This window comes from Paenibacillus sp. 2TAF8, assembly GCF_052114825.1.
Taxonomy (GTDB): Bacteria; Bacillota; Bacilli; order Paenibacillales; family Paenibacillaceae; genus Paenibacillus.
This window is the reverse complement of the sequence record NZ_JBFRFN010000013.1, coordinates 1-57,671: the sequence shown is the minus strand read 5'-3', so window position 1 is coordinate 57,671 and position 57,671 is coordinate 1. Positions and strand designations below refer to the sequence as shown.

Annotated in this window: 50 protein-coding genes, 9 tRNA genes, 1 rRNA gene, 1 other RNA gene and 1 other annotated feature; of the genes, 6 read left to right on the top strand and 55 right to left on the bottom strand. The window is 46.0% G+C overall.

The window, feature by feature from the left end:
- Positions 1–652 precede the first annotated feature (652 nt).
- The 13 genes from AB4Z30_RS19260 to AB4Z30_RS19200 all read right to left on the bottom strand — a co-directional run bounded on the left by AB4Z30_RS19260 (position 653) and on the right by AB4Z30_RS19200 (position 14,762).
- Entirely contained in the window at positions 653–970 is a 318-nt protein-coding gene (locus tag AB4Z30_RS19260; RefSeq protein ID WP_441929111.1) for an RNHCP domain-containing protein, read from the bottom strand.
- 80 nt (positions 971–1,050) lie between these two features.
- Positions 1,051–1,225, bottom strand: a sequence feature (16S ribosomal RNA rRNA prediction is too short).
- Positions 1,226–1,267: 42 nt separating this feature from the next.
- Entirely contained in the window at positions 1,268–1,432 is a 165-nt protein-coding gene (locus tag AB4Z30_RS19255) for a hypothetical protein (RefSeq protein WP_441929110.1), read from the bottom strand.
- Positions 1,429–1,635: a hypothetical protein gene (locus tag AB4Z30_RS19250; protein WP_441929109.1), complete on the bottom strand. Its 207-nt coding sequence runs from the start codon at positions 1,633–1,635 to the stop codon at positions 1,429–1,431. Before AB4Z30_RS19250 ends, AB4Z30_RS19255 begins: the two co-directional genes overlap by 4 nt.
- 259 nt (positions 1,636–1,894) lie before the next feature.
- Positions 1,895–2,259, bottom strand: a transfer-messenger RNA (tmRNA) gene (ssrA, locus tag AB4Z30_RS19245).
- Positions 2,260–2,901: 642 nt separating this feature from the next.
- On the bottom strand, positions 2,902–3,384 hold the full coding sequence (gene smpB, locus AB4Z30_RS19240) for an SsrA-binding protein SmpB (RefSeq protein WP_434748503.1): 483 nt from the start codon (positions 3,382–3,384) through the stop codon (positions 2,902–2,904).
- 156 nt (positions 3,385–3,540) lie between these two features.
- Positions 3,541–6,348 (bottom strand): ribonuclease R, encoded by a 2,808-nt coding sequence (gene rnr, locus AB4Z30_RS19235; RefSeq protein ID WP_441929108.1) that lies wholly within the window; start codon positions 6,346–6,348, stop codon positions 3,541–3,543.
- Between the two features lie 600 nt (positions 6,349–6,948).
- Positions 6,949–7,182 carry a preprotein translocase subunit SecG gene (secG, locus tag AB4Z30_RS19230; protein ID WP_090924801.1) on the bottom strand — a complete coding sequence of 78 codons (234 nt, stop codon included), beginning with the start codon at positions 7,180–7,182 and terminating at the stop codon, positions 6,949–6,951.
- A 234-nt stretch (positions 7,183–7,416) separates the two neighbouring features.
- Positions 7,417–8,703, bottom strand: coding sequence for a phosphopyruvate hydratase (eno, locus tag AB4Z30_RS19225; RefSeq protein ID WP_123066178.1), 1,287 nt, complete (start codon positions 8,701–8,703; stop codon positions 7,417–7,419).
- Positions 8,704–8,942: 239 nt separating this feature from the next.
- Positions 8,943–10,487 (bottom strand): 2,3-bisphosphoglycerate-independent phosphoglycerate mutase, encoded by a 1,545-nt coding sequence (gene gpmI, locus AB4Z30_RS19220; protein WP_441929107.1) that lies wholly within the window; start codon positions 10,485–10,487, stop codon positions 8,943–8,945.
- A gap of 1 nt (position 10,488) precedes the next feature.
- Positions 10,489–11,241 carry a triose-phosphate isomerase gene (gene tpiA, locus AB4Z30_RS19215; RefSeq protein WP_221790108.1) on the bottom strand — a complete coding sequence of 251 codons (753 nt, stop codon included), beginning with the start codon at positions 11,239–11,241 and terminating at the stop codon, positions 10,489–10,491.
- Between the two features lie 33 nt (positions 11,242–11,274).
- The gene (locus tag AB4Z30_RS19210; RefSeq protein WP_441929106.1) at positions 11,275–12,456 is read right to left on the bottom strand and encodes a phosphoglycerate kinase; all 1,182 of its coding nucleotides are present in this window, start codon (positions 12,454–12,456) and stop codon (positions 11,275–11,277) included.
- A 149-nt stretch (positions 12,457–12,605) separates the two neighbouring features.
- Entirely contained in the window at positions 12,606–13,613 is a 1,008-nt protein-coding gene (gene gap / locus AB4Z30_RS19205) for a type I glyceraldehyde-3-phosphate dehydrogenase (protein ID WP_441929105.1), read from the bottom strand.
- A gap of 123 nt (positions 13,614–13,736) precedes the next feature.
- Positions 13,737–14,762 (bottom strand): sugar-binding transcriptional regulator, encoded by a 1,026-nt coding sequence (locus AB4Z30_RS19200; RefSeq protein WP_429351808.1) that lies wholly within the window; start codon positions 14,760–14,762, stop codon positions 13,737–13,739.
- A 530-nt stretch (positions 14,763–15,292) separates the two neighbouring features.
- On the opposite strand from AB4Z30_RS19200, the gene AB4Z30_RS19195 reads away from it, so the two are divergent.
- Together AB4Z30_RS19195 and clpP are read left to right on the top strand one after the other, a co-directional pair.
- A tRNA-Arg gene (locus AB4Z30_RS19195) sits at positions 15,293–15,367 on the top strand.
- Positions 15,368–15,547: 180 nt separating this feature from the next.
- Positions 15,548–16,144 carry an ATP-dependent Clp endopeptidase proteolytic subunit ClpP gene (gene clpP, locus AB4Z30_RS19190; RefSeq protein WP_090924795.1) on the top strand — a complete coding sequence of 199 codons (597 nt, stop codon included), beginning with the start codon at positions 15,548–15,550 and terminating at the stop codon, positions 16,142–16,144.
- Positions 16,145–16,147: 3 nt separating this feature from the next.
- On the opposite strand, the gene AB4Z30_RS19185 is transcribed toward clpP, so the two are convergent.
- From AB4Z30_RS19185 to AB4Z30_RS19150, 8 genes are all read right to left on the bottom strand, one after another.
- On the bottom strand, positions 16,148–16,273 hold the full coding sequence (locus tag AB4Z30_RS19185; RefSeq protein ID WP_441929104.1) for a hypothetical protein: 126 nt from the start codon (positions 16,271–16,273) through the stop codon (positions 16,148–16,150).
- Positions 16,274–16,400: 127 nt separating this feature from the next.
- Positions 16,401–17,498 (bottom strand): stalk domain-containing protein, encoded by a 1,098-nt coding sequence (locus AB4Z30_RS19180; RefSeq protein ID WP_441929103.1) that lies wholly within the window; start codon positions 17,496–17,498, stop codon positions 16,401–16,403.
- A gap of 369 nt (positions 17,499–17,867) precedes the next feature.
- A complete protein-coding gene (locus AB4Z30_RS19175; protein ID WP_441929102.1) occupies positions 17,868–18,623 on the bottom strand; it encodes an SIMPL domain-containing protein in 756 nt (251 codons plus the stop codon).
- A gap of 171 nt (positions 18,624–18,794) precedes the next feature.
- Positions 18,795–19,064 carry an HPr family phosphocarrier protein gene (locus tag AB4Z30_RS19170; protein WP_342553700.1) on the bottom strand — a complete coding sequence of 90 codons (270 nt, stop codon included), beginning with the start codon at positions 19,062–19,064 and terminating at the stop codon, positions 18,795–18,797.
- A gap of 231 nt (positions 19,065–19,295) precedes the next feature.
- Positions 19,296–20,234 carry a DNA-binding protein WhiA gene (gene whiA / locus AB4Z30_RS19165; protein WP_441929101.1) on the bottom strand — a complete coding sequence of 313 codons (939 nt, stop codon included), beginning with the start codon at positions 20,232–20,234 and terminating at the stop codon, positions 19,296–19,298.
- Between the two features lie 6 nt (positions 20,235–20,240).
- The gene (locus AB4Z30_RS19160) at positions 20,241–21,227 is read right to left on the bottom strand and encodes a gluconeogenesis factor YvcK family protein (RefSeq protein WP_145335930.1); all 987 of its coding nucleotides are present in this window, start codon (positions 21,225–21,227) and stop codon (positions 20,241–20,243) included.
- Positions 21,228–21,240: 13 nt separating this feature from the next.
- The gene (rapZ, locus tag AB4Z30_RS19155; protein WP_090924789.1) at positions 21,241–22,140 is read right to left on the bottom strand and encodes an RNase adapter RapZ; all 900 of its coding nucleotides are present in this window, start codon (positions 22,138–22,140) and stop codon (positions 21,241–21,243) included.
- Between the two features lie 51 nt (positions 22,141–22,191).
- On the bottom strand, positions 22,192–23,142 hold the full coding sequence (locus AB4Z30_RS19150) for an ROK family glucokinase (RefSeq protein WP_123066169.1): 951 nt from the start codon (positions 23,140–23,142) through the stop codon (positions 22,192–22,194).
- Between the two features lie 363 nt (positions 23,143–23,505).
- Here AB4Z30_RS19150 and AB4Z30_RS19145 point away from each other — a divergent pair, with 363 nt between their 5' ends.
- The 4 genes from AB4Z30_RS19145 to AB4Z30_RS19130 are packed head-to-tail and all read left to right on the top strand — an operon-like array spanning position 23,506 to position 26,961.
- The gene (locus tag AB4Z30_RS19145) at positions 23,506–24,474 is read left to right on the top strand and encodes an ABC transporter ATP-binding protein (protein WP_441929100.1); all 969 of its coding nucleotides are present in this window, start codon (positions 23,506–23,508) and stop codon (positions 24,472–24,474) included.
- A gap of 1 nt (position 24,475) precedes the next feature.
- The gene (locus AB4Z30_RS19140) at positions 24,476–25,213 is read left to right on the top strand and encodes an ABC transporter permease (protein ID WP_441929099.1); all 738 of its coding nucleotides are present in this window, start codon (positions 24,476–24,478) and stop codon (positions 25,211–25,213) included.
- A 9-nt stretch (positions 25,214–25,222) separates the two neighbouring features.
- Complete coding sequence (locus AB4Z30_RS19135; RefSeq protein ID WP_441929098.1) at positions 25,223–26,362, top strand: sensor histidine kinase; 1,140 nt, start codon at positions 25,223–25,225, stop codon at positions 26,360–26,362.
- Complete coding sequence (locus AB4Z30_RS19130; protein WP_441929097.1) at positions 26,359–26,961, top strand: response regulator transcription factor; 603 nt, start codon at positions 26,359–26,361, stop codon at positions 26,959–26,961. Before AB4Z30_RS19135 ends, AB4Z30_RS19130 begins: the two co-directional genes overlap by 4 nt.
- A 228-nt stretch (positions 26,962–27,189) precedes the next feature.
- Here the strand turns inward: AB4Z30_RS19130 and AB4Z30_RS19125 are convergent, their stop codons facing one another.
- The 34 genes from AB4Z30_RS19125 to AB4Z30_RS18960 all read right to left on the bottom strand — a co-directional run.
- The gene (locus AB4Z30_RS19125; RefSeq protein WP_441929096.1) at positions 27,190–28,221 is read right to left on the bottom strand and encodes an AI-2E family transporter; all 1,032 of its coding nucleotides are present in this window, start codon (positions 28,219–28,221) and stop codon (positions 27,190–27,192) included.
- 164 nt (positions 28,222–28,385) lie between these two features.
- A complete protein-coding gene (gene trxB / locus AB4Z30_RS19120; protein WP_441929095.1) occupies positions 28,386–29,345 on the bottom strand; it encodes a thioredoxin-disulfide reductase in 960 nt (319 codons plus the stop codon).
- Between the two features lie 171 nt (positions 29,346–29,516).
- Complete coding sequence (locus AB4Z30_RS19115; protein WP_441929094.1) at positions 29,517–31,259, bottom strand: tetratricopeptide repeat protein; 1,743 nt, start codon at positions 31,257–31,259, stop codon at positions 29,517–29,519.
- Positions 31,260–31,467: 208 nt separating this feature from the next.
- A complete protein-coding gene (locus tag AB4Z30_RS19110; RefSeq protein ID WP_441929093.1) occupies positions 31,468–33,213 on the bottom strand; it encodes a hypothetical protein in 1,746 nt (581 codons plus the stop codon).
- A 122-nt stretch (positions 33,214–33,335) separates the two neighbouring features.
- Positions 33,336–34,289: a sugar phosphate isomerase/epimerase family protein gene (locus AB4Z30_RS19105; protein WP_441929092.1), complete on the bottom strand. Its 954-nt coding sequence runs from the start codon at positions 34,287–34,289 to the stop codon at positions 33,336–33,338.
- 55 nt (positions 34,290–34,344) lie between these two features.
- Positions 34,345–35,217: a carbohydrate ABC transporter permease gene (locus AB4Z30_RS19100; RefSeq protein ID WP_441929091.1), complete on the bottom strand. Its 873-nt coding sequence runs from the start codon at positions 35,215–35,217 to the stop codon at positions 34,345–34,347.
- A 76-nt stretch (positions 35,218–35,293) separates the two neighbouring features.
- On the bottom strand, positions 35,294–36,193 hold the full coding sequence (locus AB4Z30_RS19095) for an ABC transporter permease (RefSeq protein ID WP_441929090.1): 900 nt from the start codon (positions 36,191–36,193) through the stop codon (positions 35,294–35,296).
- Positions 36,194–36,310: 117 nt separating this feature from the next.
- Positions 36,311–37,912 carry an extracellular solute-binding protein gene (locus tag AB4Z30_RS19090; RefSeq protein ID WP_441929089.1) on the bottom strand — a complete coding sequence of 534 codons (1,602 nt, stop codon included), beginning with the start codon at positions 37,910–37,912 and terminating at the stop codon, positions 36,311–36,313.
- 498 nt (positions 37,913–38,410) lie between these two features.
- A complete protein-coding gene (locus tag AB4Z30_RS19085; RefSeq protein ID WP_441929088.1) occupies positions 38,411–40,672 on the bottom strand; it encodes a helix-turn-helix domain-containing protein in 2,262 nt (753 codons plus the stop codon).
- A gap of 266 nt (positions 40,673–40,938) precedes the next feature.
- Positions 40,939–41,886 carry a ribose-phosphate diphosphokinase gene (locus AB4Z30_RS19080; RefSeq protein ID WP_441929087.1) on the bottom strand — a complete coding sequence of 316 codons (948 nt, stop codon included), beginning with the start codon at positions 41,884–41,886 and terminating at the stop codon, positions 40,939–40,941.
- Between the two features lie 90 nt (positions 41,887–41,976).
- Positions 41,977–42,816: a histidinol-phosphatase HisJ gene (hisJ, locus tag AB4Z30_RS19075; RefSeq protein WP_441929086.1), complete on the bottom strand. Its 840-nt coding sequence runs from the start codon at positions 42,814–42,816 to the stop codon at positions 41,977–41,979.
- A 14-nt stretch (positions 42,817–42,830) separates the two neighbouring features.
- Positions 42,831–43,568 carry a bifunctional phosphoribosyl-AMP cyclohydrolase/phosphoribosyl-ATP diphosphatase HisIE gene (gene hisIE / locus AB4Z30_RS19070; protein WP_441929200.1) on the bottom strand — a complete coding sequence of 246 codons (738 nt, stop codon included), beginning with the start codon at positions 43,566–43,568 and terminating at the stop codon, positions 42,831–42,833.
- A 1-nt stretch (position 43,569) separates the two neighbouring features.
- Positions 43,570–44,331, bottom strand: coding sequence for an imidazole glycerol phosphate synthase subunit HisF (gene hisF, locus AB4Z30_RS19065; protein ID WP_253498773.1), 762 nt, complete (start codon positions 44,329–44,331; stop codon positions 43,570–43,572).
- Between the two features lie 30 nt (positions 44,332–44,361).
- The gene (gene hisA / locus AB4Z30_RS19060) at positions 44,362–45,096 is read right to left on the bottom strand and encodes a 1-(5-phosphoribosyl)-5-[(5-phosphoribosylamino)methylideneamino]imidazole-4-carboxamide isomerase (RefSeq protein ID WP_441929085.1); all 735 of its coding nucleotides are present in this window, start codon (positions 45,094–45,096) and stop codon (positions 44,362–44,364) included.
- Between the two features lie 172 nt (positions 45,097–45,268).
- Positions 45,269–45,889 (bottom strand): imidazole glycerol phosphate synthase subunit HisH, encoded by a 621-nt coding sequence (gene hisH / locus AB4Z30_RS19055; RefSeq protein ID WP_441929084.1) that lies wholly within the window; start codon positions 45,887–45,889, stop codon positions 45,269–45,271.
- Positions 45,890–45,892: 3 nt separating this feature from the next.
- Entirely contained in the window at positions 45,893–46,534 is a 642-nt protein-coding gene (gene hisB, locus AB4Z30_RS19050; protein WP_123066153.1) for an imidazoleglycerol-phosphate dehydratase HisB, read from the bottom strand.
- Complete coding sequence (gene hisD, locus AB4Z30_RS19045; protein WP_441929083.1) at positions 46,527–47,831, bottom strand: histidinol dehydrogenase; 1,305 nt, start codon at positions 47,829–47,831, stop codon at positions 46,527–46,529. The genes hisB and hisD overlap by 8 nt, the downstream gene beginning before the upstream one ends.
- A 61-nt stretch (positions 47,832–47,892) precedes the next feature.
- The gene (gene hisG / locus AB4Z30_RS19040; RefSeq protein WP_154984810.1) at positions 47,893–48,552 is read right to left on the bottom strand and encodes an ATP phosphoribosyltransferase; all 660 of its coding nucleotides are present in this window, start codon (positions 48,550–48,552) and stop codon (positions 47,893–47,895) included.
- Position 48,553: 1 nt separating this feature from the next.
- On the bottom strand, positions 48,554–49,753 hold the full coding sequence (locus AB4Z30_RS19035; RefSeq protein ID WP_441929082.1) for an ATP phosphoribosyltransferase regulatory subunit: 1,200 nt from the start codon (positions 49,751–49,753) through the stop codon (positions 48,554–48,556).
- A gap of 591 nt (positions 49,754–50,344) precedes the next feature.
- Positions 50,345–50,887: an acyltransferase gene (locus AB4Z30_RS19030; protein WP_441929081.1), complete on the bottom strand. Its 543-nt coding sequence runs from the start codon at positions 50,885–50,887 to the stop codon at positions 50,345–50,347.
- Positions 50,884–51,540, bottom strand: a complete 657-nt coding sequence (gene ppaX, locus AB4Z30_RS19025; protein ID WP_441929080.1) for a pyrophosphatase PpaX — start codon at positions 51,538–51,540, stop codon at positions 50,884–50,886. The genes AB4Z30_RS19030 and ppaX overlap by 4 nt, the downstream gene beginning before the upstream one ends.
- A gap of 6 nt (positions 51,541–51,546) precedes the next feature.
- The gene (gene lgt / locus AB4Z30_RS19020) at positions 51,547–52,581 is read right to left on the bottom strand and encodes a prolipoprotein diacylglyceryl transferase (protein WP_441929079.1); all 1,035 of its coding nucleotides are present in this window, start codon (positions 52,579–52,581) and stop codon (positions 51,547–51,549) included.
- Between the two features lie 193 nt (positions 52,582–52,774).
- Positions 52,775–53,713: an HPr(Ser) kinase/phosphatase gene (gene hprK / locus AB4Z30_RS19015; RefSeq protein WP_441929078.1), complete on the bottom strand. Its 939-nt coding sequence runs from the start codon at positions 53,711–53,713 to the stop codon at positions 52,775–52,777.
- A gap of 413 nt (positions 53,714–54,126) precedes the next feature.
- Positions 54,127–55,251: an ABC transporter ATP-binding protein gene (locus AB4Z30_RS19010; RefSeq protein WP_434748541.1), complete on the bottom strand. Its 1,125-nt coding sequence runs from the start codon at positions 55,249–55,251 to the stop codon at positions 54,127–54,129.
- 103 nt (positions 55,252–55,354) lie between these two features.
- Positions 55,355–56,551, bottom strand: a complete 1,197-nt coding sequence (locus tag AB4Z30_RS19005; protein WP_441929077.1) for a PucR family transcriptional regulator — start codon at positions 56,549–56,551, stop codon at positions 55,355–55,357.
- A gap of 164 nt (positions 56,552–56,715) precedes the next feature.
- Positions 56,716–56,788 (bottom strand) — tRNA-Lys (locus AB4Z30_RS19000).
- Positions 56,789–56,795: 7 nt separating this feature from the next.
- Positions 56,796–56,881: transfer RNA gene (locus AB4Z30_RS18995), tRNA-Tyr, on the bottom strand.
- Between the two features lie 12 nt (positions 56,882–56,893).
- Positions 56,894–56,966 (bottom strand) — tRNA-Phe (locus AB4Z30_RS18990).
- A gap of 23 nt (positions 56,967–56,989) precedes the next feature.
- A tRNA-Asp gene (locus tag AB4Z30_RS18985) sits at positions 56,990–57,067 on the bottom strand.
- Positions 57,068–57,076: 9 nt separating this feature from the next.
- Positions 57,077–57,152, bottom strand: a tRNA-Thr gene (locus AB4Z30_RS18980).
- 5 nt (positions 57,153–57,157) lie between these two features.
- Positions 57,158–57,233: transfer RNA gene (locus tag AB4Z30_RS18975), tRNA-Val, on the bottom strand.
- 9 nt (positions 57,234–57,242) lie between these two features.
- Positions 57,243–57,319, bottom strand: a tRNA-Met gene (locus AB4Z30_RS18970).
- Between the two features lie 42 nt (positions 57,320–57,361).
- Positions 57,362–57,453, bottom strand: a tRNA-Ser gene (locus tag AB4Z30_RS18965).
- A gap of 80 nt (positions 57,454–57,533) precedes the next feature.
- Positions 57,534–57,671 (bottom strand): 23S ribosomal RNA (locus tag AB4Z30_RS18960); the annotation flags it as partial.

Below are 57,671 nucleotides of genomic sequence, written 5' to 3'. Positions count from 1 at the left end.
GGGTGTAGTCACAGTTTTGATGTCACCCGAGTATCGCCCCGTAACCGGCTATACGTTGGGTCAGCCTGATTGTCTTCTTCAGCAAGGCGGAGATGTGACAGCGTATCCCACTAAAGTTGAGCCTCTACATCCGTCGCAAACTTACTTCTACCTCCTATTTCTTTTTAGACCTTGTAGAAGCTTCGACATTATTCTTTTTAAAATAATATATAAGAATCAAATTTATTAGCTCCGTGACTTTTATATAGTTATTTACTAACAAACTACTTTTTTGATAATCAATTAATTTAACTTTATGACATTATACAGAAATAATACGACTGAGTGTAATCTTCTCCGCTTCGTCAGCAGAGTTGGTTTTTTTGTATTTAATGAATAATTCATTGATGTATTCTTCGATCTTAATTACATACTGTATTTCTGCTCCTCTAGACTCCCAACCTTCTATAGTTTTGGAAATGCCATGAGGGTTCAGATTCAGGGAAATTGTCAACTCCTTAAATTCTCACTGCGTGGATCAACTGTCGCTGTTGCGATTTACCGTTGACACTCACACTTGTATATCTCACTATCCAGGTCAAAAGATTTCCAATAGAAATACCCCTTTCAGTTCTGAATCTAAAAGGGGTGGAACTAACCATCATCTAATACTCTAACATGGCAGATTTAATGTCATAAAGCTTAAAATATCGTCTTCTTGTTTCGTATCAACAGCGATTTTATTACGCTGCATTTTTTTGCAAGATGTACATTCATGTACAATTTGATATCCTTTTTTACTAGAATATTCGAGTTGAATGGGCTTCATTAATCCTTTACAACTACTTAAACGATCGCCTGGTCTATTGTCTAGATGCTTAGAAAATAAGCAAATTGGACAATGATTTCTAAAGCTTCCGTTTGTTAATGGTTCAACATATGCATGACAGTTTTCACAACGGAAACTTGTATTTTCAGTTTTTCTACTCAACGTATCTTCCTCCAAGATGAATTATTTCATCTGAAGAAAGGGTTCCGTTTAGTTTTCCTATCACAAGATAGCTTCAGGCTTTTAAAGGGAAGTGACAAATTCACCGTCTTGTTTTGCAAAACGATTACTTCTAGTTCCAACTTCACAAAAGCATCTTTCATCTTTTGATCCGGACCACGATTGATTTTCAAGTTTTGTATCAACCACTGTAAGACGGACTTACTCCACCTTCCACTAGTAAGTGTTCACCTCTAATCACTGACAAAGGCATTCGTCCCCTAAAAGACACGTTGGCTTTTATCCAGTAAGTGCATAATTTGACTCCATTTCATTGAGATAATAGTTAGTTCCATATTTAATTATAACAAAATATATTTTTAGTGAATATTCAAGCAGGCTATAAGCCATCATATCAACCGCACCATTTGCAATTTCGTCTGACTCATCATCAATGTGAATCAAATGTCCTCTTCTGGATCAATCAAATTCAACTCTTTGTGTATTTCCTTCAAAAGTTCACCATACGAAATAGGACGCTTATATGCGAGAGACTTGTCCAAATCTACAACCGTTTCAACTTTCATTGCCATTACTTTATCGCCTACAATCAAATCGGTATACTTAACAGGATACTTTGAAACTTCAAAATCGTTTTTTTCTACCATCTAGGGGATACGCTATCTCCTCTACGCTTGAGGTGAACAGAAAATAATAAGCTGAACTAAGTAGAAGCCAGTTGCGGGGGCCACCTAAGGTGACAATCAAAACTGATACGTACAGAGGTACCGCCATGTACATCATCAGAGATATGTCGTATTCGACGACAGAGAAGCCCGAAGCCTTAGAGCCAGAGCGGTTTACCCTACCACCACATATCCAAGCATGCAAAAACAGCCACCAAATGGTGGCTGTCACTGATACTACTAATGGAGGCGAGGGGAGTCGAACCCCTGTCCGAAGATAACGACACATAAGCTTCTACGGGTGTAGTCACAGTTTTGATGTCACCCGAGTATCGCCCCGTAACCGGCTATACGTTGGGTCAGCCTGATTGTCTTCTTCAGCACACCCCAGGCGGAGATGTGACAGCGTATCCCACTACTTGTTAGCCCCTAGTCCTGTCACATGGGCGATGCAGGGTAGAAGCACGCACACAGTTTCTTAGGCTGCGAAAGCGTAGTTTGTTTGTTGTTTGCCGTTTAATAGGCTTTAGCGTTGATAAAGCGGACGCGTCCCCACTACCCGCTACCCATGCTCGAACTATCCCCGTCGAATCCATAAACGCCCCCTCATATAAGAAGGGCTCCAGGATTAATCCGTGAATACGGAGCAAAGGTGCTGCACATCTAATCCCTCCAAGGTGAAAAGATGTTTCTTACATACTCGGCATTCCTGTCTGCTACATGAATAATCATATCACAGCCCGAATTACCGATATAGTGCAGATTACTGGAAAGCAATCCAGTGTACTGAGCGCAGATGTAAGGTTATCCAATCTAGCCAACTAACCCCACCATGAGGCTCAATCGTCTACATATTATAACGCGTGAATCATCGGAAGTAAAGTTTACTCTGGCTGCACATCACCTCTTATAGAATGTGACACCACGGTCTAAGCATCCTTTTCAAGAAGAGATGGTCAGGCAAAAGTTGAGCTGCAACGATACAATCTATAGGCCTTTGTAACAATCACACATAAATTGCGTACATTCCCATTCCTCTTCGCAACCGTTGGTTTTATTAATTTACCCATCCTTAAGCAAACTTACGCAACCTACATAATAAAAAAGCCTCACGCTCACCCATACATAGGCAAACTGCGAGGACTCTTTCAATATACTCCGCCATCGACGAGCTGGGCCGTAAGCAGCTTTCATCCCTACACCATTGCGAATGAACGCAAATGAACGTTAGCGAAACGTAATTCCCTCTTAACGCGCAACCTTCTGCTTCTCGCGTAGTGCACGTTGAATATCACGTTGAGCATCCCGCTTCGCGGCAGTGTCACGTTTATCATACTGCTTCTTACCTTTACCCAAGCCGAGCAACAGCTTCGCATAGCCATTGCGGATATAGATCTTCAGCGGCACAATGCTGTATCCATCCTGCTTGGACAACCCAAGTAGTTTATGAATTTGCACCTTATGCATTAACAATTTACGTGTGCGTGTTGGATCGAGCGGATTATGCCGATTTCCTTGTTCAAAAGGACTAATATGCATATTGTGAATATGAATCTCACCGTTACGAATCGTTGCAAATGAATCTCCAATGTTCGCACGGCCATTACGAATCGACTTGATCTCCGTGCCGGTCAGCACCATGCCCGCTTCATACGTATCTTCAATGAAGTAGTCATGGGAAGCCTTTTTGTTTTGTGCAAGCACTTTACTCTGCCCATCATTCTTGCCCATGTCCTCACTCCTTCTTCGTAAAATAAACCCGTACCACGCTGAATCAGCATAGCATTCATGTTGCACCAAAAAACCTGTGCCAGACCTTAATTGTAGCAAGGACGGCTGTTAAAATCAAGAAAGAGGCGACCTCAGCCGCCCCTCCTGGCTTCTCACTCACTTCTTTTTCTTCCGAACAAAAGCTGCTGTGCCGCTCCCAGCTCCGCCTTTGTTTTTCTTGCGCTTGCGACGTGGTGCTCCACCTTCTTGGGCGCCACCCGGTGTAGCATTTCCCCCGATGAAGATACCGCTAGGCGATGTATTCTTACGCTTACCTCCGCCTTTGCCACCTTTACCGCTGCCACCCTTGCCAGATTTGAAGCTTCCTTCTCCGCGGCTGCTGTCGTTCAGGCTACTTCCTTGGCTACGTTCACCTGATCCACTATCCTGACCCGCTGGGGCTGAGTTATATCCGCCTTTACCCGAGCCAAAACCAAAGCTTACTGCCCCTTTGCCACGGCTGCTTGAAGCACCCGATCCAGCTTCACTCGCACGGCGCTCACCTTTCGGTCTGCCGCTGCCTTTACCAGCAAATCCACCCGCTGATGAGCCTGCATTTGCTCCGGCATTGGACGCTCTGCCAAGCCCACCCCGAGCACCTTTTCCACTCTCCTCTGCCGGTCGGCCACTTCGATCACGTTTACCGCCTGCACCAGCGCTGCCGCCTTTGCCGCCGCGGCCTCCACCGAAGCCACCTTTAGCTCCGCTTCGTCCGCCGCCGCTTGCAGGACGACCACCTTTACTACCGCGACTACCACGGTCGAAGCCGCCATCACGTTCTCTACGAGGTTTCATATCGACCATCTCAAAATCAATCGTATACTCTTCCATGCTCACACGTGCCACACGAATTTTCACTTCGTCACCGATACGGAACACCTTCGAAGTACGCTCCCCAATCAATGCCATATGCTGATCGTCAAAATGATAATAGTCATCCGTTAGTGCGCTGAGACGAATCAAACCTTCCACTGTGTTTTCCAGCTCAATGAACATGCCAAAGCTGGTTACACTGCTGATCATGCCTTCGAACTCTTCGCCGACCTTGTCGAGCATGTACTCGGCTTTTTTCATTTTTTCCGTATCCCGCTCAGCCTCTACTGCCACACGCTCACGTTCCGAAGACTGCTGCGCTATATCTGACATCCGGCTTGCCAAGTACTCCTGACGGTTCTCAGGTAATGCTCCTTTGTTCTCAATCACTTCACGAATGACCCGGTGAATAACCAGATCGGGATAACGACGAATCGGCGATGTAAAATGACTATAGAATTCTGCAGCCAGACCAAAGTGACCGGACATCTCCGAGTCATATTTCGCCTGTTTCATGGAGCGTAACATCATCGTGCTGATAACCGTCTGTTCTTTCGTACCGTTAATATCCTCCAGCAGCGATTGAAGCGCTCTTGGATGAATGGCGTTGCCACGTCCTTTGACTTGGTGTCCAAAATTCGCCGCAAAGGCGAGGAAATTTTGCAGTTTTTCCTGATCCGGGTCCTCATGCACACGATAGATGAACGGCACTTTGAGCCAGTGGAAATGCTCCGCTACCGTCTCATTGGCCGCGAGCATGAATTCCTCAATGATTTGCTCCGCAATGGAGCGCTCCCGTTTCACGATATCGACCGGCTTGCAGTTCTCATCCACGATGATCTTGGATTCTTCAAAATCAAAGTCCACCGCCCCACGGCGCATCCGCATCGCACGCAGCTTCAAAGCAATCTCTTTCATCAAGTGGAAGTCATCCACGAGATCTTTATAACGCTCAAGCAGCTCTGGCTCTTCACCTTCAAGGATTTTGCGTACGTTAGTATAAGTCATACGCTCCTTCGTCTTAATGACACTTGTGAAAATGTCATGTTTCACGACCTTCATCTGGTCGTTAAATTCCATCTCACAAGACAACGTCAGACGATCCACCTGTGGGTGCAAACTACAGATTCCGTTCGACAGACGTTGCGGCAACATCGGAATAACCCGGTCAACGAGATACACACTGCATCCACGGTTATACGCTTCCTGATCCAGTTTGGAATTCTCGCGTACATAGTAGCCTACATCGGCAATATGAACACCCAGACGGTAGTTGCCGTTTGGCAGTTTTTCCACGTTAACCGCATCATCCAGGTCTTTCGCATCCTCACCATCAATCGTAACGATGTTCAGACCACGCAAGTCGCGACGTCCCTGTTGAATAATCTCTTCATCTGTGATGGAATCCGGTGCTTTTTCTGCTTCTTGCATCACTTCATCCGGGAAGGCTTCAGGCAACTGGTGCTTGCGAATGACCGATAAAATATCAATACCTGGCTCATCCTTGTGACCCAAAATCTCAATAATTTCACCCTCAGCTGCTGCACGGCCCTCAGGGTAACTGACAATCTTGGCAACCACCTTCTGCCCATCCACTGCACCTGCAAAATTCGTACGCGGAATGAAAATATCACGATTGATCCGTTTGTCATCCGGTATAACAAATCCATACACTTCGTGGCTCTGAAAAACACCCACAATCTGTGTGATTGCACGCGTCACAATCCGTACAATCTCACCTTCTAGGCGACCGCCAGATGGCCCTTGGGACGTTACTTTAACGAGTACAATATCACCATTCATTGCACTTTTCATATCATTTGCATGGATGTATACATCCGGGTGCTCCCGATCTTCAGGAATCAAAAAGGCAAAACCCTTCGCATGCGCCTGCAGGCGTCCTCGCACCAGATTCATGCGTTCCGGCATACCATAACGATTGTTACTGGTCAGTAAAATTTTTCCGGATTCCTCCAACGTATTTAACATAATCAAAAAGGCTCTGAAATCAGCAGCATCCTCAATCTGAAAGTGCTGTTCCAACTCCTGATAGGTCATCGGTTTATAAGCGGTCTCCCGCATGAAGTCAAGCAATTGTTGTTCAGTTATCATTAGTTTTCACCTCGGGAAACGTAAGAGTATAGTCTGATCTTTTCTCTTTATGTATCGGAATTTGTGCCCTATTCATACAGGTACGTTGTAGTGACCATGTAGTAAAATGCGATGGTTACCCGCGCCCTTACTATCTCATACCCTAGTATACACGAATTCAATCCAGCCCATCCGTAGCTACCCAAAAAAGACCCTTGGTCTCTTAACGTTCCAAGTTAGCCGTTTGAGTCTGCTCCTTCAAACAGTTTATGCAGTATGTGATATGCCCGACCTGATTTAAATTAGCATTTAGAAAATAAGTTGCACCACAAATCTTATCTATACGTTTGAAATATTAATCACAGGAATTTTATATCTCGCCGTGGCATACCTGCCTGAAATGGGTCTCTAAAACAGTAAGGGGGAATTGAACAGAAGTTACATGCAAAATGCAGTATCCCTCGATTTCAAGAAGGATTTGATGGCTATATAGCAATATACTGGTAAACTTTGGATGAATAAAATTCTATTAAAAAACCTCCGTTTCTGCACGAAACGAAGGTTTATCCGTTAAGCCATTGGCTTCAGCTATTCGGTTTCTTGCTGTAACTTAACTGCAAGTTACTTCGAAACGATCGTAACAATAACAGCCAAGATCATAAATCCTGCACCCAGTACCACCGTTGCACGTTGCAAGAAAAGATCCAATCCGCGCGCTTTCGTTTTACCGAAAAGATGTTCCGCACCACCGGAGATGGCACCCGCCAAACCAGCGCTTTTCCCGTGCTGCAGCAATACTACAGTGATTAGACCGATCGAGAAAACAACGAGCAGCAATTTCAAAGCAATATCCATTCTTTCCACCTCCTACCCATGTGGGCATCACATCTGACCATAAAAACAGTTACTTTAATTGTAGCATAGCTATAGGCGTGATACAAGTAGTACAACACACCCTATTTCCCTTAAATTTCAAAATTGGACACCAAGTATTCATATAGCTACTACATCCAAACTCTTCAGCACCCTATATGATCATAAAAAAGACAAGCCGGTTATCCGGCTTGCCCGAAAAGCTGTGTACACAGCTTATTTTTTGAGGTTGTAGAATCCTTTAAGACCATTGTATTGAGCAAGCTCATCCAATTGATCTTCAATGCGAAGCAATTGGTTGTATTTTGCGATACGGTCTGTACGGGAAGGAGCACCCGTTTTGATTTGACCCGCATTTGTTGCAACAGCGATGTCAGCGATTGTGCTGTCTTCGGACTCACCGGAACGGTGGGAGATAACAGCTGTGTATCCTGCACGTTTAGCCATTTCGATTGCATCGAATGTTTCAGTCAATGTACCGATTTGGTTTACTTTGATCAGGATGGAGTTACCGATACCTTGCTCGATACCTCTAGCAAGACGCTCAGTGTTCGTTACGAACAAGTCGTCACCAACGAGTTGTACTTTGTCACCCAATTTTTCAGTGAGCAATTTCCAACCATCCCAGTCATCTTCGGACATACCGTCTTCAATAGTGATGATTGGGTATTTCTCAACCCATGAAGCCAGAAGGTCAACATACTCAGCGGAAGTGTAAGATTTACCTTCACCAGCCAAAGTGTATTTACCATCTTTGTAGAACTCAGTGGAAGCAACGTCCATACCCAGGAATACGTCAACACCTGGTTTGTAACCTGCTTTTTCGATTGCTTCGATGATTGTAGTGATTGCTTCTTCGTTAGAACCCAGGTTTGGTGCGAAACCACCTTCGTCACCTACAGCTGTGTTCAAACCTTTGGAGCTCAGTACAGATTTCAGGTTGTGGAAGATTTCTGCGCCTACGCGAAGAGCTTCTTTGAAGCTTGGTGCGCCAACTGGCAATACCATGAACTCTTGTACGTCGATGTTGTTGTCCGCGTGCTCACCACCGTTGATGATGTTCATCATTGGTACTGGCAATGCTTTCGCGTTGAATCCACCCAGGTAAACATACAGTGGCAATTCCAGAGCATCAGCAGCAGCGCGAGCTACAGCCATGGATACTGCCAGGATTGCGTTTGCACCCAATTTACCTTTGTTTGGCGTACCATCCAAAGCGATCATCAATTTGTCGATACCCAGTTGATCCAAAGCATCCATACCGATTACTTCTGGAGCGATGATTTCATTTACGTTTTTAACAGCTTGCAGAACGCCTTTACCGAGGTAACGGGATTTGTCACCATCGCGAAGCTCAACGGCTTCGTGGGCACCAGTGGATGCACCAGATGGAACGATTGCGCGTCCGATTGCGCCGGACTCCAGGTATACTTCAACTTCAACTGTAGGGTTACCGCGGGAGTCGAGGACTTCGCGAGCGTACACGTCAGAAATAATAGTCATGAGTGATAATCTCCTTTTAATTTGAATTTATTTTTAATACGTTCAGAATAGGTGAGTTTCACCAAGCCACTCCGCACGCAGTACCATCTTCCGATCGCTGTTATCCCCGGATTCCTTTGAACTTATTTTCATAAGGTGGAATCCTGTGATAAAGGCGAACGCTAACGCTTCTTCAGATTGGTTCTGCCCGCTTCGTTCCAGGTTCCACTCTGTCTTATTCGACAACCTATTAAAACGAATTATTTGCGGGTAGCAATAACGGATGTACCTGTCATTTCTGCCGGTTGTGGCAATTGCATCAGGTCAAGAATGGTTGGCGCGATATCGGCCAAAATTCCACCTTCACGCAACGTTACATTTGGATCAGTCACGATAAATGGAACCGGGTTCGTCGTATGAGCCGTAAACGGACGTCCTTGCTCATCAAACACCATATCCGCGTTACCGTGATCCGCAGTGATCAGCACCACGCCGCCTTTGGCAAGTACCGCGTCTACAACGCGACCCATGCACTCGTCCGTCACTTCAACCGCTTTGATCGTTGGCTCCAGCATGCCGGAGTGACCAACCATGTCAGGGTTAGCAAAGTTCAGGATAATTGCGTCATGTTTATCCGCTTCAATCTCACGGACTGCTGCATCAGCTACTTCATAAGCGCTCATCTCTGGTTGCAGGTCATACGTTGCTACCTTAGGAGAGTTGATCAGTACGCGAGTTTCGCCCGGAAGCTCTACATCACGGCCGCCGCTGAAGAAGAAGGTTACGTGCGGGTATTTCTCAGTTTCTGCAATACGCAGTTGTTTTTTGTTATTCTGTACCAGCACTTCACCCAGCGTATTATCAAGGTTTTTAGGCGAGTAAGCCACATAACCTTCAACTGTTTCGCTGAACAACGTCAGGCACACGAAGTGCAAGCCCACTGGGAACTTCGGTCCACGATCGAAACCACGGAAATCGGAGTTCGTGAATACTTGCGACAACTGGATTGCACGGTCAGGACGGAAGTTCAGGAAGATGACGGAATCGCCACTCTCTACCAGACCTACCGGCTCACCATCCGCTTGAACGATAACTGTTGGTTCAACGAACTCGTCAAATACGGATTTCTCATACGATTCTTCAACCGCTTTGAGTGGATCAGTGTATTTCGGTCCATCACCGTAAACGATAGCGCGGTAGGATTTCTCCACACGCTCCCAACGTTTGTCACGGTCCATAGCATAGTAGCGGCCTTGAACCGTTGCGATTTTACCTACACCCACTTCATCAATCTTAGCGATCAGTTTCTGCATGAAGTCTTTACCACTGTCCGGCATAACGTCACGGCCATCTAGGAAGGCATGAATATATACTTCGTTCATTTCTTCTTTTTTGGCCAGATCCAGCATCGCGAACAAGTGGTCGATGTGACTATGTACGCCACCATCGGACAACAAGCCGTAGAGATGAAGCTTTTTACCGTTCTGTTTCGCTTCACGTACCGCTTTGACAAGAGTTTCATTGTCATAGAACTCGCCATCGCGAATCGATTTGGAGATACGGGTCAAATCCTGGTATACGATCCGGCCGGCACCAATGTTCAGGTGACCTACCTCGGAGTTCCCCATTTGGCCTTCCGGCAAACCTACAGCCTCACCGCACGCAGTCAGAGTTGTATGTGGGAACTGGCTCATATAACGGTCATAGTTTGGTTTTTTGGCTTGCGCTACCGCATTGCCTTCCACCGTGTTACGCAGACCGAAGCCATCCATAATGATCAATGCTACAGGTTTTGGAGCTGTCATCTTACTTCGCCCCCTCAACAAGCGCGATGAACGAAGCCGGCTGCAAGCTGGCACCGCCAACAAGTGCGCCGTCGATGTCGCTTTGTCCGAGGTATTCTGTTACGTTTTCCGGTTTCACGCTGCCGCCGTATTGAATACGAACTGCATCTGCAACCTGCTCGTTGTACAGATCCTTCACCAATGTACGGATGTAAGCAATAACTTCATTCGCATCTTGGGATGTGGAGGATTTACCTGTACCAATCGCCCAGATTGGCTCATAAGCGATAACGACTTGTGCCGCTTGCTCTGCAGACAGACCTGCAAATGCCGCTTCGGTTTGCACTTTGCATACGTCTTTTGTTTGGTTCGCTTCGCGCTCTTCAAGCGTTTCACCGAGGCAGAAGATTGGAGTCAATCCATGACGGAATGCTGCATGCAACTTTTTATTGACAGTCTCATCGGTTTCCGCAAAATATTGACGGCGCTCCGAGTGACCGATAATCACGTAATCTACACCCAGTTCTTTCAGCATGATACCGCTGATTTCACCAGTGAATGCACCGTTGTCTTCGAAGTGAAGATTTTGTGCGCCGATTTTGATGTTAGTGCCTTTCACAGCTTCTACCAGGGATGGCAGGTTTGTAAAAGGTGCACAGATTACTGTTTCTACGCCTGCGACTTCCGCTTTTCCTTTAACTTCCTGAATGAAGTCATTGGATTCGGAAACCGTTTTGAACATTTTCCAGTTACCCGCGATAATTGGTGTTCTCATTGGTTTCAACTCCTTCATGCTATAGCTTAAAGCTTACTTATCGTTCAATGCAACTACGCCTGGAAGCACTTTGCCTTCCATGAACTCGAGCGATGCGCCACCACCTGTAGAGATGTGGTCCATTTTGTCAGCCAATTTGAACTTCTCAGCTGCTGCTGCAGAGTCGCCGCCCCCGATTACGGTGTAAGCAGATGTTGTAGCGCAAGCTTCTGCTACTGCACGAGTACCGTGGGAGAATGGCTCGATTTCGAATACGCCCATTGGTCCGTTCCATACAACCAGTTTGGAGTTTTTAACTACGTCAGCGTAGATCTCACGTGTTTTAGGACCGATGTCGATACCTTCCCAATCTGCAGGAATGTCGCCAACTTCAACGATTTTCGTGTTTGCGTTCGCACTAAAGTCGTCAGAGATTACGATATCCACTGGCAGGTAGAAGTTTTTGCCCAGTTTTTTTGCTTTTTCGATAAAGCCAAGTGCTACATCCAATTTGGACTCATCCAGCAAGGATTGACCTACTTCATGGCCTTGAGCCTTCATGAATGTGTAAGACAAACCACCACCGATGATTACGTTGTCTGCAATGTTGAGCAGGTTGTCGATCACATCGATCTTGTCTTTTACTTTGGAACCACCGATGATTGCTGTGAAAGGACGCTCAGGGTTGGAGATCGCTTTACCCAACACATCAAGCTCTTTTTCCATCAACAAACCGGACACTGCTGGAAGCAAGTGAGCGATTCCTTCCGTCGAAGCATGTGCTCTGTGAGCTGCACCAAACGCATCGTTAACGAATACGTCAGCCAGTTCAGCAAATTGTTTTGCCAGTTCCGGATCGTTTTTCTCTTCGCCTGCGTGGAAACGAACGTTCTCAAGCAACAATACGTCGCCATCGTTCATTGCCGCGATTTGAGCTTTAACCGCTTCGCCAACGGAATCATCCGCTTTAGTAACCGGTTTACCCAGCAATTCAGACAAACGCTCAGCTGCTGGCGTCAAACGCATGGATTCTACAACTTCGCCTTTTGGACGTCCCATGTGGCTCGCCAAGATCACTTTTGCACCTTTTTCGATCAGGAAGTTGATCGTAGGCAGTGTTGCACGAATACGTTTGTCATCTGTAATTTTACCATCTTCGAGCGGCACATTGAAATCTACACGGACGAATACCCGTTTACCATTCAATTCGATATCACGTACACTTTTTTTGTTCATCTCTATTTCCTCCGCACCCATGTATTTGGTGAACCTTTCAAGAGCTAAATCCCTTGTCAGTCCTGGTGTTCATGAGAAATTTACTAAATATCCATATATAAAGAGCGGAAACAATAACAATCTGTTTCCGCTCTATGTTATTACAGATATTACTTGATCATTTTTGCAAAGTGCTCCAATGTGCGAACCAATTGAGCTGTGTAGGACATCTCATTGTCATACCAAGCTACAGTTTTAACCAGTTGTTGGTCGCCAACAGTCAGAACTTTAGTTTGAGTTGCATCAAACAGGGAACCGAAAGTGATTCCTTGGATATCGGAAGATACGATTTCGTCTTCAGTGTATCCGAAAGTTTGTGGATCGGAAGCTTCTTTCATTACTGCGTTAACTTCTTCAGCAGTAACTTTTTTGCCCAGAACAGTTACAAGCTCAGTCAGGGAACCAGTAGCTACTGGTACACGTTGAGCTGCACCATCCAATTTACCTTGCAGTTCAGGGATAACCAGACCGATTGCTTTAGCAGCACCAGTCGTGTTAGGGATGATGTTTTCAGCTGCTGCGCGAGCACGACGGAAGTCACCTTTAGGGTGTGGAGCATCCAACGTGTTTTGGTCGCCAGTGTAAGCKTGAATTGTAGTCATCAAACCTTGAACGATTCCGAATTTGTCTTGCAGTGTTTTTGCCATAGGTGCCAGGCAGTTTGTTGTGCAAGATGCGCCGGAGATTACAGTTTCAGTACCGTCGAGAATTTCATGGTTTACGTTGTAAACGATGGTTTTCATGTCGCCAGTAGCTGGTGCGGAGATAACAACTTTCTTAGCTCCACCTTTCAAGTGTTTCTCAGCAGCTTCTTTAGTTGTGAAGAAACCAGTACATTCCAGAACGATGTCTACACCCAGGTCTCCCCAAGGCAGTTCTTCAGGGTTACGGTTAGCAAGTACTTTAACTTCTTTGCCGTTTACTTTGAAGAAACCATCGTGTACTTCAACATCGCCATCGAAGCGACCTTGAGTTGTATCATATTTGAGCAAATGAGCCAGCATTTTAGCGTCAGTCAAGTCGTTGATTGCTACAACTTCAATGCCCTCTACATTTTGAATACGGCGGAATGCCAAGCGTCCAATACGTCCAAAACCGTTAATACCTACTTTAATCATGAGTAAGTTCCTCCCAAGTTTTGATTAATTTTATGAAACTATATATTCAAGACAGACGGTGAAGTCCGTCAAGACAACAAGAGTTGTGTTGAAAATTAAACCATTTCATCTCTGGTAACGATGTTATTCCATTTCTGCAACGATGACTTCGGCCGCAGCCTCATCAATAATCAGAATATCTTCCTGCCCGAACCGCAGCACGGAATGAATGGCAGCTGCCTTGCTTTTGCCGCCCGCAATACCAATGACAACATCGGTGCGTTCAATATCCTGAAGCCGCATACCCAGTGTAAGCATGGTATGTACCACCTCACCCTGACCATTGAAGTAATACCCGAAAGACTCCGATACAGCCCCTTGCTCCTGAAGTTCGTCGATGATCTCCGGTGCAAGCTTGCGTCTCTTCGCCATCTCCACAGCATCACCAATGCCATGGATAACGATGCGTGATTGCCTGATCAGCTGTAAAATCTCCTGAACACCCGGGTCCTGGATCAGCGATTCATAGGCATGGTCACTAAGCAAATCCGGTACATGCAGGAGTTTGTATTGAGCCCCTGTCCGTTTTGCCATCGTGGATGCAATCGTATTTGCCTGAATTTCCAGGCTCTCTCCCAACCCGCCGCGTGCCGGTACAAACCAGACACCCTTCATTGAAGTTGGTGGTGTGAGTTGTTCTGCGACTTCGGCCGTTGTTGATCCGCCTGTTACAGCGACAACGTCGTTGTCATTCATGATACTGCTGAGAGCTTTCGCTCCAGCTCTTCCAAGTTCCCTTTTGGCGTAAGGAGATACATCCGAATCACCAGGAACCACAACTACTTTTTGCAGACCGTAGGCTTGCTTGATTCGCTCTTCCAGTTCGGATAATCCAAACAGCTCTTTCGCGACAGGTTCTAATTGCTGCAGCAAATTGTACCCCGCCTCACTGATCTTCATCCCTGCACTGTCAATTTCGATAAGTCCCTGAGCCTTTAACAGATCGGTCTCAGCTCTCAGAACCCGCTCGGTCATCTGCATGGAATTGGCTAACGTTCTCCGTCCAATCACATCCGATAACATGATCTGGTGCAGAATCGTATAGCGTTTCTTCAAGACATCCATGAGATCGGGCAGAAGCTGCTTTTGCACTTCCAAGATCGTTCGCATGCTTTCCACTCCCGCAAGCTTCATGTTCCAAGCTTTCTTCATGGCCTTAAAATGTCCCGGGTTAACTTTTTAGGTCCCACGTTTATTCTACCTAAAACTGACGCGAGATGCAAGTGTTTCGATTGCTTATTTCGAAAGGGTAGCAGGCGTTTGTACGCGCCAATTTTCACAACCCTCACACGTTAACATGAGGAACAACAGCTATCACACCATATATAGAAGAAATGCATAGAGAGCATCTATATGTTGCTGTGTTCAATTTTTATATGGCATGTCCAAAACCTCTTATAGCATGTACTGAAATACAAGCTTTATCCACTCTTCTTCATCATGATCATTTCCGAAACAATTCAAACCATCTGCGAAATAGCTCTGCCCATGTATGGAAGACAACGTGAGTCCTTTCGTCATAAGGAAAACCGCACCATTTGCATCCAAAGCAACTGCTTGCAATTCACCAGTGCATAAGCTATAATCATTATTGCTGTCACATATTTAGAGCGCTACATAAATTGGTAGTACGTGATTATGCGCCCGTGGTCCAATGGATATGACGTAGGCCTCCGAAGCCTGAGATCCAAGTTCGATTCTTGGCGGGCGCGCCACTTAATTTTTAACAGCTCATAATGCATTTAACCAACGAAACCGAAAAGGTTTCTTTTTTTTCAAAGTTAGTTTGACTTTCTTTGACTTTTTGTTTGAGATTGTTTATGATGTGGTTAATACGGTAACAGTTTAAATATAAACACCCATTTAACATTTACATTTCCGAGGAGGTTTTTCACGTGAGTTATATTCCAATGGTCGTTGAACAGAGCAACCGGGGTGAGCGCGCCTATGATATTTATTCCAGATTGCTGAAGGATCGTATCATTTTCCTTGGCAGCGACGTGAATGACGTTGTAGCGAATGCCATCATGGCACAGATGTTATTCCTGGCAGCGGAAGATCCGGAGAAAGACATTCACCTATACATCAACAGCCCAGGCGGATCCATTACAGCGGGTATGGCAATCTACGATACCATGCAATTCATCAAACCGGATGTATCTACGATCTGCGTAGGTATGGCCGCTTCTATGGGAGCATTTTTGCTGAATGCCGGTGCAAAAGGCAAACGTTTTGCTTTGCCAAACAGTGAAATTATGATTCACCAACCTCTTGGTGGTGCACAAGGTCAAGCGTCGGACATCGAAATCCGCGCACGTCGCATTCTGAAAATGCGTGATACCTTGAACCGCATCATCTCCGAGCGCACAGGTCAACCTCTGGAGCGTATCGAAAAAGATACAGATCGTGACTACTTCATGAGTGCTGCTGAAGCAGCCGATTACGGTATCATCGATAAAGTAATCCAAAACGTAGGCTCCCAAGGCATCTAAGCTTTAGCTGCCTAGAGACAACGAAAATAAGCGCAGTGCGGGCATCACCTGAATATAGGTGAGCACGCCCTGCGTTTTTTGATTACAAACAGGCAACACACCCGTTAACCGGGTGTGTTGCCTGAACAACAAAAAGCCTCCGTCATCTTTGCTTTGACGGAGGCTTCTTGTTTATTATTTTTCACGAAAGAACGATATAAGTGCTCTTGACTTTAAATTAAATTAATTCAAGGATTTCATTTAACCTAAGACAAACTTATTTCTCAGACGTTACGTTGCTGAACGGTGCGGTGCTCTTAGGCAGAATTTCCTTATACGTGAATTTGATTTCAGGGAAACCTTCCGCATACGCTGTGTACTCATACAACTGGAAGAATACAACCGCACCCGCTCGCGTCACGTAGAAATCCTGGTCTTTGTTCAGGCCTTTGTAGCCGCTCAGGTATCCCGTGTTCGCTTTCAATTGCTCGCCAACCTTTTTGCTGATTGTTTCACGCATGGATTTGTTGTTTGCAAGCACATCATCCAGTGTCAACTCTTTTCCTGATTCGAGTGCAAACGTATGACCGGTGCGATATGTCATGCCATGTGCTCCTGCGTAGTCCTCATAACGTTGAGTGATCAGACCCAGTACGCCGTTCTCATTGTAAGTCACCACATAAGAAGCTTCGAATGCATACGGACGTTTTGCCGTTGCTCCGCCGAATTCAGACGTTTGTTTTTTGAAAGCAGCAACAGCCTTGTCCACTTCATCTTTGAGCACTTTGTTGATCGCTGTTTCCGCTTCTTTGCTCGCTAGTCCGCTCACTTGCGGATACTGCACATCCACCTCAGCGTTTTTAACGGTTACATTCGCCTTTGTCGATTTCACCTTTACGTTATTTTGTTTTACCTTGCTCAGAGTTAGTGTTTTGGTTTTGGCATCCCAGCTACCCTGTACACCCAAATAATCTCTCATTGCAGAGAACGGAATGTACAAACGACCCTGGATCAACTTTGCTTCAACCTGAGGATAAAAACCGTTAATATACACGTTTGGCTGTCCATCCATCAAACTAACAGTCATCGCATTGCTCGCTGCTGTTACGGTATACGACTTCGTTTTAGCATCATATTTCAATGTGCCGCCCGCTACATCCTTGACCGCTGTCAGCGATACCCATGTAGATCCTCCTTGGAGCAACCCTTTTTGCATCAGTGTTTTGCCGCCTGATTTCAACGTTACCTCAGTTGTTGCAGTTACTTTAGAAGATACAGATGCCGCTTGAACCGACTGGTCAACCCACGCTGTGCTGCCCCCCATAATTACACCTGCCGCCAATAGTGCACTCGTCCACTTTTTCCATGTTTTCATCTATAAAACTCCTCTCTAATATTCCATCAGGTCGTTTATTGCGTATGTAAATATAATAAGAATACATAGGCCATACGCTTGCCTCTTTATTATAATTAACCCTTTTTCGGAAAGGTTTACAGCTCCAGTTACAATGTTGATGAAAATCGTACGATATTAATCGCAGAAAATGAACGTTTTGTCACGAACAATGCTACAAAAACGACATGATTCGACTATTTCTTAGACAGGTAACACAAGTACTTTCTGACCCTCGCTTCCTCAAAGCCAGCATGTGCAACAAAAAAGCACGGCCCCGAAGGACAGTGCTTTTGTCATTATTTTAAATTCTTAATATTTAATATTTTATCCCGCGATGTGCAAAATTGTCTATTTCATCTCGTAGGTAATATTAAGAACTGTGCTTACTTTCACCTGACCTGCTTCAATCTGTGTACCTGCATCCGATTCATTCTTCGCCTGGGACATGAGTGACTCTGTTGCATAGAACACAGGAACGTTAGCATCCGGCTGGCTTACCGAAAGAACAGTACCCAGCTGACGTTTAACTGCTTTAGCGATCGCCTCTGCTTTCACATCGGCATTGGCTACTGCCTTAGCAATCACTTCGGATTCGTATTTCTCCGGATTCTCTACCGTAAAGCGTACATTTTCAATATTATTGGCCCCCGCTTGGGATGCGGCATCCAACAGTTCACCAATCTTGTCCATATCCCGATATGTTACTGTCAACGTGTGATGTGCTGTGTAACCTTTAATTTTCTGTCCATCTTTTTCACTATACGTGTAGTTTGGTTGCACGTAGAATTGACTTGTTTGAATATCATCTGCACTAATCTTCCATGTGTTTTTCAGCAGATTAGTGACTTTTTGAATTTTAGCTGCATTTGCCTTTTGTGCCGACGCCGCAGTCTCCGCTGTACTGTTCACTCCAATCGACAGATAAGCGATATCCGGCTTCACCTGAATTTCGCCTTTACCTACCACATTAATTACATTTTGCTGTACGCCTTGAACCTCAGCAGCATAGGCATAGTTTCCTGGAGCAACATATGCTGTTCCTCCAACCAGCAGCGAACTTGCGACCAGCACTGCACCAAACGGTTTCATCCATTGTTTACCCATTACGAACAACCTCCTCATATGTTAACTTCTCAAACTTGAAGCGATTTGATACCTTAACAGACGGGACAAATTCCATAATGTTGCACTTGACGGTGCCGATTATATACAATTTAATATGAAACGCAAAAAAGCCCCTTGCGGGACTTCTTCATTGTTCACTGGTGTTAAATCTTATTGATTCTCCAGCTCTTCCTTGCTTACCAGACTAACTAAAGCGTTTACAGCCTGATCGGCATCCGCGCCCTCTGCACTGATCTGGATTTCTGTACCTGTGCTAATGGCAAGGCTCATAATTCCCATGATACTTTTAGCGTTTACTTTTTTATCGTCCTTTTCGACGAACACTTCAGATGAGTACTTATTCGCTTCCTGAACGAACAGTGCCGCAGGTCTGGCATGGAGACCCGTTTTCAAACGGACAACTACCGGGTGCTTTGTCATAGAAACTTACCCCCCTATTATGAAATCTGGACATTAAATACACAATTATATTTATACAACATTATACCATTAACCCGTGCTGGACACTAGAAGAAAAAACACGGCTCGCTAACATAGGCAGAAAGCCGAGAGTTAATCATCTTCTTCACACGTACGAGTAACCTACAATGACCTAAAAAGGTCATAACAAAACTTAAACTTAAATAATTTATCTCAACCTTCAACTATACTTCAACTATAACGTTCGGCACGCACTTTCTCAGCCAGTTCATCAATTTTCCGAAGGCGATGGTTCACACCTGATTTACTCACGGTGCCCTTCAGCAACTCGCCAACTTCTTTGAGATTGATATCTGGGTGAGCAAGCCTTACCTCGGCCACTTCACGCAGCTTATCCGGAAGAGATTCCAAGCCCACTTCCTTTTGCAGTAAACGGATATTATCGATTTGTCTGACGGCCGCTCCAATCGTTTTGTTCAGATTAGCTGTCTCGCAATTGACGATCCGATTCACCGAGTTACGCATGTCCCGCATGATTCGCACATCTTCAAACTTGAACAAGGCCTGATGAGCACCAATGATGCTAAGCAATTCAATGATTTTCTCACCTTCCTTAATGTATAGGATGAATCCTTTTTTCCTTTCTATACACCGGGCATTGAGATGAAATTCATTCGCCAGATCTACCAGTGCCTGACAATGCTCTTCATACATGGAGGCGATCTCCAGATGGTACGAAGAGCCCTCTGGATTATTCACTGATCCGCCTGCCAAAAACGCACCTCGAAGATATGCCCGCTTGCAACAGTTCTTCTCCAGAAGTTCGGCGTTAATGCCAGGAGTAAACAGGAATCCTTCCGAGACGATGTGCAGTTCCTTTAAAATCTCCTGAACCATAGTCGGAACACGAACAATGTACACATTGTTCTTTTTCAGCCGCATTTTTTTGCGAACCAACAATTCCGTATGCACTTGAAAATGCTTTTTAAGCAGAGAGTATGCCCTTCTTGCGATCGCAGCATTCTCTGTCGAAATATCCAAGATGACTTTTTTATTCGATAACTGTACCGAACCCAGCATACGGATGAGGGCTGAAAGTTCCGCCTGTTCGCAGCACGCTTCGCTTTCAATCATCGTTAATTCTTTTTTGGTCTGTGCTGCAAATGACATGGGACTTCACCTCTTCCGTAACATCCAATTTTGAACCAATTGATAAATATGATGACTTAGCTTATCAGCATCATGACGCAGATAGGTTTTGAACAGAACAAGGGTGTCGGCGACAACCTGATATCCTGAACTTTTCAGCACATTCATATCGAGAACAACCGGCTTTGCTCCTTTTTCCGCATACTTATTTTGCACTTGCAGCGGAATATCACCATTATTAACAATCACATAGTCAAAGAGCTGATGACCAATATGCTCATGAACGGCTTTAAGATGATCGCTCACCGTATAATTATCGGTTTCTCCTGGCTGTGTCATCACGTTACAGATAAACATCTTTACTGCATCGGTTTCGACAACCGCCTCTGCCAGTTTGGGCACAAGCAGGTTAGGAAGGATACTTGTATAAAGACTGCCTGGGCCGATCAGAATTGCATCCGCCTGACGTATGGCTTCCACAGCCTCTGGCAACGGCTCCACGTGATCCGGTTCAAGGAAAACACGTTTAATGCGTCCGCCTGCCTCCGGAATTTTGGACTCGCCCGTAATAATCGATCCATCCTCCATCTCGGCATGTAACACAACAGCCTGACCCGCTGCTGGAAGCACCTGACCCCTAACGGCAAACACGCGGCTAAGCTCCCGCACAGCGGTCACAAAGTCGCCTGATATATCCGTCATTGCAGCCAATATCAAATTACCCAGGCTGTGGCCTGCAAGCCCCGCACCTGTGTTGAAACGATATTTTAACATATCCGAAAGCAGTGGTTCAACATCTGCTAGCGCGGTAAGCACGTTACGAATGTCGCCAGGAGGCGGCATTTGCAGCTCACTACGCAGGATGCCTGAACTTCCACCATCATCGGCAACCGTAACGATGGCCGTGATATCCATCGGCTTCTCTTTTAAACCGCGTAACATCACAGATAATCCGGTTCCGCCGCCCATAACAACGATTCTCGGACGTTCTCTCCGTGGTCCGGCCTCTTTCATCCCTTCACCCTCTTCAATGACGGTCCCGGTCAGCGTCGCGATGGCTTACGGTAACAGCTTCAGTCTCACTGCTTCCGAGCATTTTGCCCAAATATTCCGATATTGCTACCGAACGATGCTTGCCTCCGGTACAGCCGATTCCAATAATAACCTGGCTTTTGCCTTCCTTCCGGTATTGCGGAATCAGAAAATGCAGCATATCCAGTAGCTTGGTCAGAAACGCTTGCGTTTCCGGCCATTTCATAACATATTCGTACACTTCACTATTTTGTCCTGTATTCGGCCGCAAATGATCAATATAATGCGGATTCGGCAAAAAACGAACATCGAATACGAGATCCGCATCAATCGGAATACCGTATTTAAATCCGAAGGACGTTATATTCACGGATAACATCTGGCTCTCCAAGTGAGAGAACCGTGAGATGATGCGCTCCTTCAATTGAGCAGGCTTCATTGTGCTGGTATTCAGCACCTGAGTTGCCGAATTTTTGAGTTCTTCCAGCATCTTGCGCTCCAGCTTGATGCCGTCCAGCGGCATGCCTTCCGGAGCAAGCGGATGTCTACGTCTACTCTCTTTATAGCGCTGAACCAACACAGAATCTGTCGCATCCAAAAATAAAATCTCACAGTGGATCGTAAAATGATCCTTGATATAATTCAAAGACTCGGATAATGCCGTAAAGAATTCACGTCCCCGCAGATCGATGACCAGCGCTACTTTACCGATCTTACCATTGGACTGTTCGATCAGTTCTGCGAATTTGGGAATTAAAACAGGCGGTAAATTATCTACACAGAAAAACCCCAGATCCTCCAGGCTCTGCACAGCTATCGTTTTACCCGCTCCGGACATGCCGGTAATGATAATGAGCGTGGCGCCTGTGCCTGGTGAGCCTTCACCGTCAAGCATAAATGTCCCCTCCTTATCATATTGCTGTCGGATTATCGTGTTACGAGTTTACTACGAACGCAAGAGGAGACCTGCCGCACCTACGATACCTGCATCATTACCCAGCGTTGCTTCCAAAATCTGAACTCCCTGTTGTAGCGGTTCCGGTGTCAATTGAGCAAACACGGTGCGAATCTCATCAAACAGGAAGTCTCCCGCCTTGGATACACCACCGCCAACAATGAACAATTCCGGATTCAGTACAGCGGCTACGGTTGCCATGGATTTGCCCAAATAATACGCTGCACGGTTTACAATCCGCAACGCCACTTCGTCGCCCGCTTTGGCCGCATCAAATACTTCCTTGGCAGCAATTTTGTCTACCAAAGCAAGGGAAGTATGGTCACCACGCTCTACAGCATCCTTTGCCATACGGATGATGCCCGTTGCAGATGATACTGTCTCAACACATCCCATTTTACCACAGCCACACTTGATCGCTTCCAGATCAGGCACCACGCTGATATGGCCCAGTTCCCCTGCCATACCCGAGAAACCTTGATAAATTTTACCATTCAGGATAAGGCCACCACCAACGCCTGTACCGAGTGTGAAGCACACACAATTGTCTACACCCTTGCCTGCGCCAGCCCAAGCTTCACCGAGAGCAGCAACGTTTGCATCGTTATCTATTTTGACAGGCTTGCCCAGACGTTCTTCCAGAACCGAACGAATGGCTACATTCCGAAATCCGATGTTAGGAGCATGAACAATAATCCCCTCGCGTACATTTGTGAAACCGGCAACTCCTGCACCGACACCTTCAAGCTGTTCCCAGCTGTATGGTGATTCGGCTACGATATGACGGACATACTTCTCGATGTTGGCGATAACCGTGTCAACGCCCTGGTCCACTTCAGTCGGCCCTTCATACGTATGCATAAGCTGACCTTGATCATCACATATACCGACCTTGATTGCTGTTCCGCCGAGATCGACCCCAACGTAGATTTTCTCAGACATGCTGCAAGCCACCTTTATCTATCTAAAATAGTTTAAGTCCTACGTACCAACTATAATTGAAGGATACGCCGGGGTCAAGACGAGAAGACCTCACGCGCAACATGCTTTGGCAAGGTTGTGAACGTCATCACACACCATATTTGAATACGCATACACCCTCCTCTTAATCTATTAAAACGCTATGCTCCCTGCTTCCCTATTAGAAAGGGAAGCCTCAACTCATGATATTTCAGCATCACTCGTTCCATTCGTAAAAAATGACAATTGTCATCTGATATTCATGACAATGATTACTAAACCCTTCACGTTCCCACAGTTAAGATGAATGTATAACATTCGATCAGAAGAAGGACGTGACCATACATGAACTCCCACAATAACGTGATACAACTGGATAATGTCAGTAAACAGTTCGGAAAGAAACAGGCTGTCCGCCAGGTTTCACTCCAGATCGCACAAGGTTCGATTACAGCTATTCTCGGACCTAACGGTGCAGGCAAAACAACCACGATCAAAATGATGCTCGGTCTAACCAGCCCTTCTTCAGGCGAGATTAAGATACTTGGATTGCCTCCAGGTCACAAGCAGGTGCAACAACGAATCGGTGTCATGATGCAGGATGTCAGTGTCATGGATTTCCTCACCGTACGTGAGATCATTCGCATGGTACATAGCTATTATCCGTCACCGCTAGATACAGCAGCTCTTGAGAAATTAACCGGGCTCTCCCCGGCTGATTTGAATCGGAGAGCAGAGAAGCTATCTGGGGGACAGAAGCGTAGTTTGAATTTTGCCTTGGCTATGACGGGGAACCCCGATATTCTTTTTTTCGATGAACCCACAGTTGGCTTGGATTCTGAGACCCGCAGGCAATTCTGGTCACAGATCCGTACACTCGCACAGCAGGGTAAAACGGTGGTCTTCACCACGCATTACCTCCATGAAGCCGATGAAGTGGCTGATCGAATTATCCTGTTCAATGAAGGAGCTATTGCCGCCGATGGAACGCCGGAGCAAATTAAAAACGGGATGACTAAGCGGACCTTATCCTTCACCTATATCCCTCCCCTTAATGGCGGCAGCCGCGAATCGGCTCATACAGAAAATGATGAAACAGCCGCGGCCGCCAATCAGGCCATGATTGAAAAACTGTCTGGAGTGGACCAGGTGCTATATCGACAAAACCGCTGCATCCTCCAAAGCCAAGATACAGATGCACTGATTCGTCAAATTATAACGATGCAGCTTCCGGTTCGGGACATCCGTATTGAAACGGGACAACTGGACGATGCCTATGCATCTATGCTGAATAACGTGAAGGAGGAACAATGATATGTCGATGTTAATCGCTCAATCCCGTGCAGAGATGATTCGTATGATCCGTAACGTATATTTTGTGTTCTGGTCTTTGCTGATGCCCGTTCTGTTTTACATTCTATACACACGTATATTTACAACCGATGCTGTGGATGCCAAGGAATGGAATGCACACTATCTCATGTCGATGACCTGCTTTAGTGTGATGGGATCCTCCATTATGACACTCGGCATTCGCCTTGTGCAGGAAAGAGCCCACGGCTGGGTCACCTACCTGCGAGTCACACCGCTACCGAACTCTATTTATTTCGGCGGCAAGATGATCGGCCAGACCTTCATCCACTTATGCTCGATTATCGTCATCTTCACATCTGGTTACTTGATTAACGGTGTCTCTCTCACCTTCTCACAGTGGGTCAGCTCTGCACTCTGGATTCTTGCCGGTTCCCTTCCTTTTCTCGCCCTCGGCACCTGTATAGGCACGTTACGGAGGGTAGATACAGCAAGTGGATTAAGCAATGCCTTATACCTTTCTCTTGCCCTGCTTGGAGGCATGTGGATGCCGCTGAATGTGATGCCAGACTGGCTCGCACAGATTGGCCGCTGGCTTCCCTCCTACAGTTTTGGCAATGGTGCATGGAGCATCATCGGCGGTGGGGTTCCGCAATTGCGGGACATCCTTCTTTTAGGAGGTTATCTGGCGGTATTTATGTTACTATCCACATATATCCGCAGCAGACAGAAGGAGGCGTAACTTCGGCACATGTTTCAAGGATTTGAGCTTTTCCCTAAACGATTCGGAATCTATCCATACATATGGATGATCTATTTAGCCATGCCCCTATACTACCTGACGAACGCTCATGGACATGAACAATATATCGGAATAACCGCTTTTATCGCTTTTGTCTTGACCTATCGACAGCTGTATATGACAGCAGGGAAATTTATTTTTTCCTATTGGCTCATTCTGCAAATGTTATGTGTTCTGATTCTGACTCTGATCATTGATCCAAACATGTTTTTTCTTGGATTTTTCACAGCGAACTTCATCGGATGGTACACCGAAAAGCGACTCTTTCGATTATTTTTATTGGTATTTGCCATTATTCAGACGATCCCGATCGCTATGGCAATCGCTTTTAACCAGCTCAGCGCTGAGCAACTCTTGTTCTTTACTCCATTTTATATCATCATGCTGATTTCTCCCTATGGCATTCGAACCATGCTGGATCGTCAGCAGCTCGAAGCTAAACTTGATGAAGCTCAGCAACATATCAGGGAGTTAATCAAACGGGAAGAACGCATGCGAATAGCCAGAGATCTTCATGATACGATGGGGCATACCCTATCATTGATCACATTAAAGAGTGAGTTGGTGACCAAACTGATCGCCAAAAATCCAGAACGAGCAATTCAGGAAGCACGCGAGATTGAACGCACCTCCAGGGCAGCTCTTCGTGAAGTGCGCCAACTTGTCTCCGATATGCGAGCGATTAGTATCGCAGAAGCATTAGCCGATGCCAGAGAGATGCTACGAAGCGCAGATATCGAGTTACAACTGTCTGCTCAGCAAGAGACCTGCAGCGATGTACCTGATCTAACGCAGAATATGGTCAGCCTATGTCTACTTGAGGCTGTGACTAATATTGTGAAGCACAGCAAGGCAACCTGGAGCCTGATTTTACTGAAGCGAGAAACGGATGGGATTTATATTACAATTCAAGATAACGGAACAGGCATTTCAAGTGATCAGCATCCCGGCAATGGTCTAAAAGGCATGTCGGAACGGCTTCATCTGATTGATGGATCTCTCCAGATCGACTCCGATACTAAAGGCACCCGGCTGGCACTTTTCTTTCCCATCGTTGCAAACAAATCGCAAGGAGGTGCGTCCGTATGATTCGTATTTTGATCGTGGAGGATCAGCGTATGCTTCGAGGGGCTTTAGCCTCCCTGCTTGATCTTGAGGATGATTTTGAGGTCATTGGTGAGGCCGGAAACGGGGAGGAAGCCCTGCAGCGTATCATTTCACTACAGCCCGACCTGTGTCTGATGGACATTGAGATGCCTGTCATGAGCGGTTTAGATGTTGCTGAACGGATGCAGCAGCTTGGATTGAACTGCCGCATCATCATTCTCACAACCTTTGCGCGCCCCGGATTTCTGGAGCGGGCTGTACAGGCAGGCGTGCAGGGCTACTTACTTAAAGACGAACCCAGTGACCGCCTTGCCGAAGCTATCCGCCGTGTCATGAATGGAGGCCGTGAAGTGTCACCAGAGCTTGTGTTTGGTGCAGCCAAAACATTCAATCCGCTCACAGAGCGAGAAAAGGAAGTATTGAAATTAGCCGCAACTGGTATGAATGCCAATCATATAGCCGCTTCACTGCACCTGTCTTATGGAACAGTACGTAATTATTTGTCGGAGGCCTTTGCCAAACTGGATGCCAAGAACCGGATGGAAGCCGTTGCTACAGCGGAGGAAAAGGGCTGGCTGTGAGCACAGACTTTTTTGCTCCAAGGAACAAGAACTTCTCTTCGTTCGGTATAGAATGGTATACATTTTTACATCATCGCGATACGTTTCTAATGCGATAATGATTCGAACTTTGCTTCATTATAATACCTCCCTCTTCAGGGGCAGGTATAACAAATAAACGCCTTCCAGTGAAATACTGGAGGCGTTTATTCTTTTTTCCCAACCATTCAGCGAACTCTTGAAAATCAGTTACAGCTTGGTCTCTACACGCACTGGTTCGTCGGTCTTCTCCATCTTGTTTACATCCAGAATATCCAGCATGAAGACAAAGATCGGAATACCAATAATCAAGCCCCAGATGCCGAGGAAATGCTGCGACAGAATCAACACGATAAAGGTGTAAAACATCGGCAGCTTGGTCTTGTGTGCCATCAGCTTTGGATTCAGGAAGTATGTTTCCAGAGCATGAATAATGATGATGATGATGATCACGATGATACTCATCTGCAGTCCGCCCATTTGATACCCGATCAGACAGAGCGGCACAAGCGAGATCATAACCCCTGCTACAGGCACCAGACTGAGCAGGAAGACCATAATTGTTAACGCGAACAAGTAAGGGTAACCCAAGATCCACAATCCGAGCATCGTCAGCACCGTATTAAATACGGCAATCAGTAGCTGAGCTTCAATAACTTTACCGAAAGAAGATACAAATTTGTCGCCCAAGTATGCCACTTCATTATAAAACCAGCCGATTTTACTTGTTTTAAACTTGGACGTGAATTTATAGATTTCTTTTTTCTGCAACAGGAAGAACAGGCTCAAAATAATAACCAGCAGGATGAATTCCAGCCACTTACTAAAGGCAAAAATGTATTTCAGTGCTTCGTTGGTATAATTTTTAATGTCGAAGGACTGTAGATAACCAGCGATCTTGGAGGCAAAATTATCACCATCCGCCGTGTCGAGAAATTTCATAATCTCGTTGGTTAACTGCACAACTTGATCCACAATTCGTGGTGAATATCTGGAAATACCAAGAACAATTCCGGCTATCACAATCATATACAGCAGAATGACCACGACTTTATAGTCGATTGAAAAAAATCGATTCAAACCTCTCGTAATGAGATGCTGCAACCTGTTCATGACGTAAGTCACCAGGAACAACAGCAGAATCATATGAAGCATACTCCCCATACTGAACAAAATTAAACAGAACAACAGCAGAATCAGAAAACGTCTAACCGTTGCATTCTGAAGCCAATCTTTTATCATTTCCCCCAACACCTTCACCTCACAGCTAATATACCCCTTATGTATACGAAATCATGCCCACCATCGTTTCAAAAAAAGAGAAGCCCTCCGGCTTCTCTCAGTTCATGAGACTTCCCGTTGTCTCTTATAACTATTTATCACTTGCCATGAGGCTGTCATGCATATTACTTATCCAGCGTTTCGCTCCAATCGTGTACGACGCTTCCCTCCAGAAACTTTTCACAATCCATCGCTGCCATACAACCTGATCCTGCAGCTGTAATGGCTTGACGATATTTCGTATCCTGAACATCACCACATGCAAATACACCTGGAATATTGGTTTCTGTTGTTCCTGGCTTAACCACAACATACCCATGCTCATCCAATGTAATGGCATTGCCAAGAAATCCAGTGTTTGGCGTGTGTCCGATTGCAACGAATACACCATCTGCTTCGAGCAACTCTTCCTGACCAGTTTCATTGTTGCGCACCTTCAACCCTTTGACACCCGTTGCTTCAGGTACAACCTCAAGAGGTGTACGGTTCAAAGCCCACTTCACCTTCTCGTTGCTGCGAGCACGGTCCTGCATAATCTTGGATGCGCGCAGTTCATCACGGCGGTGAACCAACGTAACATCTGTAGCAAAACGAGTCAAAAAGCTCGCTTCTTCCATAGCAGAGTCACCACCGCCCACCACAACGATCTTTTTACCACGGAAGAAAAAACCGTCACATGTTGCACATGTGCTGACTCCCCGACCTACATTCTCCTGCTCTCCCGGAATACCGAGATAGCGAGCCGAAGCACCTGTAGAGATGATGATAGAGTCTGCTTCCAACTCACCGATACCGCCAACATTCACTTTGAAAGGCTGCTTACTGAAATCAACCTCTTCCACCCAGCCATTCTTAAATTCAGCGCCAAAACGCTCCGCTTGCTTCCGCATGTTGTCCATTAATTCAGGGCCCATAATTCCTTGCGGAAAACCTGGAAAGTTCTCAACTTCTGTAGTCGTTGTCAATTGCCCGCCCGGCTGAAGACCTTCAATCACAAGCGGATTCAGATTCGCACGAGCCAGATATATCGCTGCTGTCAGACCCGCAGGTCCGGTTCCGATCACAATCGTTCTGTATTTAGACATATAGATACAGCCTCCTTCATCAGGTTGAGATGTGTAATGGTCGCGAATAATTTGCCAAGATAATATCCTACAGGCATTTTGAGACCTATTCGTTAAGTTTACCCGTTTTCCCGGTTAATGTATCCTTCTTTTCAAGAGAACAATGCTTTCAAGCTGAATTACAACGTGGATCTAACCATTTGGCGGGGTTGTGCTGCAGATCTGATTGAGCTGTCTCGCATATTTGCTGACGGTCGATGCAGATATGCCATAACGTTCAGCAACGCTTTGATACGTTACTGGCCGGCTACGATTTTTTGAAGCCAGATACTCCAGTCCTGCAGCCCAGCCTTCAATCTGTTTGGAACCGGACAGATCCGGACGCATCCTGGAGACATAATCTGTCCAGATCCGCTCCATCTCTTGCTGCAGTTCGGCTCTCGCCTCAGACATCTGAAGCGCCCGATCAACAACAGCCTGCCAATGGGGAGATGCTCCTGTTTTGGTCTGTTTCTCCGTGATTCCCGTCTTACCCAGCTTATGAATAGGTTTCAGAGCCTCTGGAGTGAAAGGTAGAGACAGTTTGGCTTCCGTTTCATGATACTCGGCTCTTTGCAGATCATGCAAAATGCTCTGTGCCGCCTTGACCAAGGCAGGCTCTTCGCCAGGTTCATCAATGAACAGTTGCAGTGCCTGTTGCACCTCGTAATCACCAATCATGCCAAGCGCATGAATAACCTGCAGCTTGGTTGCCTGATCTCCATGTCGCAGCGCCCAGAAGAATGATGAGCGAATGAGTGGATCATTTTTCATCTCTTCCGGAATACCATTGCCATAGTCCTCCCATTGCTTGAACTGCTCATCAAAAGGAAGATGGTAATGGTAGCTTAACTTATTCGGCTCCTGTGAGCCTTGAAGCACTGCTTCAAGACCAGACAAATAATAACGAGCCACCTCTGAACCTGGATCGAGTTTGTTCACATGATTCCACAGCCGCTTAGCAATGTCATAACGTTCCGTGTTGAACGCCGCCACTGCTGCGTAATGCGCTAATGCCGGATCAGCAGCGGTTTCTTCAACTTTGAGCAGCCGGCGGAAATGGATGTAGGCCGCGTCGTGCTGGCCCAGAATACCCATTGTCGTAGCCAGCTTGTACACCTGCTCGTGCTGGTATGGCACGATCGTACGCAGTTTTTTGATCAACAGCAGCACTTGATCTGTTCGATTCTCATTTTGATAGAAGATCGCCAGATTACAAAGTGCGTGCAGATTGCCCGGTTCCTGTTCCAGCACTTCAGCGATAGTCTCTTTCGCTTTAGAAAACAGTCCCATATAATAATAGGCGAGAGCCAGATTATTACGGGCAGCGAGATAATCCGGATAATCGGGAGACATGCCTTCGAGCAACTCTGCAGCTTGGGCAAACTTCCCCTCTTCCAGAAACTCGCGTGCCTGATCGTGCTCCACAACACCTTTGCGTGACTTGATTCGATTTAATTTGGCCGGGCGATCCAGCTCATAATACAAAAGCTCCATCATTTCTTCGGCTTCCGTCATGAACTGCCCCTGCGTGTCTTCCTCCAGATAGGTCACCAGCGCACGCTCGGCTTCCTCGAATTGATCCATGTTGGCATAATTGTTCGCCATATAGAAATAACATTCCGTCATCGACGGATCAACCACATCCAGCACATTTGCCAGAATAGCGTTGGAGGCTTCATAATCCCCCTTTTCTGACAATATACCTGCCATATTACAATGATTCACCGGGTTATCCGGCTCGTACTCAACAGCTTTACGAAAATATTTCAATGCCTTGTCGACATGATTACGGTCCAGCGAGCGGACAGCTCTTTCAAAAAAGAAAGAAGCATCCAAGTGAATCGGTATAATATTGGCAAGGTGACCCTCGGTCCGCACTAGCTTGCCCTTCATCTTCCAAGGCACCTCCTCTTTGCTTTCATTCATACTCTTCAGTATACCACATCTTTAGGCCCTCTTCGCTATATGTAGTTTCATGTCGTTTATGAAAAAAATACAAAAAATAGAGATGGTATTTCATCCCGATTAGGAATGAAACATCATCTCTATTGAGGGTTGTTGGATAATTCATGTATCTACATGAAGAGTGAAGATTAATCCTTTATTTTGTCAGCGACGGTGAAAGCGTTATATCCAGCGTTTTATCAAACGGAGTCATGAAATTAACCAGCACAATCTTGCAATTCTCAGGCGTCTTAGCTTCACGAACGTTTGCAGCCAGATGTCCCATCTCGCCTCCATCAATCTCAAGCCAGTCTTCCCCGCAACTGTAACGCAACTTGCCGCCTTTCCACAGAATGCTTCCATCACTGGTTTCTATGCCATCCTCACAGCTAAGCTCGCCTTCATTTCCGAATACAAAGGATAACTGCATCATGATGTCCTGCGGCTCCTCTCCGGTCAGATGCATCGTCCAACCGCGATCTGTCTCCAGCACCTCAGCATCAACACGGAATGTCTGCTCGTGTGTAAGTGTACGGGTCTGATGTGGAAGCAAATACCATGGGCTGATCGATGAGGAAGCTGTAGCTGGTAGATCGGCTGAAGGAATTGGTCCGTAGTATCCTTTCTTCTGTTCCCCGGTCAATCGATATCCCTGAGGCAACCGCGTCATATTTTGCATCGGTACATATCCGGGGTTGAAGTAAGACGCTAACTGAACCGCCAGCAGTCGTACCTCACCGTGTCGAAGTGCAAAAAATGGAGCTACCTCCGTCATAACGGTCACACTGGTTTCTCCATCACGAATTCGGGCAACGGGAGCACCAAAATCCGTGTGCATGCGACTGTGCGAGATTCGTCCATAATGACCTACACTCTCCATTTGGCCCACATAACGTTCACGTCCAAAATGCTCATTGAGCATCACTTCATATTGACTAGGGAGCGCATCCATTGTACCAGTAGTCTGTTGAAGCTCAGGCTCTAGCAACAATCGTACGAGCGCATTCACCGAACATACGCCTGGATCTGTCAAATCGCTGTCTGCCCAAGCAGCCATACCTGCAAAAATTGGATCTTGATCCAGTTTGGCCATAATCGCATAGGGCAAATAATACGACGACAAGCCATGTTTACTGCCCAGATCCTGGCGGCCTGAATAATCGGTCACAATTTCACCAGTAGGGTGCACGAGATATACCATCATCCGGAGGTTCAAACGTACTGGCTCCAGCAATTCAGGGCGATTCAACAAACGCGCAGCATGAATCAGCATAATATCACTCACCGCATTGTAGATCCCGTTGCTGCGTTCGGTCCACTCCCCATCAGGGGTAATATCAATCCCTTCCGCCAGCCATTGCTCTGCGCGTTGTACTGCTTCCTCTATGCCGAAGATCTCATGCAGAAAACCAAGTGCGGCACATAACACCCAGCGATGGTTTGGTGTATGACAGCCTCCCGTTAACATGACTGGAATCGTCCGTTCCAGGAACAGTCGCATATTATCCAGTACAGGCTTCAGCGGTGCCCAATCCTGTTGGTTCAGAAGTTGATATAACTGCGAATATCCTACTACAACAAAAGCTGTGTCTGGTGGGGAGTGATAGTTCGTCCAGCCAGGCGATATCGATCCATCACTGTGCTGATGACGCAACACAAACTCACTAGCAAGTCGCAATCTTTCCAGCAAGCCCTCGTCTCGATAATACTTGGAGTCCTGATTAGAAATTGCTGCTCCCCAAAAACACATATCTGTAGGTGTTCCCGTCGTATGGTTAACCCAAGCCACACCTGAAAAAGGATCAATTGTTCCACCATAGTAACGACTTTCCGAATCAAGCATCTGCCGCTCCATACCTCGTTCAGTGGCTCTGTCATTGCTTTCTACCATTTGTCTATACATCTACATTTCCCCTCCATCCCATCCATTCAATAACGTCAAAAATACAGTCGTATTCAAAAGATAAGATCAGCAGGCTGTGCGCTCTAACAGCCCAAGCCAACCGATCTTATCATTTTACCTATTTATGCTTCTAAACTCGCAAGTTTTTGCATCAGCAGATCATGACTTTCGTGAATCGCTTCCGGTTCACAGGCTGACTTCAATTCATATACCTTCACCTGTGCTTTACGGATCATGGGAAGATAAGCATCATAGAAGTGCATATCCTTACTGTGCACGTATGGACACCAGTGATCGGAGAGCCCCAGCGTTTCATGAATATGAACACCAACGATATCATCCATCAGTCCCTGCATCTCACCTACACTGTCGTACAGCCCCAATCGATCCATCATGATTGCATGTCCCGTATCGTACCAAATCCCGACCGGGGCACCCTTGAGCGCCTGGATGATCGTTTTCGCTTCAGCAAGCGTGGGAATCTGTTGCGGTCTTGAGCGTGTTTCGATCCCAAAACGGACATTCAGTCCTTTAGACACCGCTCGGTTACAAACCTCATCCAGACTGATGATAATTTTCTCAATATAACCTGCGCTCAGGGCTTCGCGCCGTTCCATTAACTCTGCCCATTTGCTGCGATATTGCGGCGAATCCGTTCCTTCCTCGCGGTACAGCTTCTCCAGATCCTTGCTGATGTCATGTGGGAAAGGCACCTCACCTGGGTGCACAACGACAGCTTCCCCTCCATAACGATGCGCATATTCAGCCGATCCAACTAGCAGATCAATGGCCCGCTTCCGCTTAACTTCATCTTCAAAACCAAGCAACACAGAGTCCGTTCCGTAGTCAGGATCAGGATCATGGGGGAATGTGTTGTGTACACTGGACACCCCAATCTCTCCGCGCTCAATCATCGGCTCAATTGTAGTGAGCATTTCTTTCGTTACATTATAGTTAAGCTCCACCCGGCGAAAGCCAAGTCCTGCAATCTCCCGTATCATGTCTTCTCCTACAGGATGTCTCCTGATATTCCAGCATGTCGAGAATGAGTATTCTCCCTTGTCAATTCCCTGCATAATACATTCCTTCTCCTTCCCCGATTGTGATGTTTGCGTGTATGGGGACTACGAATTAACCTTTAATTGCTCCTTGCATTGCACCACTGACAAAATACTTTTGTAACCATGGATATACGAGCAGGATCGGTACTGTTGCAAAGACAACCGCTGCAGCTTTAAGACTCTCTGGTGTTAATCTTGTACGGCTAGCACCCTCCAGCAATGTGAGGTCAGTTATCATGTTGTTCTGTACCATTTGGAAGAGCTTCAGTTGCAAAGGATATAATTTCGGATCTGTGATGTACATCAGGGAATCTTGGAAACCATTCCACCGTCCAACCGCATAGAACAGACCAAGTGTAGCAAGTACCGGCATAGACAACGGCAAAATGATTTTGAAGAGCGTATGCACATGAGAGCTTCCATCAATCTCGGCGGACTCTTCCAAGCTATCCGGTATTCCACGGAAGAAGGAGATCAGGATAATCAAGTTAAATGGACTAACCAATCCTGGTAAAATTAATGCCCAAACCGAGTTCATCAAATGCAGGTCACGAATCAGCAAATACTCAGGAATAATCCCGCCGCTGAAGAACATCGTAATAATAATGATGTACATAAACAGCTTACGGCCCTTTAATTTTTTCTTCGTCAAAGGATACGCTGCAGCAATGGTAAACAACAGACAGAGTACCGTCGTTGCAATCGTAAGAAGCGCTGTAAATCCTAGTGAGTACAGCATGGAGTTATCCGAAAACACTTGACCATAGGCATCCCAAGAGAACTCTTTCGGGAAAATCGTCACTTCACCTGACGTTATGGCCCGGTTCGAACTAAGTGATATCGCAATCGTGTGTAAGAACGGAGCAAGACAGAATAGCACAAACAATGAAATAAAGGTGACATTGACAATGTCGAAAATCCGGTTCGAGGTGCGTTCACTCATCTGCGCACAACTCCTTTACTGATGATCTATACGTACAATAAGTCAAATTGGTGTACACTTTACTATTGTGCTGGAATTAGAGAATTCCTTCACCCGTTGTTTTCTTGGAGAGATAGTTGGAACCTAGGACAAAGACTAGTCCGACAACCGCTTGGAATAAGCCGACAACGGTTGCAAGTGTATATTGTCCAGACTGTAGACCAATTCTGTATACAAAGGTACTAAGTACATCGGAATATTCACGAACAGCCGTATTACCAATAACATAAGGCCGATCAAAACCGATGCTGACCATATTTCCAAGGTTAAGAATAAGCAAGGTAACAATCGTTGGTTTAATACTTGGTATTGTAATATGCCAGATTCTCTTCAGCCGCGTTGCACCATCAATCTCAGCTGCCTCGAACAATTCCTTGTTCACACCGGTTAATGCAGCCAGATATAAGATGGTTCCCCACCCAGCGCTTTGCCACACACCTGTGAACAGATAGGTAACAAGCCATGAGTTTTTTTCTGTCAAAAACGGAATGGAATCAAACCCCATGCTCTGCAGTAGATTGTTTACCATACCGGATTGATTGCCAAACAATTGGTACACAATCCCCCCGATGATAACCCAAGAGATAAAGTGAGGAATATACAGAATGGTTTGTGAGATTTTCTTAAACCATTTGAATCTTACCTCATAGAGCATAATCGCCAGAATAATTGGAGCAGGGAATGAAACGATCAGATCAAGAAAATTCAGCATAAACGTATTGCGTAATGTCGTGTAGAAATCGGGCATTGCAAATACTTCACGAAAAGCATCGAAACCGATCCATTCACTACCGTTGATACCCTGAAACAGGTTGAAATCTTTAAATGCGATCTGGACACCGTACATCGGTCCGTAACGGAAGATTAAAAAGTAAATTAAAGGCAGAGAAATCAAAGCGTATAGTTGCCAATATCTTTTCAAATATGTGAGGTTCAAGACGGTTTCCTCCTATCATAAGAAACGTTTGTGCCGCCTATCCGGCGGCACACGTTCCTTTCTAATTCGAAACAGTTGTATGGTTTCTTTTTTAATATTATCTAGGTGTACTAAGGCTTACTTTCCACCCATACTCTGCAAAGCTTCTTCCAGCTCTTTCTTCAAATCGTTACCGCCCAAGGACATGTAATCAGCCATTTCTTTATCAAACACAGCGTCGAAATCAGCTGGTTTTGCCATAGCGGATTTTACGATAATGACATCAAGCTTGTCATTCAGTGTAGTACCATACTTCATCTCGGCAGCAATCGGTTTGTCAAAGATGATCGGTCCTACTGTATCTGTGTTTGCAATCTCAAGAGATTGCTTCAACAGCTCTTGGTTATTTTTAGGGTAACCCAGAATCCATGCTTTTTCGTTTGTAGCTTGATCTCCGATGTTTTTACCGTTGGAGATAATCGCAAAGTCATTTGCGTTATAGAAACGATCTGCTGCATCTTGAGCTACATCTTCTTTTGCAACCGGAATACCGTCTACTAGATCATAGTTCTCGCCTTTCACACCGCTGATGATATCCATCAGGTTGTTGTCAGACGCCATCCAATCCAGGTATTTAACTGCTTCTACTGCACGCTCACTGCTTTTCGGAATCATAATGAACAAACCATTTGAACCGTAACGTGACTTGATGTGTTTGTTATCTGCATTCGGGTTAGTATAAGCATCTAATGGCAGAACTTTGCCGTCGCTTACATTTTTACGCATGAGATCCATTGTAGCCTCTTTACCGAACATAGCATCAGCATCTTCAGACCAGAAGCCTACATTACCATTTTGAATATCTTTATTCAGTTGCGTTTTGTCTTTATCCAAACTGAAATCTTTACTGATCAAACCTTCATTGTAAAGTTTGTTCAGGAATTGCATGGACTCTTTGAAACCCTCGTGCAGTGGCAATTCATAACGTTGACCGTATGTCTTGTCGCCACTTACAGGTTTGATAAAGGAGTAGATCAGTGTCTCATACTGAGCCGGTGCAAGCGCAAAGCCCATAGGGATGTTTTTGCTTCCCAGTTTCGCTGGATCTTTTTCCTTGAACGCTTTCAGTGTTGTATACAACTCATCCGTTGTCTTAGGTGCTGGCATTCCCAGCTTGTCTAACCAGTCTTGACGGATATAAGAACTGTAACGGCCTGTGATGGCGCGTTTACCCGGAATAGCAAACTGCTTTCCTTCTAATTGGCCAAACTTTAGAGTATCTTCACCCAGGAATTTCTTCAGATTCGGTCCATGCTGATTAATCAGATCACCTACATCTGTAAGACCTCCCTGCTGTGCATAACGGTAAAAGACAGTGGAGTCGTAAACAAAGACAACATCCGGAACATCTGAGGCACTTGCCATCAGGACGTTCAGCTTCGTCACTTCCTCAGAACGTTGAACAGGAACAAATTGTACATCAATGTTGTTGGGATCGCCGAACTTTTCTTGAATCATCTTTGTGATATAGCTGTTCGTGATCGTGTAAGGCGAAGGTGTGTTACCTCGGTCAAAAAGCTCCACTTTTAATGTGACGCGTTTACCATCACCAGCTGCTCCGCCTTCTGATGATTTGTTGTCTGAAGATCCGCAACCCGCAAGTAGTGAGACACCCATAACTGCTGTAAGTGCCAGACCCACAAACTTCTTTAGACTCCCTTTTCTTGTCATTCTGTTCATCCCCTTTGGCTTTACGTGAATGTTTTAAAGCTTGCCCTGAGTATTCCATACTAATGTGCGCTCTGACAACATACTAAATTCGGGTGGATCGACAAACGAGTTATGGTTTGCATGGTAGCTTATTTTCGCAGACTGCCAAAATTCCATAAAACCGCATGGGAGCAGGGTTTAGAGGCATTACACGTCCCTATCCATACACGATGGAAACAAACCATTTTCTCGCACTGCCTAAATTCGTATGTTACATCAGGAAGCATCTATGACACATCTTCTGACATTACCATGAAACATACATGTTTATTTCATTATTTTTCAAACGCTTTCATTTTATAATGTCAAAACTAAATAAAAAGGGTGAATCGCAATTAATGAAATCCCCCTAAATTATGGAGATTTATATTATCGATTCACCCTGATTTATTTAATTATTCCGTTTCCCATGTATGGAAACATGACACGTTTTCACTCGTTCATTTTGGAACAAGCACAGATACCCCATTATTCATCCAATGTTTTTTGATCCTTTTTCATCCGACGGTAATCTCCAGGTGTAATGCCAGTGACCCTTTTGAATACACGCCCAAGTGTAATGCCATTCGCATATCCGACCTTTAAGGCTATGTCCTGTAAAGAGTGATCAGTATTGAGCAGCAGTTTCTCCGTTTCTTTCATCCTAAGCTCAGTCACAAAGTCAACAAACTTCATATTGAATTCCGTCTTAAACAGGTAGCTGGCATGTTTGCCCGAGATCTGGAAACGATCACTTAGATGTTTCAGTGATAGGTCCGGATTGGTGAACTGCTCCTCGATATAGTTTTTCATTTCATTAACCATAGCTTTATAACTTTTTGTTTCCGTTACAGCAACGTATGTCCGGAATAGATCGGTAAGACTATCAAACAAGAGCACCTTAACATCCTCTAACGACTCTGCTTCTTCCATTGCATGTAGCCAATTGTTAATGTTTTCTTCCGATAGCTCTTTCTGCAACCCTTCTGACATCATGGAAACTTCTCGGCTAAGCATCTGGAGCATTGCTTCAATCAGAGAACGGATCTCATCATCCGGAAGTTTATTACGCTCAAATTCCTTGAATATATCCTCCAGTTGCTCTCTCCACTGCCCACTCGACATCCTGAATCGTTTAACAAAGTCTGCAATCATCTGCAGATACGTATAGGTTTCGAGCAATGGATGCTGCATTTCACTTGTCTCTGCTTCACCCACATCGCCATTCATCAGCAGCTTACGCTGCATCACCGCTTCAGCGGCTGTAAACGATTGATGGATCGCTTCAATCCCTTCAGCAACAGGTCCAATTCCGAAGCTGAGAGAAATTCGAAGATTCTGCTCGACCCATGATTTACATTCCTCGGCAACAACTCGGATCTGCTTTGATAAATCCTGACCCTGCTGCACGTCTTCCTTTGAGAAGAAAAGAATAGCGATCCGATCTGCACTAATCCATTCCGTCCAGCATTGCATTTCCGTATCCCGCGAGAGCTCTTGCAATACATTCATCAGGGCAAACTTCAGTGTATTTTGCTCTCCTCTGGTGAATTTCTCCTGAAACCCCTTCTCATATCGGTTAATATCCCCCACAACCACGATAAAACGGGAAGCCTCATGGGCTCCATCAAATGGGGATACCTCATACAATTGTTCTGCAGCATTGTCCACATGTTCACCGTGAAGCAACGCGCTAAACAGCTTACTACGCTGCATTAACACATTTTCACGACTCTTTTTGTCATAATCCATCATATGATTGATCAGATTTTCAAGCACACCATCGATCATCTTCATCTCGTCCATACGAGCACCGGATTTTTCGAATGCCTTAATCTGTTGGGATTCAATCCGGTTCATAATGATCTGAATTGGCTTATAGTTACGCCGGGTCACATACACGATGTAGATAATTGCACAGATCACCGTCAGAATAGCGATGAACACCCAAACATAAGAAACAACCGATACCCAGCCAAACAAATTACCAGCTTTAATGCCGCTGGTAAGGGTCCATCCAAACCTTTCCAAGGATAACTCATTTAATTTCGTACCTTCGATAGCACTCTCATTATCGGAATGAGCATCATAGACGACCCTGCCCTCCTGATCACTTATCGTCAGGAAAGAGAGTTTTCCATTAATCATGCTATCGACACTCTGCTTGATACTGCTCATCTTGATATTAATGACCAATACACCTTCTGAGCCAAAAGGTAGAGGCATTTCTTTATTTACGGTCAACACTTGTACAGGTGTCCTCTGATATTCTTCTGGTTCCATCTCCCGAACGGGCTGCCAGCCTTGACCGGTTCCACCGCTTAGAATTCGATCAATCCATGCCTTGTCTGAGAAATTCCCAACGTCCCTTGAACCACTTAGCGTTATAACGCGCTCATGTTGTTTGTCATACAAATATATGGATTGGATCCATGAAGAAGAATTGATCATCTCACGTAAATTTTGTGCAATCGTATACACTGTATCCGAGTTATTAGGATTGTTTCCGTTGAAATAAAGTCTGTATGCCGGTTCGTATTGCACTTTCTCTGTCACAGCCAGTTCAATGTCCCGGATCGTATGGTCCAGCGTGGTTGCTAGATAACTGGTGGATATCCGGTCTGCCTTCCGGGTTTCCTCCCTGGAAATATCATTAATGAATACAAAAGCAATAAAGATGATTATCGTCATCGTAAAGAAAAATATAGGGAAATACGAAAAAAGCAACCGATAATACCACGTGCGCGACAATAGACCCCACTCCTCACTCCACGATGCCAATGTCCATCAGCCGTGGTTCTACTGTTTAGTATCCGTTACAAAACGATTCCAAATTCATCTATAATAAAACGCTATCATTTCTTAATATTTATAGTTATTATAGCACAAGCGATCAAACAGCCAAGCACGGAATTCAATTCGTGGGGTCAAAACAAAAATACCGTGCTGAGCTAATTCACTCAGACACGGAATTTAAAACCAGGTTAGGCTGTAAACACCCACTATTATACTAAAAACTAAATACCCGAATCCTTAAACAGCGTAGCCATGGAACCACCATCTACAATAATGCGGATAGCTCGTGAGAGCATAGGTGCGACGGGTAACACTTTAAAGCATTCCGGGTGATCTTCCGGTAGTGCAATAGAGTCTGTTACCACAACCTCGGTAATCGATGGATGATTTAATTTACTTACTGCCCCATCCGAGAACAAGCCGTGAGTTGCGCAAACATATGCGTTCTCTGCACCCCGTTCCTTCAACCCTTCAACAACATTCACAATGGTTGTACCTGTATCGATCAGATCCTCGATAATAATCGGTGTTCGTCCCTCAACGTCACCGATGACATGCGTGATGATCGATTCATTATGACTTGGACGTTTCTTGATCATAATGGCAAAAGGGGAATCCAGACGATTCGCCAGCTTCTCCGCCATCGATGCCCGTCCTGCATCAGGAGAAACCACAACCGGGTTTTTGATCTCTTTACTAAGCAGGTATTCGCTGATTAAGTCCAGTGATGTCATGTGATCCACCGGAATGTTAAAGAAACCCTGAATAGCTGCTGCGTGCAGGTCAATTGTAACCACCCGGCTTGCTCCAGCTGTCGTTAATACATCTGCAACCATCTTGGCCGAGATGGGCTCACGCGGAGCCGACTTTCGTTCTTGACGAGCATAACCGTAATACGGAACGATAATATTTACCGTGCGCGCTGAAGCCCGTTTTGCCGCATCAATCATAACAAGCAACTCGACAAACAGTTCATTGATTGGATGAGACAAAGACTGTATTAAAAACACATCACAATTGCGGATCGTTTCTTCGTAATGAACGTATATTTCTCCGCTCTTGAACCGGGACAGCTTAATCTTGCCCAGTTGTACGCCCAGCTTGTCACATACCTGCTCTGCAAGCTTAGGGTTAGATGAACCGGAAAAAATACGTAACGAATGCTGCATAATGCCCTCCCGCGGGTTTATCCCCGATCATAATTCCTTGTATAGTTAAATTGGAGAATCCAACTCGTATAAAAGGTGGTTTCACCCTTATTATACTCCACTGCTGTCTACATTTAAAGGAATGAACGAGCGCTGGCGGCTTTCAAACACAGCAACTTCCTTACAGCCAAGTTCATGCAAAAGTGCCTCCGCCTCGGGCAAATAATCGCCTAGCTTCATGGGATCATGTGCATCCGATCCCATCGTAAGAGGAATACCCAACCGAATCGCTTCCATCAGCATTCTCCGGCTCGGAAACATCTCCGCACATGGCTTGGACAAGCCTGATGCATTCAGCTCCATGGCGCAGCCACTTTTCGCAATAGCATGCAAGGCTGCATCCTCCAGTGCAATGCGTTCCTCATTTTGCTCAGGTGAAGGTACGTATCCAAAACGTTTGATCACATCCGAGTGCCCTATGATATCATACATACCTGTAGCCGCTGCTTTGCTAACAGCATCATAATACTGGCGATATACTTCAAGAACATCCTTGCCTTCCCAGTGGTGGGTCTGCCGAAAATCAGTAATATCCCATTCACCAAGGAAATGTACAGAACCAATGACGTAATCCCATGGATAACGCTCAATAATCGAGCGAATCTCCGTTTCCCAGCCTTCAATATAATCCCCTTCAAGGCCCACGCGGACCTCGATCTGTTCGCGGTAGCGTTCCTTCAAAGTGAAGCATTCCTCAACATATCGAGGTAGTTCATCCATAGGCATAGCCATCTCCGGATAATACTCAGCTGGGGCTACATGCAGTAGCGGCATATGATCGGATAGCCCAATTTGTGACAACCCGATCTCGATCCCACGTTGTACGTATTCTTCCAGCTTACCAACGGCATGTCCGCAGCGTTCATGATGAGTGTGGTAATCTATACGCATTCAGCATTCGCCTCCTAATCGCGGCGCGGCCGTTCATGACGACGACTCAATTCGGACATGATATCATCCAGCGGCAGCTTGCGTTCTTGCAGCAGCACGAGCAAGTGGTACATCAGGTCACTGACTTCGAGACGAAGCTCGTCATTGTCTTTATTTTTCGCAGCAATAATCGTCTCGGAAGCTTCCTCACCGATCTTTTTCAGGATTTTATCGACACCCTTATCGAACAGATACGTGGTATACGCACCTTCTGGACGTTCGCGCTCACGCTCAGCAATGACCGATTCCAGCTCCGCCAGGACCTCAAACCGACTCTCGGTATTGGATGAAGTGGTCGTGCTGGAGCCTGCTGCGCTTCCAGTTTCTGTTTTGGTATCTTGTTCCGTTTCATTAGCCGACAACCCGATAATTTCATTATGGAAACAAGTCACTGCCCCTGTATGGCAAGCCGGGCCTTTCGGTTTAACCTCAACCAGCAGTGTATCACCGTCACAATCATATTTTAAAGAAACGATCTTCTGAACATTGCCTGAAGTTGCTCCTTTATTCCATAGCTCCTGACGTGACCGTGACCAGAACCAAGTTTCCCCGGATTCAAGTGATAACTTGAGGGATTCACGGTTCATATAAGCCATCATTAATACTTCACGGGTATCCACATCCTGCACAATGGCAGGGACCAACCCTTCATCCCAGCGGATGTGCTCCACAACTTGCTCCAAGGAGAGCTGTTCCTTGATTTCATCGCTCACTTTAGTCACGGATTTCCACCCCTTGTTCTCTTAATTGTTGTTTTAATGCCGGTACAGCAATTTCTTTATAGTGAAAAATGGTTGCAGCCAGACCTGCGTCCGCTTTGCCTGTTGTGAATACATCATAGAAGTGGGATTCCTTGCCTGCACCGCCTGATGCAATGACTGGAATGCTCACCGACTCCGAAACGGCTGCGGTCAGCTTCAGATCAAAACCGTCCTTCGTACCATCTGCATCCATACTGGTTAACAGAATTTCGCCTGCACCCAGCTCCTCGGCTTGTTTAACCCATTCCAGTGCTTTGATGCCAGATGGTTTCCGTCCACCGTGGGTGTACACTTCCCACTCACCCCAAGCCTCGTTATACTTGGCATCAATAGCAACCACGATACATTGCGAGCCAAAACGGCGTGCACCATCCGCTATGATCTGCGGATTAAGCACTGCTGCTGTATTTACCGCAATTTTGTCCGCACCTGCACGCAAAATACGCTTCATGTCCTCTACTTTGGAGATCCCGCCACCTACCGTAAACGGAATAGCAATTTCGCCCGCCGTCTGTCTTACAACTTCCTCCATCGTTTCACGGCCCTCCACCGATGCGGAGATATCGAGAAATACGAGTTCGTCCGCACCCTCGCGGTCATACAGTGCCGCTAGCTCTACTGGATCACCCGCATCGCGGAGATTGACGAAGTTCACGCCTTTAACGACCCGGCCGTCCTTCACGTCCAGACAGGGAATGATTCTTTTTGCCAGCATGCTGCCTCTTCCTCTCTACTCGATTATCCGTTACTTGTTGACCAAACGCACTGCTTCAGCCAGATCAATACTGCCCGTATACAAGGCTTTACCTACAATGGCTCCGCCAACACCATCATCTGTATGACGACTCAAGCGCAGCAAATCATCCATCACACTGACACCACCAGAAGCAATAACGGTCCGTCCGCTCGCTTTGGCAAGAGACACAATTGCCTCAACATTAGGCCCTTGCATCATACCGTCACGGGAAATGTCCGTAAAGATAAACGTTTCCGCTCCATAAGCAGCAAGTTCCTTCGCCAGCACTTCAGCCTGTACCTCAGAAGTTTCAAGCCATCCACGAGTGGCAACATATCCGCCCCGCGCATCGATACCAATCGCTACTTTATCTCCGTAACGTCCCAGTACTTCTTCCGTAAATGCACGATCCTCGATCGCGGCTGTCCCGATAATCAATCGGCTAACACCCAGTCCCAATAAACGCTCAACGTCAGTGACTGTACGAAGCCCGCCGCCAACCTGAACCGGTACATTCACTGCGGATGCAATGCGTCCAATCAGCTCATCGTTAACCGGGTGTCCTGCTTTGGCACCATCCAGATCTACCAGATGAACGTATGTACCGCCTTGCTTTTCCCAGTTAAGCGCAACCTGAACCGGGTCATCGTTATACACCGTCTCTTGATTATAATCTCCCTGCACCAGTCTTACACATTTGCCGTCCCGGATATCGATTGCCGGATATAAGATAAAAGATGACATACAAGGCCTCCTGAGTGTAGATTCGATTGAAATTGAAATGAAATTTCATGTAGTTTCACATTGAATATATTTAGAACTGATTTTGTTTTAGAACTAAAGATATAAATGAATATAAAAACAATACACACAGCTTACTAGAATAGTAGCGACAAAAGTTAGGCTTATATGGATGTTATACTGATGAGCCCGTCAAAGACAGGAAATTGCCCAGCAGTCTCATGCCAAGTTCACCGCTTTTCTCCGGGTGGAATTGCATGCCGAAGTTTGATCCTCTGCCCACAATCGCTGTAACCGGATGTCCGTAATCCGTAACGGCCAGCAGATCGCCCTGATTCTCCGTAAGTGCATGATACGAGTGTACGAAATAGACATGCCCTGCATCCAGACCCGCGAAGAGCGGATTTTCAGGGTATAAAAATTCCAAACGGTTCCATCCCATATGAGGAACCTTTAGATCGCTCGGTGCGAAACGCACCACTTTTCCCGGTAAAATGTCCAGACCTTCATGCTCGCCATGTTCCGCACTGGAGCTGAACAACAGCTGCATACCCAGACAGATGCCAAGGAGCGGTTTGGTTCCAGCAGCCGCTTCTTTTACGACCGTATCCAGACCTGTTTCCCGCAAATGCACCATCGCATCACCAAAAGCACCTACCCCCGGCAGAATAACGCCATCTGCACCAAGAATAACTTCTCGCTCCCCCGTGACCAGCGCTTCATAGCCAAGACGTTCGACCGCTTTGCCGACGCTGTGCAGGTTCCCCATACCGTAATCGACAATTGCAATCGCCATCGTCTACAGCACTCCCTTCGTGGAAGGCACTCCGGTTACTCGTGGATCAATCATCGTTGCTTCATCCAGCGCACGTCCGAGAGCTTTGAAGACTGCTTCGATCATATGATGTGTGTTCTGACCGTAGTGCACAATGACATGTAGCGTAATCCGCGCTTCGAGCGCCAACTTCCACAGAAATTCATGTACCAGCTCTGTAGAAAAGCTACCTACTTGTTGTGACGGGTACTCAGCCCGGTATTCAAAGTGCGGACGGTTACTTACATCAATGATAACCTGAGCGAGCGCTTCATCCATCGGTACAAACACGCTAGCATAACGCTTAATACCACGTTTATCGCCCAGCGCCTGGTACAGCGTCTGTCCAAGACAAATGCCGATGTCTTCAACCGTATGGTGATCATCAATATCAATATCTCCGCGAGCCTGTACGTTTAGGTCAAACTGTCCATGTTTTGTGAACAGATCGAGCATATGGTTCAGAAACGGTACATCTGTTTCAATATTCGATTGTCCCGAGCCATCTACGTTGAATGATAGCTGGATATTGGTTTCGTTCGTTTTGCGGTCGACCTCTGCTTGGCGAACTGCACCTTTATTTTGAAGCTCAACGCCCTGTTCTGCACTCTTATTCTGATTATCCATTGTCCGATTCCGCCTTTCCTTCCTGTTCTAAGCGTACAGCGATTGCACGAGCATGTCCTTCAAACCCTTCATGACGGGCCAATTCGATAATGGCCGCTCCGTTTTGCAGCAATGCCTCTTTACTATAATAAATCAAACTCGATTTTTTGATAAAATCATCCACATCTACCGGTGAACTGAACCGGGCAGTTCCATTGGTCGGGATAATATGATTGGGTCCGGCAAAATAATCGCCCACCGGCTCGGAGCTGTAGGGCCCGAGGAAAATCGCACCGGCATTCTCGATCCGGCCAGCATAAGCCATCGGCTCTTGCACCATGATCTCCAGATGTTCCGGTGCAAGCCGGTTCACGACATCGATTCCCTCATCGATGGAATCGACCAATATAATTGCGCCATGCTGCTCCACCGAAGCAGCAGCAATATCGCGCCGCGGCAGCACATCCAGCTGCCGCTGCACCTCGGCCTGCACGGCTTCCGCCAGCGTGGCCGAATTCGTGACGAGAATGGCCGATGCCATCTCGTCATGCTCCGCCTGCGACAACAAGTCCGCGGCGACATACACCGGGTTCGCCGTATCATCGGCGAGCACCACAATCTCACTCGGGCCGGCGATACTGTCGATATCGACTGCTCCATAAACCTCGCGCTTCGCGAGCGCCACGTAGATATTACCCGGTCCACAGATCTTGTCGACCGGTGCAATGCTCTCCGTGCCGTAAGCAAGGGCGGCGATAGCTTGCGCGCCGCCAACCCGGTACATCTCGTTCACGCCCGCTTCCGCGGCAGCCACGAGAATGTACGGGTTAATGCCCTCACCACCGTTCGTCGCCGGCGGTGTGACGAGCACAATCTCCGGCACGCCTGCAACCTGTGCCGGAATGACATTCATCAGCACCGACGATGGATACGCTGCTTTCCCTCCAGGGACATACACGCCGACTCGCTTCAGCGGCCGAATAACCTGGCCGAGCAGACTACCGTCCGGCTGCCAGTCCATCCACGAATTGCGTTTCTGCTTCTCATGAAACGCACGAATATTAGCGGCGGCTTGGCGAATCGCCGTCACAAAAGATGGCTCAACGGCTGCATACGCTGCCTGGAGCTCCTCCTGCGGCACGCGCAGCTGCGCAGCCGTCAGCGTCGTGCGATCCAGCTGCTCCGTGTAACGCAGCAGTGCCGTATCTCCTTCCCGGCGAACATCTGCGACGATACGCCGTGTTGATTCATTTTGCTCCGGTGTACCGTACTCCACTTCCCGTTTCAGATCAAAATCACGTGCTGATACAATCTTCATCCGTACAACCTCCTCACATATCTACTTCTTGTCTATAGTCAATTGACTTCTTATATGTTCACTATCTTCTCGCACTTCCCGCAGAAACCTCATTCCCGCTTGGAATTACTGATTGAAGAGCATCACATAGCGCCTGAATACGTGCATTTTTCATCCGGTAACTGACGCGATTCGCAATCAGTCGACTCGTGATATCCAGAATTTCCGTCATTTCCACAAGTCCGTTCTCACGCAACGTTTGCCCGGTCTCCACCAGATCAACGATCCGATCAGCCAGTCCGATCAGAGGCGCAAGCTCAATCGATCCGTTCAGCTTAATAACCTCGACCTGCTGCCCTTGCTCACGGAAGTATTGGGACGCGATTCGCGGATATTTGGTCGCCACTCGCTGCTGAATACCTGCCTTCCAGTCCGGTAGCCCAATCACCGACATACGGCACTGAGCAATGCCCAGATTCAGCAGTTCATACACATCCCGATCCTCTTCCAGCAATACATCTTTCCCAACAATGCCGATATCGGCAACACCATACTCCACGTACGTTGGCACATCCACAGGTTTGGCCATAATGAACTCCATCCCGGCTTCTGGCACCTCGATGACCAGTTTGCGTGTATCATCCACGTCCTCTGGAATATCCAGACCTGCCTCGCGGAACAATTTGGAGGCCTTTTTGTAGATTCGGCCTTTGGGCATGGCCACCTTCAGAATATCCGACATCTCAATGTCCTCCTTTTTGCATTCCATAGATGATGACCTGTTCATCCTGCTCCGCAGTTGTTTCGCTCGTTACAGGTGTCGTCTCTACCTTTTTATCAGCAAGAAGAGATGTAACTACGTTTTGACCCAACATGCGTAATCTCGCTGCTTCGGTCAATGCTTCAGCACGGCGATCTGGACTGTATTCAATACGTACCGATTTCGTCTCTTCAATCGTAATGCCATGGACACCATCAATAATCCGGTTTGTTTTTAATGCAAATCCCGTAGCCGGAAGAGCTCGCCCGAACTGCTGCAACAGATTGTCATACCGTCCGCCGCTACACACAGGTGATCCCAGCTCTGCGGCGTAGCCTTCAAATGTCATGCCTGTATAATAAGAGAAATCCCCGATCATCGTCAGATCAATCAACACATGCTCGGAGACACCATAGGCCTCCAATACTTCAAACACTGCACACAGATGTGCAATGGATTGTGCAGCTTCAGCACTTGAGCTAAGCTCGCTCGCATGTGTGCAGATTTCTTTCCCGCCACGCAGACGCAAAATCGCTTCAAGCTGCTGTTTCTGTTTAGGTTCCAGGCTCAATGCTTCAATCGATTGGCGGTAGCCCACGTAATCACGTCCAAGCAAACCTTCCTTCAATTGCTCTTGCTCAGCTGTCTGACCCGGAATTACTTCTTCCAGCAGTCCATTCAAAAAGCCCATATGACCCATCGCTATCTTAAAAGAAGACACACCCGCGGCCTGCAACGAGGCAATCGCTAATGCAACCACTTCAGCATCCGCCTCAGGGGAATCATCTCCTACAAGTTCAACACCTGTTTGGAAAAATTCAGCCTCACGTCCGGCTTCCTCTTCAATGGAACGAAATACATTCGCATGATAGGACAGACGCAGCGGCAACGCCTCATCTTTGAGCATCGATGATACGACTCGTGCAATTGGAGCTGTCAGATCAGAACGCAGAACCAGTGTCGTTCCCCGACTGTTCAGCAATTTAAACAATTTGCGATCCGATGTAGAGCTAGCCACCCCTACCGTGTCGTAATATTCAATCGTTGGAGTTATGATCTGACGATAACCCCAGCGTTCCATGCACTCCAGAACGTTTCGTTCAATCTTACGCAGCTTGGACACCACATGTGGTGTATAGTCACGGAAACCGGTTGGTTTTTCAAAGCCTTTTGGTTTGGACATGGATATAATTCACCCCGAGTCATGAATTTGGATTGTTATATAAGTTGATTAAACATATTTACATACTCACTTCGATGACAGAAGTTATATCATCTTTACTTTTTAAACGCTCTATCTAAAAAGGATTTATGTACAGCAAATCCCCGTTCTATGTTAGTTACCCTAGTTACCCTAATTTACAGCAAAGCCATTGCCTCTAGCTCAACGCAGGATCCACCTTTTACGTTAATAACTCGATTTCTCTATAGAATGATTGTCGTCTTCACCTTAATTACTTTCACATGGTAAAGTGCTAACAAACTAAAGGATATGGGATATGATAACATGGATGCAGCTAAATCGTCAACAAACTTAAGCCATGACTGCTCTTGGCGACCTACCTGAGTAGACTTAATTGCCCTGTCCGTGTCCTATGGACTCTCACCGTTTGATTCGTTTCAAGTTTTGTATACGAAAAAAGCTGCCCTCAGCAGCTCTTCCCTCCATGCATTCGTTCATAAAACGATTCATTTATCTATCATATATCACCATGTATCACTTCATAGATCGTCTGTTATATCCCTAAACTTGTAAACGTGACGATCTCTTCACTTAATGCAGCTTTCGCTGAGAAGGTTCATCTGTTTTGAAAATCATTTCCTCCGGCGATTCTGCCGAACGTGACAAATCACGCAAAGGATTGCCTCCAACAAAAGCCCCTGGGGCAACATCCTTATGGACCACAGCCCCGGCAGCCACTACCGCTCCATCCCCAATCGTTATCCCTGGAAGGATCGTTGTATTCGCTCCGATCAGCACATTATCCCCGATAATGACTTCTCCGAGTCTGTACTCCTTAATGAGATACTCGTGAGCAAGGATCGTGGTATTGTAACCAATCACCGAGTTTTCACCGATCGTTATTTTTTCTGGAAAAAATACATCCACCATCACCATCAGGCCAAAAGCCGTATGCTCCCCCACCTTCATACCGAGCATGCGTCGATAAATCCAGTTCTTGAGGGACAGAACAGGGCAGTAACGCGACAACTGAATCCAGATAAAATTACGAATTCCCTTCCATGGGCTCACTGTCTTGTAGATATGCCAAAGCGCATTTTGACTTTCTACCGGATAGCGGGTTACTTTTCTCATGAACGGCCCGTTTCCGTAAGAACCATTTTTAGCAAATCCCTCATATCATGCAAAATGTAATCCGGTTTATATCCGCTCAGCACTTGCTCTCCTTTGAGCGACCAGGCTACACCAGCGGAGAGAGCACCTGCATTTTGCGCGGATTGAATATCGACAGGGCTGTCACCCACCATCAATGTGTGCGCAGGATTAGACCCCAGCTCCGCCATCGCTTTTTGCACCGGTTCTGCATGAGGTTTAGGATGAGTTACATCCGTCACGGTCACAATCGACTTCATATATTTCAGCAAATCAAAGCGCTCCAGCACCTTTAATGTAGAAGGACGAATTTTGGTCGTCACCACACCCATCGTAATTCCTGCCTGATCCAAAGCCTCGACCACCTCAATCACGTGTGGAAAAGGTCTGACCATTGCTTCATGGTGGATATCATTATAGGCACGATAACCTTTGACATACTCCGATACCTCTTCCTGACCTGAAAAGGTTCGCATTTGTTGCTCCAATGTGCCTCCCATATGCGGAATAATTTGCTCTCTTGTCCATGGGGAAGCATGATCCCAACCTTCCATTACATTTAGGAATGAATTGATAATCAGCTCATTGGTATCAATAATCGTTCCATCCAGATCGAACAGTACCGTGTTAATCACGTTGCATTACTCCTTTTTATCTTCAACTTGCTTCGAATCATCTTGAGCAGAGCTTGATGTGGTTGTTACCTTCTCCTCTTCACCAGTTACTTTTTCCGTATGTCCAATGTCATCTACAGCAACTTTTGACGAAACAATCGGATCACTGTATCGTGCATCTGCTTTCCCCGTCACTCTTCTTACGACAATGAAAACGATAGCAACAACGACAATGCCAATCGCAAGCAACTGTGAAATTCGCACGTTACCGTACGCCGGATCTAAATATCCTTGTTCGAATCCCAGTGCAGTCATTGGAGACCATAATCCGTTCACGAATGAAGCGATCCATTCCGGAGCCTGGAATGCCAGACTATCGGTGCGCACAGCTTCAATGAAGAATCGTCCAATGGAATACCAGATGAAATAAGACATGAACATTTCGCCTGCACGCATGAACTTCTGACGACGAAGCACCAGCAGCAGAATCAACCCTACAAAACTCCATACGGATTCATACAGAAAAGCCGGATGATGGAATACACCCTCCACGTTCATTTGATTGACAATAAAGTCTGGCAAGTGCAGCTTATCTCTTAAAAATGATTCCTCTACAGGACCACCATACGCCTCTTGGTTGACAAAGTTACCCCAACGCCCGATCATCTGTCCAACGATTAGTCCAGGTGCACAGATGTCCGCCATACGCCAGAAGTTATAACCTTTACGACGGAAAAAAATGACTGCACATATAATGGCACCTATTAATGCGCCGTAGATCGCAATACCACCATTCCATATTTTGAAGACATCCCAGAAGTTATCCTTATAATCTTCCCACTTAAATGCCACATAATAGATACGTGCTCCAATAATTGCAGATGGCACACCTAGCAAAACCATATCCATGAACACTTCTTGCGGGATATTAAATCTTTTGCCCTCCCGAATGACAAGCAGCAGGCCTAACAGAGCTGCAGTACCGAGGATAAGACCGTACCAGTGAACCTTTAAAGCGCCAATAGAGAACGCGATCGGGTTCAACAGTAATAATGTATCCATTCATTCACACTCCTATCAATTCACATCTTTAAGCATGACGGTTCAGAGCCTGCAACAACCTTCCTGTTTGAAGGAGCGCAGGCCACCAAGTGTCATGCTTCATGAAAACTTTCAACTTTATATTTATGGCCTGATGTCTGGTATTTCCCTACCCACTGTTCCAGCAGGTTAGTAAAACTTTTCTTCGTTTATCCTAGTCCATATCTTCCATATCTTCTGAAATGGTTGCTGTCAGTTTGTTCGTGAATTGGAGTGCAGCATTAAGCCCCATCTGTTTCAAACGATAGTTCATGCCAGCCACTTCAATAATTACAGCCAAATTTCGTCCAGGACGAACCGGAATGGTAACCAGAGGTACATCGGTATCAATAATACGTGTGGTCTCTTCATCCAATCCCAGACGGTCATACTGTTTATCCTGCTGCCACGCTTCAAGACGTACGACCAATGTAATCCGTTTATTATTACGTACAGCGCCTGCACCAAACAAAGTCATGACGTTGATAATACCAACCCCCCGAATCTCAAGCAGGTGGCGGATCAACTCCGGTGCTGTGCCGTGAAGTTGAAAGTCGGAGGTTTGGCGAATTTCAACAGCATCATCGGCAATCAAGCGGTGACCACGTTTTACAAGTTCAAGAGCAGTTTCACTTTTACCAATACCGCTGCTGCCTGTGATCAACATACCTACACCATACACATCACACAATACACCGTGAATAGTTGCTGTTGGTGCAAGCTTCCCTTCCAGAAAACCAGTAATACGGCTGGAGAGAATGGTTGTCGCCATGTTGCTGCGCAGTACTGCCAAATTCTGTTCTTCACTGATATCAATCAGTTCCTGCGGAACTTCCAGTCCGCGTGTCACTACAATACAAGGTGTCTCTTCTGTACAAAGACGCTGCATGCGTTCCTGACGCTCTTGTTCGGGCAGCATTGCAAAAAAGGCCAGCTCTGTTCTTCCCAGCAGTTGTACCCGTTCTTTTGGATGATATTCAAAGTAACCGGCCATCTCCAGTCCAGGACGGTTAAGATCATCTACTGTGATGAATCTTTTTAATCCCTGAGACCCCGATACCACTTCCATCTGAAACTGCTGTACCAATTCGGATACTTTCACTTTTTTCGCCATTTGTCTCTTCCTTTCAGCATTCGCTGTGCCTCTATGTACCCAATTCGTGTATCATTTCTTTCCATTATTAGCGCATTCAGAACATGATCCATAACCAGGTCGTCTCTCTTGAGATGCCCATCTTTTGTAACTCAACGTACAGCATCATGAGGACAGACCTTCAAATAATCTTAAATGAATTTTGGACCGAATGCAATCGCAGACGCCCGCTCTATCTACTCTTTATTAAGAAAAAAAGAACGGGAAAATTTTCTGATTGAAAGACTCCCACAGTTCATGATTTTTCCACCCTCATACGGTTTTACCCATTTTTTTTAAAAAAGCCCCTTCCAGCAAAAACGGAAGGGGCTCAATTTACATTATATAATTGCGTTACTGCCAGATTCCTTCGTCACCGAGGATCCTCAGTAGAATTAGTCTTGAAGGAGTACGTTAACCTCTGATTCTTTGTCAAAGATATGAACTTTGTTCATGTCAATGGCCATTTTAACTGTTGAACCATCACGAGTGTTAGAACGTCCGTCTACACGTGCGATTGTAGTGTCGTTACCTACACCGCTCAAGTAGAGGAGCATTTCGTGACCCAGGTTCTCTGTTACATCTACGTGAGTAGAGAATACAGAGTTCGGGGATGCTTCCAGGAATACCGGCTCTTCGTGAATGTCTTCTGGACGAACACCCAGAATAACTTCTTTACCAATGTATCCTCTAGATTTCAGCACTTGTGCTTTACCTTGCGGGATTTCAACATCCACACCAGGAGCTACGAAGTGAAGACTTGCACCTTGCTCAGCCAGTTTACCCGAGATAAAGTTCATTGTCGGGGAACCAATGAAACCAGCTACGAACAGGTTCGCTGGGTGGTTATAAAGCTCTTCTGGAGAAGCAGCTTGTTGGATGATACCATCCTTCATAACTACGATCCGGTCACCCATCGTCATAGCTTCGATCTGGTCATGCGTTACGTAGATAACAGTTGTTTCCAAACGTTTAGCAAGCTTAGTGATTTCCGCACGCATCTGTCCACGGAGTTTCGCATCCAAGTTGGAAAGCGGCTCATCCATCAAGAAGACTTGTGGATCACGGACAATCGCACGTCCCAAAGCGACACGTTGACGTTGACCACCGGACAATGCTTTAGGCTTACGCTCAAGCAAATGCTCGATGTCGAGGATTTTAGCTGCTTCACGTACACGTTTGTCGATCTCATCTTTTTTAACTTTACGCAATTTCAAACCAAATGCCATGTTTTGATATACGCTCATATGCGGATACAAGGCGTAGGATTGGAATACCATCGCGATATCGCGATCTTTAGGTGCAACATCATTAACGACACGGTCACCGATATAGAGTTTACCTTCAGAAATTTCCTCAAGGCCTGCGATCATACGCAGTGTTGTTGATTTACCACAACCGGACGGACCTACCAGTACCAGAAATTCTTTATCTTTAATGTCCAGGTTAATGTCAACTACAGTTGCTTTATCAGAACCCGGGTATTTTTTGAAAATATGCTCTAAACGTACTCCTGCCATGATTGTTGCCTCCTCAGAGATCATTTTGTAATCGAATACAATTTGTATTTTTATAATACCCTATGATTGAGTTATCTGACTATTCGCAAACTGCACAAAAATATCAAACCTTTTTCGTCACTTTGTACATCAGTAGTAAAAGCTGCACAATTATTGCACTTTTAAAGTGTCTAACATCGTACCCAATCTCCTGTTTGATCTTGTCCAGGCGATACACCAGCGTATTACGATGGATAAATAAACGCTTTGCTGTCTCGCTGACGTTACAGTCCAGAGTAAAAAACGTTTCCAGTGTTGCCAGTGTCTCGCTATCGTTAAAGAGCAGTGTATCCTTACCCGTTTCCCTGATAAAACGTAACCGTTGTTGCTCTGATATACTCGCCACCAACTGCTCCAGTTGCAGATTCCAAGGAAGGTGGATATGCTGTGCAACATGGAAGGAGCGACCGAGTTGCATACTTTCCTGAAGTAGGGCGGTCACCCGGACCAGTGCTTCCTTTGGAATACATGGCAGTGAAGCGGACAAATGGAACACCCCTGCGAACTCACTAGCTACTAACTCATATAATCCCATACAAAAAGCATTAAGCGAATCTTTCCTCGCTTCCGCTGTGTCTTCATCTGCTTCTCCAGTAACAATCTCCTCATCCCCCATAAAGATCCACTCCTGCTTACCAAGTGGGATTAAGGTAATCTCCTCACCAAAATAACTTTCCAGCAGCTTGTTCAACACATTAGAATCCACACGCTGAGAATCTGGAGTCTCACCTTTTAAAAGAAAAAGGACCTTCTCCTCCTGCAAGCCTGCAATAGAAGTAAACGAATCAGGCAATGGTTCCAGACTTCCAGTATCATAGGCCTTAATCTGCTCCGTAAGCCATGTCCCCAGTAAAGATAACTGCTTGTCCGCGTCGTTCACAAGTTGGGGTGCATTCTCACTCGGAGATGAACCTGCATTGCTGAGAATCAATAACTCGATCAGACGACGATTCTCCATTGTGATCGATCTTGCCTCGCATCCCCAACACACAACCGTTTTTTCCTCTTCATTCATGCCGACTTTGAAAAAAATACGTTCACCATTGTGCAAGCTAATAATATCTGAAGAAATAGTGGAACCTGCTATTGACTCAAGTTCTCCTTCGCCAACTTCGCTTTGGATGACCAATGACTTATTTTCGTCTAAGCCAATCAGATTCTCAATCGATTGCATCCATTCATGTATCGTGATTTCATATTCGTCCAATGTGGTGCTTATAACAACTTCAATTTGTTGTTTCAAATCAGGTATGAGCTTCATATAATGAACGTCACCACTCTGCTTTATTTTTATCTTTATTTTACCATATCTTAATGGGTACCGCTTAGTAACCACTGGTCTGACATATTGTACTCTTCTGCTATTGGAGTTCTATACAAAAAGAGTGATCGATCAAATTAATGATCAATCACTCTTTTTAAAGATGAGTCATGAAGGATTCGAACCTTCGACACCCTGATTAAAAGTCAGGTGCTCTACCAACTGAGCTAATGACTCATAAAACTGGTGGAGGATGATGGATTCGAACCACCGAACCCGTACGGGAGCAGATTTACAGTCTGATGCGTTTGGCCACTTCGCTAATCCTCCAAGGATTAAAGGTGGCTCGGGACGGAATCGAACCGCCGACACGAGGATTTTCAGTCCTCTGCTCTACCGACTGAGCTACCGAGCCGTATTTAATTTCTTAAGAATTAATGGCGGAACCGACGGGATTCGAACCCGCGATCTCCTGCGTGACAGGCAGGCATGTTAGGCCAACTACACCACGGTTCCAAGCATTAATGGTGCCGGCGAGAGGACTTGAACCCCCAACCTACTGATTACAAGTCAGTTGCTCTACCAGTTGAGCTACACCGGCGTATATGGTGGAGGCTGAGGGGATCGAACCCCCGACCCTCTGCTTGTAAGGCAGATGCTCTCCCAGCTGAGCTAAGCCTCCTGGGTAATATGGTAGCGGCGGAGGGGATCGAACCCCCGACCTTACGGGTATGAACCGTACGCTCTAGCCAGCTGAGCTACACCGCCATATTATTAATGTTTGATTGCTTGTCCATCTATAGGTAAAGATGGCGGAGAGAGAGGGATTCGAACCCTCGCACCGATTACTCAGCCTAACCCCTTAGCAGAGGGTCCCCTTATAGCCACTTGGGTATCTCTCCAAAGACAATCTAAACGTTGTTCAAGGATTGCTCCTTGAAAACTAGATTCGAAACGAAATGTACGCGATCAAAACTTGCTATTGGATAAGCCCTCGACCGATTAGTACTGGTCAGCTCCATGCATTGCTGCACTTCCACCCCCAGCCTATCTACCTCGTCGTCTTCAAGGGGTCTTACATACTGGGAAATCTCATCTTGAGGGGGGCTTCACGCTTAGA

Coding starts and splice junctions, on each gene's coding strand:
- AB4Z30_RS19250 (WP_441929109.1), bottom strand. CDS start 1,635: ATGGTAGAAAAAAACGATTTTGAAGTTTCAAAGTATCCTGTTAAGTAT.
- smpB (WP_434748503.1), bottom strand. CDS start 3,384: ATGGGCAAGAATGATGGGCAGAGTAAAGTGCTTGCACAAAACAAAAAG.
- rnr (WP_441929108.1), bottom strand. CDS start 6,348: ATGATAACTGAACAACAATTGCTTGACTTCATGCGGGAGACCGCTTAT.
- secG (WP_090924801.1), bottom strand. CDS start 7,182: ATGGATATTGCTTTGAAATTGCTGCTCGTTGTTTTCTCGATCGGTCTA.
- eno (WP_123066178.1), bottom strand. CDS start 8,703: ATGACTATTATTTCTGACGTGTACGCTCGCGAAGTCCTCGACTCCCGC.
- gpmI (WP_441929107.1), bottom strand. CDS start 10,487: ATGACAGCTCCAAAACCTGTAGCATTGATCATTATGGATGGCTTCGGT.
- tpiA (WP_221790108.1), bottom strand. CDS start 11,241: ATGAGAACACCAATTATCGCGGGTAACTGGAAAATGTTCAAAACGGTT.
- AB4Z30_RS19210 (WP_441929106.1), bottom strand. CDS start 12,456: ATGAACAAAAAAAGTGTACGTGATATCGAATTGAATGGTAAACGGGTA.
- AB4Z30_RS19200 (WP_429351808.1), bottom strand. CDS start 14,762: ATGCGAACGATCTTGGAAGTGCAAAAGCAGCTTCTGCCCGATCTCATG.
- AB4Z30_RS19180 (WP_441929103.1), bottom strand. CDS start 17,498: ATGAAAACATGGAAAAAGTGGACGAGTGCACTATTGGCGGCAGGTGTA.
- AB4Z30_RS19175 (WP_441929102.1), bottom strand. CDS start 18,623: ATGGGTAAACAATGGATGAAACCGTTTGGTGCAGTGCTGGTCGCAAGT.
- AB4Z30_RS19170 (WP_342553700.1), bottom strand. CDS start 19,064: ATGACAAAGCACCCGGTAGTTGTCCGTTTGAAAACGGGTCTCCATGCC.
- whiA (WP_441929101.1), bottom strand. CDS start 20,234: ATGTCATTTGCAGCACAGACCAAAAAAGAATTAACGATGATTGAAAGC.
- AB4Z30_RS19160 (WP_145335930.1), bottom strand. CDS start 21,227: ATGAAAGAGGCCGGACCACGGAGAGAACGTCCGAGAATCGTTGTTATG.
- rapZ (WP_090924789.1), bottom strand. CDS start 22,140: ATGCTTGACGGTGAAGGCTCACCAGGCACAGGCGCCACGCTCATTATC.
- AB4Z30_RS19150 (WP_123066169.1), bottom strand. CDS start 23,142: ATGTCTGAGAAAATCTACGTTGGGGTCGATCTCGGCGGAACAGCAATC.
- AB4Z30_RS19145 (WP_441929100.1), top strand. CDS start 23,506: ATGAACTCCCACAATAACGTGATACAACTGGATAATGTCAGTAAACAG.
- AB4Z30_RS19140 (WP_441929099.1), top strand. CDS start 24,476: ATGTCGATGTTAATCGCTCAATCCCGTGCAGAGATGATTCGTATGATC.
- AB4Z30_RS19135 (WP_441929098.1), top strand. CDS start 25,223: ATGTTTCAAGGATTTGAGCTTTTCCCTAAACGATTCGGAATCTATCCA.
- AB4Z30_RS19130 (WP_441929097.1), top strand. CDS start 26,359: ATGATTCGTATTTTGATCGTGGAGGATCAGCGTATGCTTCGAGGGGCT.
- AB4Z30_RS19125 (WP_441929096.1), bottom strand. CDS start 28,221: ATGATAAAAGATTGGCTTCAGAATGCAACGGTTAGACGTTTTCTGATT.
- trxB (WP_441929095.1), bottom strand. CDS start 29,345: ATGTCTAAATACAGAACGATTGTGATCGGAACCGGACCTGCGGGTCTG.
- AB4Z30_RS19115 (WP_441929094.1), bottom strand. CDS start 31,259: ATGAAGGGCAAGCTAGTGCGGACCGAGGGTCACCTTGCCAATATTATA.
- AB4Z30_RS19110 (WP_441929093.1), bottom strand. CDS start 33,213: ATGTATAGACAAATGGTAGAAAGCAATGACAGAGCCACTGAACGAGGT.
- AB4Z30_RS19105 (WP_441929092.1), bottom strand. CDS start 34,289: ATGCAGGGAATTGACAAGGGAGAATACTCATTCTCGACATGCTGGAAT.
- AB4Z30_RS19100 (WP_441929091.1), bottom strand. CDS start 35,217: ATGAGTGAACGCACCTCGAACCGGATTTTCGACATTGTCAATGTCACC.
- AB4Z30_RS19090 (WP_441929089.1), bottom strand. CDS start 37,912: ATGAACAGAATGACAAGAAAAGGGAGTCTAAAGAAGTTTGTGGGTCTG.
- AB4Z30_RS19080 (WP_441929087.1), bottom strand. CDS start 41,886: ATGCAGCATTCGTTACGTATTTTTTCCGGTTCATCTAACCCTAAGCTT.
- hisJ (WP_441929086.1), bottom strand. CDS start 42,816: ATGCGTATAGATTACCACACTCATCATGAACGCTGCGGACATGCCGTT.
- hisF (WP_253498773.1), bottom strand. CDS start 44,331: ATGCTGGCAAAAAGAATCATTCCCTGTCTGGACGTGAAGGACGGCCGG.
- hisA (WP_441929085.1), bottom strand. CDS start 45,096: ATGTCATCTTTTATCTTATATCCGGCAATCGATATCCGGGACGGCAAA.
- hisH (WP_441929084.1), bottom strand. CDS start 45,889: ATGGCGATTGCAATTGTCGATTACGGTATGGGGAACCTGCACAGCGTC.
- hisB (WP_123066153.1), bottom strand. CDS start 46,534: ATGGATAATCAGAATAAGAGTGCAGAACAGGGCGTTGAGCTTCAAAAT.
- hisD (WP_441929083.1), bottom strand. CDS start 47,831: ATGAAGATTGTATCAGCACGTGATTTTGATCTGAAACGGGAAGTGGAG.
- hisG (WP_154984810.1), bottom strand. CDS start 48,552: ATGTCGGATATTCTGAAGGTGGCCATGCCCAAAGGCCGAATCTACAAA.
- AB4Z30_RS19035 (WP_441929082.1), bottom strand. CDS start 49,753: ATGTCCAAACCAAAAGGCTTTGAAAAACCAACCGGTTTCCGTGACTAT.
- AB4Z30_RS19030 (WP_441929081.1), bottom strand. CDS start 50,887: ATGAGAAAAGTAACCCGCTATCCGGTAGAAAGTCAAAATGCGCTTTGG.
- lgt (WP_441929079.1), bottom strand. CDS start 52,581: ATGGATACATTATTACTGTTGAACCCGATCGCGTTCTCTATTGGCGCT.
- hprK (WP_441929078.1), bottom strand. CDS start 53,713: ATGGCGAAAAAAGTGAAAGTATCCGAATTGGTACAGCAGTTTCAGATG.
- AB4Z30_RS19010 (WP_434748541.1), bottom strand. CDS start 55,251: ATGGCAGGAGTACGTTTAGAGCATATTTTCAAAAAATACCCGGGTTCT.
- AB4Z30_RS19005 (WP_441929077.1), bottom strand. CDS start 56,551: ATGAAGCTCATACCTGATTTGAAACAACAAATTGAAGTTGTTATAAGC.